The following is a 55,093-nucleotide window of genomic DNA, read 5'->3' on the forward strand; positions in this document are numbered from 1 at the left end:
GCCGCAAGGCCCGGCCGAAGCCAACGCACCGACAAAGCCGCAGCCCTGCGGGCTGCGGCCGGGCTGTAAGCCCGCTGCGCGAGAGCGCAGTGTCGGTGTGCGGGCGAAGCTCATAGCGCGCAGCGGTGTGAGCGCAGACCAAAAGACAAGGCTGCCACGCTGCGCGCGGCAGCGGGCCTGTAAGGCCCTGAGCGCAGCGAACTTGGCTGACTTTCGGCGCAGGCTCATATCGGCGCAGCCGATGTGAAGGGCCGCAAGGCCCGGCCGAAGCCAACGCACCGACAAAGCCGCAGCCCTGCGGGCTGCGGCCGGGCTGTAAGCCCGCTGTGCGAGAGCGCAGTGTCAGTGCGCGGGCGAAGCTCATAGCGCGCAGCGGTGTGAGCGCAGACCAAAACCGGACAAGGCCGCCACCCGAGCCATGCCCCAAGGCGCGTTTGCGCCAGATTTCTCTCTAGGGGTCCAGGCGTTTGCGTCCGGACGCATCGCACGGCGGCCTATCCTGGTGGCCGCACCCGCTCGATTTGATTGAAAATCCACCCTGGCGCTTGGTACACAAGCGCCAGCAGCTCATTTTTTTGAAGCATGTACGACACCGCCATCCTGATCGGACGTTTCCAGCCCGTGCACAACGGCCACCTGGCGCTGCTGCGCGACGCATTGGCTGCCGCTCGCCAGGTCGTCGTGGTGCTGGGCTCGGCCCATGCCGCACGCTCCCCGCGCAACCCTTTCACCTGGCAGGAGCGGGCAGCGCTGCTGCGCGAGGCGCTGCCAGAAGCCGAACGCGCGCGGCTGCGGGTGCTGCCCGTGCGCGACTACTACGACGAGCCCCGCTGGGCACGTGCGGTGCAGGCCGGCGTGCAGGAGCTGCTGGCGCAGCAGAGCGGCGCTTCGTCACCCCACCAGATCTGCCTCGTCGGCCATTTCAAGGACACCAGCAGCGGCTACCTGCGCAGCTTCCCTGCCTGGCCGCTGCGCGCGCTACCGCGCCAGGGCGATGCCGACGCAACGGCGTTGCGCGACGCGTATTTCGGCGGCCAGTCCGCCAGCGCACTGGCCGGACAAATTCCGCGCGCAGCCGTCGCGTTTCTTGACCGTTTTCGCGAGACGGCCGAATTCACACGCTTGCAAACGGAGTGGCGTGCCTTGAAGCAAAGCCACGCCGCCTGGGCGGGCGCGCCCTACCCACCGGTGTTCGTCACCGTCGATGCGCTGCTGCGTGCCTGCGGCCACGTGCTGCTGGTGCGCCGGGCGCACGCGCCCGGGCAGGGCCTGCTGGCACTTCCCGGGGGGTTCATCGACGTGACTGAAACCTTGTGGCAAAGCTGCTTGCGCGAGTTGGTCGAAGAAACGCAGTGCAGCCTCACAGCGGCCGAGTTGGCTGCGGCGCTGCAGGGCGTGGCCGTATTCGACCACCCGGGGCGCAGCCAGCGCGGGCGCACCATCAGCCATGTGCATTTTTTTGACGTCCCGGGTGCTGCACTTCCCCCAGTGCACGGCGGCGACGATGCCGCCGAGGCGCTGTGGGTGCCCGTGGGCGACCTGCCGACACTTGAAGCGCAGTTCTTCGACGACCATTTTCATGTCCTGGACCATTTCCTGGGCCTGCTGCCGCGTGCAGAAGCGGGCACGCCCTACGCACCGCCATCCCGCACGGCAGACCTGTGACCCGCCCTGCCTTATTGCCAGGACTGCACTTGCGGGTGTGGACGCACAACTGGGCGGTGCGCGACAACCAGCCCCTCGTGTCCCATCTTGGCTTGGTGCTTGACCGCAGCCGCCGCAGAGGCGACGGCATCGGGTTTGTCGAAATGCCCGGGCTCGATGACGATGGCACCAAGCGACAGCGTAGTGAACGGGAAAAACCTCCGTACGCCGTGCCGATCCTCTGCATCGATGCCGCCGCGCCGCAAAGCCTCCTCATCGAACAGATCCCGTGCACGCTCGTTGAAAGACTCGAGGATGAGCCGACAGCGCTGCTCCCAATCCTCGCTCTGGAAAAGAATCATGAAGTCGTCGCCGCCCACATGGCCCAGGAAGTCTCGTTGCGGCTCGCAATGCGAGACCAAGGTGCGAGCCGCCAGGCGGATCATTTCGTCACCTTGCCAATACCCGTAGTGGTCGTTGAATGGCTTGAAATCGTTCAAGTCGGCGTAGCAGGCCACGAACCGTCGCCCCGCCTTCAGTAAGCGCCGTATGTGCTCGTTGATGGGAATATTGCCAGGCAAGAAGGTCAGGGGATTGGCATGCCGGGCAGCTTCGATGCGCACCTCGGTGACAAGTCTCACCAACTGCTGCCCACTGCCCAGGCCCGCGTATTGGCCGTTTTCCGTGACGATGAAGCCTTCCGACAGGTAGCGCTGGTCGGCCGAGATGAGCACGTCGGTCATGGCGTCAACGCCAGCATGCTTTTGAAGCACCAAGGGATTGGTGTTGGCGAACTGCATGGCCGGACGCCCTCCAAACAATTCCTTGAAAAACGGCCTGGAGTAGCTGTCGTTGAACGTCTGGCGAATGACCAGCCCCACAGGGCGGCCGCTGTCCACCAACGCGATCGCTTTGAGCGAACCGTGGGTCTGGAACACCTCGGCCAGTTCGTTCACCGTGATTGCCGGATGCTGCGGCTCTACCCACGTCGTCACGCGCGCGAGCGTCACATCGCCACCGCCAGCCCGCGCCAGGCTGGGCAGCACTGAGATTTCAGCGCTGGCAATCACGCCCTGCGCGGCAGGCAGAATGTCCAGGGCGGGCCGCTGCTGGGGCCGCCCCAGGCCATACCCTTGACCCAGTGCGATGCCCAGATCGCGCACGACACGCAGCTCGGCTTGCGTTTCGATCCCCTCTGCGATAAGCGTCGAGCCAAAAATCTCTGCCAAATGCACCAGGCCTCGGAGGGTTTGCACTTTGACCGGGTTGGCCTCGACCCCTGCGATGAAGTACTTGTCGATCTTGACGTAGTCGGGCCGCAACTCTGCCCAGAGACGCAGGCTTGAATGGCCCTCGCCATAGTCATCCAGCGCAAATCGGACGCCGCAGGCACGGATCTGCGTTGCCGCATGGATCAGCCGTGAGATATCCATTGCGTGATCGTGCTCGGTGATCTCGATGACCAGGGAGGATGGAGACACGCCTGCCGCTTCCAGCGCCCATGCCACGCCCGCTGCGGTCAATCGATCGACCATCTCGACGACGGCGAATGCGCTCAAGTTCAAAAAAAGCAACCGACCCGCAAGGCTGCTCCAGGTGCGGATGCCTTCGTCAAGGCAGGCTTGTTCAAGGCGTACCAGCAGCCCTTGCTCTCGAGCAGCATGAAACAGTTCGTCCGGGTTGCGTATGGCATGGCCCGCAGGCAGACGGATCAGGCTCTCATGGGCCACAACCGCTCCGTTGTCCAGCCGGGCAATGGGCTGGTAGTGGGCCCGCAGCGTGTTTTCGTCGAGCAGACGGGAGATGGACATGGTGTGAGACCCAGGAGCCGATGGCACAGGTCCGCTCACAGGGGAAGGATGCGCGGGCCGATCTCTGACCCACGGTCCCGCAATCGCCTGTTCAGGCGCCCATGCGTTGGTTTGGCGGTATTGGTTCAGCATAAGAGCCTGTTTGCGTTCTAAGCACCGGCGCCGACCAGCAGCGCGCGTCGCCCAGCCGGCGGCAGCCTCACGGGCGCGTGCTCTGCCGGCTTGGGCAGCACAAAGCGGCCGACCAGCGCCGACAGGTCGTGCGCCTGGCCGAGCAGGCTCTCGGCCGCCGCGGCGGATTGCTCCACCAGCGCGGCGTTCTGCTGCGTCATCTGGTCCAGATGCGACATGGTCGCGTGGATGGCGGCGATGTCCTGGTTCTGCGCCTGGTTGGTGGCCTTGATCTCGGCCATGGCTTCGGCCGCGTGCGTGATCGACGCGACCACCCGCTCCATGGTGTGGCCGGCATCGCCCGCCAGACTGGTGCCGGCATCCACCTGCTGCACCGATTCCATGATGAGCGTCTTGATCTGGCGCGCCGCTTCCGCTGAGCGGTTCGCCAGGCGGCGCACTTCGCTGGCCACCACGGCAAAACCCCGCCCCTGCTCACCGGCATGCGCCGCCTCAATCGCTGCGTTCAGCGCGAGGAGATTGGTCTGGAACGCAATCGAGTCGATCACCCCGGTAATGTCGGCAATCTTTTGCGAGCTGCGGGAGATCTGCTGCATGGTGGACACCACGCGCGTGACCACGCCGCTGCCTTGCTGGGCTACGCTGGCGGCTTGCACGGCCAGTGCCTCTGTGCGCTGTGCAGTGTCGGCCGACTCCTGCACCTTGCGCGTGACGTACTCCAGCGACGAGGTGGTCTCCTGCAGGCGGGCGGCGGTCTGTTCCGTGCGGCTGGACAGATCCGCGTTGCCGTTGGCGATTTCCGCGGACGCCATGCGAACGCTCTGCACGGAGGCGCTCACCTGCTGCACCAGGGTGCGCAGCGCTCCCTGCATCGTGGCGAGCGATCCGAGCATGTGGCCCGTCTCGTCGCGCGCGTGGCCGACGATATCGTGGCGCAAGTCCAGGCCCGCGACGCGGTCGGCCGTGGCGCTGGCCAGGGCGATGGGCCGCGTGATGCTGCGCACCAGCCACAGCGCCAGCAGCGTGCCCAGCACCAGCGACAGTCCACCGAAGGCCAGCAGCGACAGGCGTGCGACTTTGCTCAGCTCCGCCACGCGCAATGCCGCCAAATCGATCGCTTGGCGCTGTGAGTGGGTAAGTTCGTCCAAGGCCTGCAGAAGGGCCCGAGAAGAGGGCAGGAAGCGCTCGGCGTAGACCTTGTTGATACGCGAAGTCAGGCCCGAATCGCGTGCGGCAACCAGTTCGGTGCGGGCCCGCAGAAAGCCCACCTCCATGCTGCGCACATGGTCCAGCCGCTGGGCATCGTCGTCGGTGCTGAGCTGCTTCCCAAGCTGCGCGATGAGGGTGTCGTACTGCCCCTGCGTCTGCGCGATGTCGGCTCCAAGGATTTCACCCACCTCGGGTTCGGAACTCAGGGCGACCGCCTTGTAGCGCTCGGAATTGATCGCCTGCAGCCGGTAAGCATCGGCCACGAGCCGTTCGTTCGCCACGCTGCGCTGCACCATGGCTTCGGTCGACTGGTTGATGCGGTAGAGCGACCAGATCCCGATGGCCGCGCCGACAAGGCTCAGGGCCAGGACGGCCAGGAAGACGGAGATCAAGCGGCGCCCCAGGGAGCCGGTAGCGGAAGGCGTGGGCGAGGAAGGCGCGTCGATGGACATGTCACAAGGTGCGAAAGGGAAAGGCCGCCGGATGGGCGGGGCATCGAATCGCCGCAGACGGTATTTGCGGCACTGCAACACACTGTGCGCTGCAAATGTGTCAGTTTGTTTTCAGTGGTGTGCCGACAAAAGTGCGGCGGCGTTCCCCAGCCGCCGCCATCGCAATCGCACAGCGCCAACCCTTGAAACCAGGCCAAATGCCCTTATCATTAGCACTCGTCCAATGCGAGTGCTAGCAACCTGCACGGACTGATATCACCGAGCGCCTGCCCTGCCAGGCGCTTTGCCTTCACGGCGCATTTTTTGAACCAGGAGTACTGCAATGAACCTTCGTCCCCTTGCTGACCGCGTGATCGTCAAACGCGTCGAGTCCGAAACCAAGACCGCTTCGGGCATCTACATTCCCGACAACGCCGCCGAGAAGCCCGACCAGGGCGAAGTGCTGGCGGTTGGCCCCGGCAAGAAGAACGACAAGGGCGAACTGGGCGCGATGAGCGTCAAGGTCGGCGACCGCGTCCTGTTCGGCAAGTACAGCGGCCAGACCGTCAAGGTCGATGGCGACGAGCTGCTGGTAATGAAGGAAGACGACTTGTTTGCAGTCGTCGAGAAGTAATTCAAACGCTATTTATTCGATAGCTACTAGCGATTACCAGATAAGCGCTAAGAACGTATTTAACCCATATTCAGGAGCTCCAACATGGCAGCAAAAGACGTAGTTTTCGGCGGCGAAGCCCGCGCACGCATGGTTGAAGGCGTGAACATTCTGGCCAACGCGGTCAAGACCACCCTGGGCCCCAAGGGCCGCAACGTGGTGCTCGAGCGCTCGTTCGGCGCCCCCACGGTGACCAAGGACGGTGTGTCCGTCGCCAAGGAAATCGAACTCAAGGACAAGCTGCAGAACATGGGCGCGCAGATGGTCAAGGAAGTCGCTTCCAAGACCTCTGACAACGCCGGCGACGGCACCACCACCGCCACCGTGCTGGCCCAGGCCATCGTGCGCGAAGGCATGAAGTACGTGGCCGCCGGCATGAACCCGATGGACCTGAAGCGCGGCATCGACAAGGCCGTCACGGCCCTGGTCGCCGAGCTGAAGAAGGCCTCCAAGGCCACCACCACCAGCAAGGAAATCGCCCAGGTCGGCTCCATCTCCGCCAACTCGGACGAATCCATCGGCAAGATCATTGCCGACGCCATGGACAAGGTTGGCAAGGAAGGCGTGATCACCGTGGAAGACGGCAAGAGCCTGGACAACGAGCTCGATGTCGTCGAAGGCATGCAGTTCGACCGCGGCTACCTCTCGCCCTACTTCATCAACAACCCCGAAAAGCAAGCCGCGATCCTGGACAACCCCTTCGTGCTGCTGTTCGACAAGAAGATCAGCAACATCCGCGACCTGCTGCCCACGCTGGAAGCCGTGGCCAAGGCCGGCCGTCCGCTGCTGATCATTGCCGAGGACGTCGAAGGCGAAGCCCTGGCCACGCTGGTGGTCAACACCATCCGCGGCATCCTGAAGGTCGTGGCTGTCAAGGCCCCTGGCTTTGGCGACCGCCGCAAGGCCATGCTGGAAGACATCGCCATCCTGACGGGCGGCAAGGTCATCGCTGAAGAAGTCGGCCTGACGCTTGAAAAAGTGCAGCTCACCGACCTGGGCCAGGCCAAGCGCGTCGAAGTGGGCAAGGAAAACACCATCATCATCGACGGCGAAGGCCAGGCTGCCGACATCGAAGCGCGCGTCAAGCAAGTGCGCGTGCAAATCGAAGAAGCCACCAGCGACTACGACCGCGAAAAGCTGCAAGAGCGCGTGGCCAAGCTGGCCGGCGGCGTGGCCGTGATCAAGGTTGGCGCTGCCACCGAAGTCGAAATGAAGGAAAAGAAGGCCCGCGTGGAAGACGCCCTGCACGCGACCCGCGCTGCCGTGGAAGAAGGCATTGTGGCTGGCGGCGGCGTGGCGCTGCTGCGTGCCAAGCAGGCTGCCGGCACGATCAAGGGCGACAACGCTGACCAGGAAGCCGGTATCAAGCTGGTGCTCAAGGCCATCGAAGCGCCTCTGCGCGAAATCGTCGCCAACGCCGGCGGCGAGCCGAGCGTGGTGGTCAACGCCGTGCTGGGTGGCAAGGGCAACTACGGCTTCAACGCCGCCAACGACACCTATGGCGACATGATCGAGATGGGCATTCTGGACCCGACCAAGGTCACCCGCACCGCACTGCAGAACGCCGCTTCGGTGTCCGCACTGATGCTGACGACCGAATGCATGGTCGCCGAAGCGCCGAAGGACGAATCCTCTGCCGGCGGCGGCATGCCCGACATGGGCGGCATGGGTGGTATGGGCGGCATGGGCATGTAATGGCCCCAGGGCGGGGCTTGCCCCGCCTCGGCACTGCACAAAACCCGCAGGCCCTACGGCCTGCGGGTTTTTTCGTTCAGGTGGCCGAAAACTCGCCGTAGTCGTTGGCCTCTGCCTGGCTGGGCTGGACGAACCAATACAGCAGCACCAGGTAGCCGATACCAGTGACCGTGAGCAGTTGCCACCAGCCCGACCGCCCCACGTCGTGCAGGCGGCGCGTGCCCACAGCCAGTGCCGGTAGCAGCAACAGCAAGGCCAGAATGCTGTACGCCACGTCGCCCAGCATGCCCGAGACCATCAGTGCCAGTATCTGGAACAAGAAGAACCACCAGAACTCAGGCCGCGGTGCACGGCCCGAAAACGTCGCGTACTGGCTCAGGCAGCTTTGAATGGCCTGGATAAAATTCATGGTGCGGTTCCTCTCTTGGCGGGTTATGGTTGGATTGTGGGGCGCATGCCCCGCGCCATGATAGGCGCCTTGCGCAGCCCGTTCACCCTCCTGCGAACGGGCTCCACTGGCGGCCTCACGATGGCATGGCGCCGCCCTATTGCTTTTAATTTAATAGCTGCCAGCGCTTACCCCATAAGCGCTTGGCCTCTATTTGATCTAAATTTTCACCTGTCCTTGGCCGTGGCCCGGGACGCGTCCCGCGTTAAGGCAATGCTGAAAAAGTCCCCGCGATGACGCGCGCCGTGCATCGGGATGGGATGCCAGGCGCCAACCGCAGCCATAGCCGCAGCCATGGCGAGGATTGGCAACGCCGCAGACCGCCCGAGGGACAGATGCGCGGCGCGTGAGGGACTTGTTCAGCATCGCTTTAAGCCATTCTTCATGCCTGCCTCGCACCATGGCGGCATGCATTTCTCACACCGCTTTCTCCCGACCGCCCGGGCCGCGCTGCTGGCGCTGGCCTGCACCCTGTCCCTGGCGCACGCCGCCGACACCACCGCCGCCCTGCAGATGCAGCGCTGGAGCGATGCCTCAGGCGCCCCTGTCAGCGCCGAGCGCGGGCGCGTGTTCTTCACCAGCCGCCACGGCGGCGAGTGGTCATGCGCCTCGTGCCATGGCAATCCGCCGACCACGGCCATGCGCCACGCGTCCACCGGCAAGACGATTGCCCCATTCGCGCCCATGTTCAATCCCGAGCGCTTCACCGACACCGCCAAAGTGGACAAATGGTTCCGCCGCAACTGCAAGGACGTGGCCAACCGCGAGTGCACGGCCGCCGAGAAGGCCGACATGCTGGCCTGGCTGCTTCAGTTCCACCCCAAGGACAAGCCATGAGCGCGTTCACCCCGCTGCTGCGCCCTGCCGCCGTCCTGCTGGCGCTGGCCGGCGCCGCGTCCGCCGCGCTGGCCGACAGCCGCGCCATGCCCGCCGACAGCATGCTGCCGGCCTACCGCCAGGAATGCGCCGCCTGCCACATGGCCTACCCGCCGGGCATGCTGCCCGCCGCTTCGTGGAACCGGATGCTGGGCCGCCTGGACCAGCACTACGGCAGCGACGCCTCGCTCGACCCGGCCCTGGTGCGCCAGATCGGCACCTGGTTGGAGGCGAACGCCAGCACCTACAAGCGCGTACGCGAACAGCCCCCGCAAGACCGCATCACCCGCTCGGCGTGGTTCGAGCGCAAGCACCGCGAGCTGGACGCCGCCGTGTGGCAGCGCGCCTCTGTCGGCAGCCGCGCCAACTGCATGGCCTGCCACACGCGCGCGGACCGGGGCGATTTTGACGACGACCGCGTCCGCATTCCGAAGTGAGCCCTTCCATGACAAGCAATACCCTTTCCCCTGCCACCGCAACGCCGGCTCCAGCGCCCAGCCGCCGCGTGGTGGATGCCACCACGCGCATGCTGCACTGGCTCATGGCGTTCACCTTCACCACCGCCTACCTCACGGCCGACGGTGAGCGCTGGCGGCTGGTGCACGTCACCTTGGGCTACACCTTGGCCGGCCTGGTGGTGGCACGCCTCCTGTGGGGCCTGGTCGGGCCACGCCCGGTGCGGCTGTCGGTGCTGTGGGGCAAATTGCGCGGCCTGCCCAAATGGCTTCACAACGTGGCTGCCGTGCGTTCGCCCAGTGCTCTGCAAGCCTCCTGGAGGCCGGCGCAGCACCTGCTGATGGCGCTGGCCGTGGCGCTGATCCTGGTCTTGGTGCTGCCGCTCACGCTCAGCGGCTACGCCGTGTGGGACGAATGGGGCGGCGAATGGCTGGAGGAGGTGCACGAATTTTTCGGCAATGCCCTGCTGGGAATGGTGCTGGCGCACATCGGCCTGATCGCATTGCTCAGCCTGCTGCGCCGCAAGAACCAGGCGCTGCCCATGCTGACCGGGCGGGTGCCCGGCACGGGGCCGGACATCGCCAAGAACAACCACGGCTTTCTCGCCGCCCTGGTGCTGGCCTGCGTCCTCGGCTTCTGGGCCTGGCAGTGGCAGACGGCGCCCCAAGCGCCGCCGCAGCAGCACGGGAGCGAGAATCACCGCTACGACCACGACGACTGACCAACCCACCCATGCGCATCCTGCTGGCCGAAGACGACGAACTGCTGGGTTCGGGCATCCGCGCCGGCCTGGCACAGCACGGCTTTGCGGTGGACTGGGTGCGCGACGGCGTGGCGGCAGAGCGCGAACTGGCCACTGGCGCCTACCAGGCCTGCGTGCTCGACCTGGGTCTGCCGCGCCAGGACGGCATGGACGTATTGCAGGGCGCGCGCGCCCGCCGCAACACCACGCCGGTGCTGGTGCTGACCGCCCGCGACGCGGTGCCCGCGCGCATCGCCGGGCTGGATGCGGGGGCCGACGACTACCTCATCAAACCCGTCGATCTGCACGAGCTGGCCGCCCGCCTGCGCGCCTTGGTGCGCCGCGCCCACGGCCAGAGCGATGCGCTGCTGACGGTGGGCCGTGTCACGCTCAACCCGGCCGCGCACCAGGTGCTGCTGGGCGGACAGCCGGTGGAACTGTCCAACCGCGAATACAAGCTGCTGCACGCCTTGCTGCTCAACACCGGGCGCGTGCTCTCGCGCGAGCAGTTGGAGCAGCGCCTGTACCAGTGGGGCAGCGAGATCAACAGCAACGCGGTGGAGGTGCACATCTACCACCTGCGGCGCAAGCTGGGCGCCACGCTGATCGAGACCGTGCGCGGCGTGGGCTACCGGATCGCCCGCACCAGCCCCGGTGCAGCCCCTGAAAACGATGGCTGACCGCACCCCGCGCTCACTGCAATCGCAACTGCTGCTGGCCGTGCTCGGCCTGGTGCTGCTGGCCTGGACGGCCGCTGCCGCCCTGACCTGGCACAAGGCCCAGGACGAAGTAGGCGACCTGCTCGACGCGCACCTGGCGCAGACCGCCGCGCTGCTGCGCCTGCAGCCACTCGACGAATTGGACGAAGACCAGTTGAATGAAGCGCCAGACCTCGACAAGCACCAGCACCATGTGGTGTTCCAGCTCTGGCATGCGGGCCAGTTGCTGGCTCGCTCGAAGAACGCGCCCACCGAACCCCTCACCCACCAAACGGAGCGCGGCTTTGCCGACAGCCAGGCAGCGGGCAAGTCCTGGCGCGTGTTCGTCACCCAGGGGCGCGAGGGCGATGTGGACATTCTTGTCGGCGAACAGCAGTCGGCGCGCCAGGACATCGTGCGGGCCAGCGTGGTCGGCATGCTCAAGCCCATGGCCTTGGCGCTGCCCCTGCTGGCACTGGGCATCTGGTGGGTGGTGCGCGGCCTGGTGCGCCCGCTGCGCCAGTTGGGCGCGGCCGTGTCGGTGCGCCAGCCGCAGTCGCTCGCGCCCCTGCCCACGGCCGGCGTGCCGCCCGAGGTGCTGCCGCTGGTAAGTGCACTCAACGACTTGTTCACACGCATGGCCGAGCTGCTGGTCACCGAACGGCAGTTCACGGCGGACGCCGCGCACGAACTGCGCACGCCTATTGCCGGCATCCGCATGCAGGCCCAGGTGGCCCAGGGCGCCACGCAGAACGCCGAGCGCGCAGCGGCACTGGACGCCACCGTGCAAGGCTGCGACCGTGCCACGCGCCTGGTGGAGCAGCTCCTGCAACTCGCCCGGCTCGACGCCGAGGCGGCCACCGCCGATGCAGCGGCCACGGATCTCGGGCGCGTGGCGCACACGGTGGTGGCAGATCTGCAGTCCGCGGCCCAGGCACGCGGCCAGCAGGTGCTATTGAAGGCGGATGGCCCCGTACCCATGCCGGTGCCCGAAGTGCTGGCCCAGGTGCTGCTGCGCAACCTGCTGGACAACGCGCTGCGCTACAGCCCCCAGGGCGCATCGGTGCACCTGCGGCTCACGCCTGCGAGCGCCACAAGCCCGGCATCGCTGTGCGTGGAAGACAGCGGCCCGGGCCTCACGAAGAGCGAAATGGCGCGGCTCGGCGAGCGCTTTTACCGCGTGCTGGGCACGGGCCAGAGCGGCAGCGGCCTGGGCTGGTCCATCGTGCAGCGCATCGCGCGCCTGCACGGCCTGGGTTTGCAGGTGGATCGCAGCCCGGCGCTGGGCGGCTTGCGGGTGCAGGTGGCCTGGTGATGCCCTGCCTGAAGGTGCATGCGCAGGCAGGCGGCAGGGCTGCCTGCGGGCGCAATTTACTATTAAAAATATAGCTGCTAGCGCTTACCAGATAAGCGCTGCAGCCATATTTCTCTTGTATTTTCACGTACCCATGTGCACGGCCTGCGCCAGACCGTGGCCAACGGAGCTAACCACACCGATGGAGACATGATCGAGAGGGGGGCTTGGCCCCACCCACATAACCCGCGCCGCACCACGGAACGCCGGTTCGGTGCCCTCGCTGATCTACGCTGGCGCAGCCGCAGGAAAGCGCACCGTGACCAGCACACCGTGCGACCCGTGCGGGTTGGCGGCGAGCCCAACCGTGGCGCCGAATGCGCGCGCAATCTCCTGCACGATCGCAAGCCCCAGTCCGGTCCCCTCGGTGTCCTGCGAGACGCGGTAAAAGCGCTCGAACACATGCTCCAGCGCTTCAGCCGGGATGCCCGGCCCGTTGTCTTCCACCGTCAGCGCGACGCCTGCGGCGGCCACGTGCACACCCAGCGTCACACGGCCGCCCTCCTGGGTGTAGCGCAGCGCATTGTCCAGCAGGTTGCTCACCAAGGCATCGAGCAGCGCAGGTTGCGCGAACACCATAGCGGCACCAGCGGCCTGTGGCGCGTCCAGGCCCAGGTCGATCTGGCGGCGGTCCGCCAGCGCGGCGAGCTGCTCCACGCAGCGCAGCGCCACGGCGGCAAGGTCGGTCGGCTCCAGCCGGGTGTGCGCATCGCCATGCTCGGCCTGCGCCAGCAGCAGCAGCTTGTTGGTCACGTCGATCAGGCGGCGGTTGCTGGTTTGCAGGGCCCGCCACATCGCGTCCATATCGGCGCGGCGCGTCTCCCAGTTCTGCCGGTGCTGGCGGGTATAGCGTGCAAATTCGATCTGCGAGGCCTGCAGCGCCAGCGGCGTGCGCAATTGGTGCGCTGCGTCGGCAATGAAGCGCCGCTGCGCTTCCGAGTGCCTCTTGAGCTGGCGCACAAAACGGTTGATGGTCTCGGCCACCGGCCGCAACTCGGTGTGCAAGGCATGCGCATCCACGACGAAGTCCAGGTGCAGCGGGTCGCGCTGGGCGAGCTGGCGGCTCAGCCGCACCACGGGGCGCAGTTCCCAGGTCAGCGCCAGCGTCGTCAGCACCAAGGCCAGCACCAGCGCGATCAGCAGATACTCCATTGACGGCTGCCACAAGGTGCGCACCATCTGGTCGCGGCTGGCGGTGGTCTTGCCGACCGCAATCGTGATGTCACGCGCGCCGGCCACGTCGTACATGGCGCGTTGCGTGATCACGGCGCGCACGGGCCGGCCTTCGAACGTGGCGTCGTACCACTGCGCGCGATCTGTGCCCACCAGCCGGCGCGGCTGCGGCAGGGGAAACCCCGGCAGGCCCGCCAGCAGCCGGCCGCTGGCATCCGTCACACTGAGATAGACCCGGTCATGCGCCGGCGACACGAACAGGCTCAGCGCCGCTGGCGGCACGCTGGCCTGCACGTCGTCGCCCTCCCAGATCAGCCGGTCCGACAGCACCTTGGCCGAGGCGAGCAGGTCGTGGTCCTGCACGTAATCGGCCACCTCGGCGGCATTGCGCCAGCTCAGAAACCCGCACACGGCGACAAACACCGACAAAGGCAGCAGCAGCCACGCGACCAGGCGCAGGCGCAGGCTAGCCATCGTCGCGGGTGCGCAGCAGGTAACCCACACCGCGCAGGGTGATGATGGTGGCCTGGCTGGCTTCGAGCTTTTTCCGCAAGCGGTGCACATACAGCTCCACCGCATCGGCGCTGGGTTCGTCGTCGAGGTCGAACAAGCCATCGATCAGCGTCTGCTTGGGCACCGTGCTGCCGGCCTTGAGCATCAGCGCCTCCAATAGCGTGCGCTCGCGCGGTGGCAGCGCCAGTTCGCGCCCGTCCAATGCGAATTCGCGCGTGCGCAGGTCGTAGTGCAGGTCGCCGCAACTCATCTCGTTGGCCTTGCCGGGCACCTGGCGGCGCACCAGGGCTTTGATGCGGGCCACCAGCTCGCGGCTCTCGATGGGCTTGACCATGTAGTCGTCCGCGCCGATCTCCAGGCACAGCACCTTCTGATCGAGCGATGCGGCGGCGGTGAGGATCAGCACCGGCACCTCGTCGCGCCGCTCCCGCAGGCGGCGCAGCACGCCTTTGCCGGACAGGCGCGGGATATTCAAGTCCAGCAGCACCACGTCGTAGCGCGCCTGCTGCAACTGCCGGTCGGCGGCGTCGCCGTCCTGCATGTGGTCGACCACAAACCCCTGCTCGCGCAGCAGGCTGGCCAGCCAATGGGCCAGTTGTGGGTCGTCTTCGATGAGCAGCAGCTTCATGGGTGGGGGCCAAATCATTCCACAAACCGCAGCAGAGCGTGCCCGGCCGGCAATGCAGCGAGCCTAGGGATAACCATGAGTGATTTCGCCACCGGCCGAAAGCTGTCCGAAGGATGGCAATTTTTAGACTGGCGGAACTCTGCGGCACCAGCGCTCGCAGCCCTTTGTACAACTCTGGAGACGAACCACCATGCATCCCACACGCCGCACCCTGATCGCCAGCGCCTTCTGCACCGCACTGGCCGCTGCCGCCCCCTTTGCCCAGGCGGCCGATGCGCCTATCACCATCATGGTGGGCGGTATCAACAAGATCATTTACCTGCCGGCCATGCTGACCGAGAAGCTGGGCTACTTCAAGGATGCCGGCCTGGATGTGAGTCTGCAGTCCGCGCCTGCCGGCGTGAATGCGGAGAACCAGTTGATTGCCGGTGCCGTGCAGGGTGTGGTGGGCTTTTACGACCACGCCATCGACTTGCAAAGCAAGGGCAAGGAGATCGAGGCCATTGCGGTGTTGTGCAAGGTTCCTGGCGAAGTCGAAATGGTATCGACCAAGGCCGCTGCGACCTTCAAATCCATGGCGGACGCAAAGGGCAAGACGCTGGGCGTGACCGGGCTGGGCTCGTCCACCGATTTCCTGACCCGCTACCTCGCCGGCCGCAAAGGGGTTGCCTCGGCAGATATTTCTCTGCTGCCGGTCGGCGCCGGCAACACCTTCATCGCCGCGATCCAGCAAGACCGCATCCAGGCCGGCATGACCACGGAGCCCACCGTCTCGCAATTGCTCAAGACGGGTGACGCCCAGGTGCTGGTGGACCTGCGAACCGAATCCACCACCCAGGAGGCGCTGGGGGGTTTGTACCCGGCAGCGAGCCTGTACGTGCAAAACAGCTGGGCCGAATCGCACAAGGACGAGGCCTCGAAGCTGGCGAAGGCGTTCGCGCGCACCATGGTCTATATCCACACCCACACGGCCGAAGAGATTGCCGATCTGGTGCCGCGCGACTTCTACGGCAACGACAAGGCCCTGTACGTGACCGCCCTGAAAGCCTCGCTGCCCATGTTCACCACCGACGGGCACATGCCCGCTGGCGGCCCGGAAACCGTGCTCAAGGTGCTCGCCACCTACAAGCCACAGGTCAAGAGCGCGAACATCAATCTGTCCAAGACCTACACCAACGCGTATCTGGACGCCAAATAACCCTTGCCATCAAGATGCCCATGAAGAATGAACAGCCAGCCAGCGCAGGCAATACCCCGTCCATCGAATTCCGCGATGTCTCGCTGCGCTTCATCTCCGCAGACGGCAACGCCACGGTGGCGCTGCGCAACTTCAGCATGTCGGTGGCGCGTGGCGAGTTCGTCGCCATCGTCGGCCCTACGGGCTGCGGCAAGTCGACCACGCTGAACATGATCACCGGCTTGCTGCGGCCCACCGTGGGCGAGGTGGCGATCATGGGGCAGCCGGTGCAGGGCATCGACCCGCGCATCGGGTTCGTGTTTCAGGCCGACGCCGTGTTTCCCTGGCGCAGCGTCAGGGACAACGTGGCGGCCGGCCCGCTGTTTCGCGGCATGCCCAAACCACAGGCGTATGCGCTGGCCGACGACTGGATTGCGCGCGTCGGCCTCGACACCTTCGGCGACCATTACCCGCACCAGCTCTCGGGCGGCATGCGCAAGCGCGTGGCGCTGGCGCAGACCTTCATCAACAGCCCCGAGATCCTGCTGATGGACGAGCCCTTCTCGGCCCTCGACATGCAGACGCGCACGCTGATGCAGGACGAGCTGCTGCAACTGTGGTCGGGCACGGGCGGCTCGGTGGTCTTCGTCACGCACGACCTGGAGGAAGCCATCGCGCTGGCCGACCGCGTATTCGTCCTGTCGGCGCGCCCGGCCACGCTCAAGCGCGTGTACGAAATCGACCTGCCGCGTCCGCGCGTGATGTCCGAGGTGCGCTACGACCCGCACTTCATCGAGCTGTCGAAACACATCTGGGCCGATTTGCGTGAAGAAGTGGTGATCCATTGATCCCCCTCCGCCCTTGCTTACTCCAACAAAGAGACTACCCATGAGTGCCATTGCCACCCACAGCGTGACGCCGGGCAAAGCCGCGCTGCCCACCTCGCTCAGCGACGAAGCGCTGGCGCGCGAATCCACGCTCGCACAGGCCGCCATCCGCCGGCACCGTTTTGTCATCATCGGCCTGCGCATCGCGGTGCTGGTCACCGTGCTCGGCGGCTGGGAGCTGGCCGCCAACCGCAAGTGGATCGACCCCTTCTTCTACTCGCAGCCGTCGCTGATCTGGGCGCAGATCGTGGACTGGATTCGCAACGGCACCTCGCAGGGATCGCTCTGGATGCAGGTGGCCGTCACGCTGGAGGAAACCATACTCGGCTTCCTGATCGGCGGCGTCAGCGGGATCATTGCCGGCATCCTGCTGGGGCGCAACAAGCTGCTGTCGGACATCTTCAGCCTGTACATCCAGATCGCCAACTCGGTGCCGCGTGTGGTGCTGGGCTCGGTCTTTGTGATCGCACTGGGGCTGGGCATGGCGTCCAAGGTGGCGCTCGCCGTGGTGATGGTGTTTTTTGTCGTGTTCGGCAATGCCTTCCAGGGCGTGCGCGAGGCCGACAAATACCTGATCGCCAACGCGCGCATCCTGGGTGCCTCGCCCCGCCAGTTGACCACCTCGGTCGTCATCCCCTCGGCGATGTCCTGGATTCTGGCCAGCCTGCACGTGAGCTTTGGCTTTGCCCTGGTGGGTGCGGTGGTGGGCGAGTTCCTCGGCGCCAAGCAGGGCATGGGCCTGTTGATTTCCACCGCGCAGGGCGCCTTCAACGCCAGCGGCGTGTTCGCCGCGATGATCGTGCTCGCCGTGGTCGCCCTGGTGGCCGACTTCCTGCTCACCCGGCTGGAAACGCGATTGCTGAAGTGGCGCCCCACCGTGTTTTGAGGGGTGCCCACCAAGTGACCGCCTGCGCCCTTGACCGCTCAGGATCACACAGGGGGCAAACTTTCACTATCTAAAAAATAGCTGCTAGCGCTTACCAGATAAGCGTTAGCGGCCAATTTCACTTATTTTTCACGCGGCGTGTGCGTGGCCTGCGCCAGTTCCGTGATGCGTGCCCAGTCGCCTGCGCGCACGGCATCGGGCGGCGTCAGCCACGAGCCACCCACGCAGCGCACATTGGGCAGCGCGAGGTAGTCGCCCGCCAACTGCGCTGTGATCCCGCCCGTAGGGCAGAAGCCGACGGCGCCAAACGGGCTGGCCCAGGCCTTGAGCAAACCGACACCCCCCACGGCCTGCGCCGGGAACAGTTTGAGGAAGTCGTAGCCGTCCGCCAGGGCGGCCATGATCTCGCCCGAGGTCGCCACGCCGGGCAGCAGCGGCAGGTCCAGCACCCGGCAAGCCTCGCCCACCGCGTGGGTGTAGCCGGGGCTCACGGCAAACACCGCGCCGGCTTCTTTGGCACGCCGCGCATCCTCGGGGTTCAGCACCGTGCCCGCGCCGACGATGGCGTCGGGCAAGGCACGCGCAATCGCTGCAATGGCCGGCAGGGCGGCAGGCGTGCGCAGGGTGATTTCCAGCACCCGCACGCCGCCAGCGAGCAGCGCGCGCGCCAGTGGCAGCGCGTCGGCCTCGCGCTCGATCACGATGACGGGAATGACAGGCCCGAAACCGGGCAAATCCTGGGTCTTCAAAGCCATGTGCAGGCTCCTTGTTCGGCACCGGCAGCGTTCTGCCGGAAGTTGTGGAAAAGATCGCGTCCGAAGGTGTGTGCTGGCGGGGCGCTACTCTGTGCGGGCGCACGCGCATCCCATTCTTCTGCGCTCACCAGCGCGTCCAGCGTTCCGGCGTCGGCATCGACACGCACGATGTCGCCATCGCGCACCCGCGCCAGCGGTCCGCCGCCCAGGGCTTCGGGCGTGACGTGGATGGCGGCGGGCACCTTGCCCGAAGCGCCGCTCATGCGTCCGTCGGTCACCAGCGCCACGCGCAAGCCCTTGTTTTGCAGCACGGCCAGCGGCGGCGTGAGCTTGTGCAGTTCAGGCATGCCGTTGGCGCGGGGGCCCTGGAAGCGCACCACCGCCACCAGGTCGCCTTGCAGGTCGCCCGCATCAAACGCGGCCAACAAGGCCTCCTGCGAATCGAAGACACGCGCTGGCGCCTCGACCACATGCCGGTCATCCGGCACGGCAGACACCTTGATGACGGCGCGGCCCAGCCGCCCTTGCAGCAGGCGCAGCCCGCCCGTGGGCGAGAACGGCGCCGCCGCCGTGCGCACCACGCCTTCGTCGCCCGAGACTGAAGGCGCGGCCTTTGCGCCGGCGCGGATGCCGCCGGCATTCACGCTGAGCACGTCCGCGTGCATCAACCCGGCGTCCAGCAGCTCGCGCAGGATCCAGGGCGGTCCGCCTGCAGCCTGGAACTGGTTCACGTCGGCATCGCCGTTGGGGTAGACGCGCGCCAGCAGCGGCACGGCGGACGACAACTCATCAAAATCCGTCCAGTCGATGAAGATGCCCGCGCTGCGCGCCACCGCCACCCAGTGGATGAGGTGGTTGGTCGAGCCGCCCGTGGCCAGCAAGGCCACCATGGCGTTGACGATGCAGCGCTCGTCCACCAAATAGCCGATGGGCGTGAAGCGCGCGCCGCGCTTGCCGATGTTCAGCACGGTGGCCAGGGCATCGCGCGTGAACTGCTCGCGCTCCGCGCTGGCCGGGTGGGCAAAAGCGGCGTTGGGCACATGCAGGCCCATGGCTTCGAGCAGCATCTGGTTGCTGTTGGCCGTGCCGTAGAAGGTGCAGGTGCCGGGGCTGTGGTACGCGGCCTGCTCGGACGCCAGCAGCTCCGGGCGGCCCACCTTGCCCTGGGCGTAGTCCTCCCGCACCTTGGATTTGGTTTTGTTGGAGATTCCCGTGCCCATCGGGCCGGCGGGCACGAACACGCAAGGCAGGTGGCCGTAGTGCAGCGCGCCAATCAACAGGCCGGGCACGATCTTGTCGCAAATGCCCAGCAGCAAGGCGCCATCGAACACGTCGTGCGACAAGGCAATGGCGGTAGACATGGCGATGGCGTCGCGCGAGAACAGGCTCAGCTCCATGCCCGGCGTGCCCTGGGTGATGCCATCGCACATGGCGGGCACGCCGCCCGCCACCTGCACCGTGGCGCCCAGGCGCTTGGCCTCGTCGCGCAGCACCGCCGGGAAGCCCTGGTAGGGCTGGTGGGCCGAGAGCATGTCGTTGTAGGCGGTGACGATGCCAATATTGGGGGCCTTCTCCACCGCCACCTTGAGCTTGTCGGCACCAGGCAGCGCGGCGTAGGCATGCGCCAGGTTGGCGCAGCCCATGCGGTCCTGTGGCGGCCTGCGCGCGATCATGGCGTCGACATGGGCGAGGTAGGCAGCGCGCGTTTCGGCGCTGCGCTGGACGATGCGTGCGGTCACGCGCTCTACGGTTTCATGCATGGTGGGCTCCATCAGTGACCCCTATCCGGCGCAGCAAAAGCAACTCTGTGGGGCATGGCTTGTGGTGCGCAGGTGGGTTCATTACAAATTCATGGTGATTGACTGGCTTTGTCGTGTCGCTCGCTGCGGCCTTCTTCATGCCCTTGCAAGCGCCTGGAACACGTCGTGGCACGCGCCAATGTTGTGGTAATCGACCTTGCCGGCATTGCTCTTTTCGCGCGTATGGTTTCGGTTGGCCTGGTCCAGGAGGCGAAACCAGCCCCCGTGCCCATGGTCCACAAAATGCTTCCAGCAATAGTCCCAGAGTCGGTCGTACCACTGCCAATACTGCGCATCGCCGGTGGCAAGCGCCAGCATCGCGGCGGCGGCCAGGCTCTCGGCCTGCACCCAGTGGTATTTGTGGCCGTCGCAGACGCTGCCGTCCGGCGCCATGCCATAGACGATGCCGCCGTGGACAGCGTCCCAGCCCTTATCGAGCGCGGCATGGAACAGGAACTGCGCACAGGGAAGATGCCAGGGGGCCGGTGCCAGAGCATCGAGCTGCAGCAGCAGCTTGGCCCACTCGGTCTGGTGGCCGATCTGAAACCCCCAGGGGCGAAAGATGTTGCTTTTGTCGTGCCGGTGGTAGTCCCAGTCGATCGACCAGTCGGCGTGAAAATGCTCCCAGATCCAGCCCGGCCAACCCTGCGCCAACGCACCCTGGCGCTGGCAGATGCCTTGGGCAAGTTGCTCGGCGCGCGCCAGGTAGCGCACCTCGCCGCTGGCGCGAAACGCGGCGATCATGGCCTCGCAGGCGTGCATATTGGCGTTCTGCCCTCGGTAGTCGGCAAGCGTCCAGTCGGGCGCCGCCTCATCGGCATACAGCCCGGCGCCTGGCAACCAAAAATGCGCCTCGGTGGTGTCAAACGCCTCGGCCAGCCAGGCGCGTGCCTCGGCCACCCCGGCCCGCAGCGCCCAGGCGTAGGCCAGCATGACAAACGCCATGCCGTAGCAGTGCCGCGTGGGGTCGAGCACCGTGGACCGCCCCGCGTGCCAGTCGATCTGCCAGGCGTAACCCCCGCTGGACGGGTCCAGAAACGCGCGGCGCAAAAAACCGAGCGCGTGCAGCATGCCCGCCTGATAGCGCTGCTCACCCGTGGTCTGGTACAGCATGGCGTGCGTCACGACGAAGCGCGCCGCGCTCACGAGGTGGCGCGTGCGGGTGTCGTAGACCGTGCCATCGTCGAGAAAAAAATGGTACATGCCGCCGCTGGGGTCGGTGGCCACGGGCTCGTAGAACGCCATGGTCTGGCGCATGTGCACCAGCAGGAAATCGCTGGAGCGGAAGTCGGGGCGGGAAGCTGCCATGCCAAGCGTCTCCATGCCGTGCTACGCAGGGGTGCGTAAGCGCCGCAGCAGCCCGGCGGTCGAGCCATCCAGCCCGGCGGTAGTGCCGCTGGCCAGACGGGCGGCAAGGTCCAGCGCCAGTACCTTGCCCAGTTCCACACCCCACTGATCGAAGCTGTTGATGCCCCAAAGGCTGCCGCTGACAAACACGCGGTGCTCCTGCAAAGCCAGCAGGGCCCCCAGTGCGCGCGGGGTGAGCGCGTCGAGCAGCAAGAAGGTGCTGGGCCGGTTGCCCGGAAAATCGCGGTGGCCGTCGCCGTGCTCGCACCCGAGCATCAAGGCCTGCGCCTGTGCCAGCGCATTGGCCAGGAGCTGGTCCTGGTGCCCAGGCAAGGCATGGGCCGCCTGGCGCACAGCGATGATTTCCAGCGGGATGACGTCCGTTCCCTGGTGCAGCATTTGAAAAAACGCATGCTGCCCATTGGTGCCGGGCTCGCCCCACAGCACGGGTGCCGTGCCGCCTGCGACCGGCGCGCCGCTTTGGTCCACCCGCTTGCCGTTGCTTTCCATCTCAAGCTGCTGCAAATAGGCCGGCAGGCGGGCCAGCGCCGCATGGTAGGGGGCGATGCAGCGGCTGGTGAACCCGAGAAAATTGCGGTACCAGACATCGAGCAGCCCCAGGCGCAGCGGCAGATTGCTGGCGGCGGGCGCGGTGCGGAAGTGTTCGTCCATGGCATGCGCGCCCGCCAGAAAGGCACGGAAATGCTCCGCTCCCACGGCAATGGCCAGCGCCAGACCAATGGCCGACCACAGCGAATACCGGCCGCCCACCCAGTCCCAAAAACCAAAACAGGTGGTGATGCCCAGCGTCGCCGCCGCTTGGGTGTTGGTGGTCAGGCCAATGAAGTGCCGGCCCACGTCGCGCGCCCCCTGCGCGGCAAACCAGGCCAGCGCAGAGTGCGCGTTGGCCATGGTCTCGGTGGTGGTGAAAGTCTTGGAGGCAATGAGAAACACCGTGCTCTGCGGCTGCACGCCTTGCAGCACGGCATCGAGCTCATGGCCATCGACATTGGAGACGAAATGCAGGCGCTTGCCCGCGATGCGGTACGCCGCCAGCGCACGCACCGCCATCGCCGGGCCCAAATCAGAGCCGCCAATGCCGATGTTGACCACGTCGGTGATGCGGCTGTCGGCGCGCAGTTGCTCGGCATACGCCAGCATGGCCTCCAGCGTACCGTGCACCTGCGCCAGCCAACCGGCGACCTCTGGGCGGTCACCGGGCAAGGCAAGGCCAGCGGGCCGGCGCAGCAGCGTGTGCAGCACGGCGCGCTGCTCGGTGGTGTTGATCGGGTCGCCGCGCAGCATGGCGTCGCGCTGACCCTCGACATCGCAGGCGGCGGCCAGTTGCAGCAGCAGCGCTTCGGTCTCGCGGCTCCAGAGGTTTTTCGACAGATCGGCAAAGATCTCCGGCGCCTGCTGGCTGAAATGCCCGAAGCGCCCCGCATCGTGGGCAAAGGCTTCGCGCAGATCGAGCGTGCGGCCCTGGTCGCGGCAGTGCGCTTGCAGTTGCCGCCACTCCGGGGTTTGGTCACAGCGTGGCACGCTTGGCTCCTTGCAATTTCAGGGAAGAGGTTACGGCAAAATTCAGGCGATATGGTAACAAAATTACATGTTTTTGCCTATATTTCTGGAAAATATTGTCCCAATTTAGCCAATAACAATGTAACTTGATTACAATTTCTGGCAAACCCATACGGAGAGTGTTCATGAGTTTCGATCTGGTGCTGTTTGGTGGAACCGGCGACCTGGCGTGGCGCAAGCTGATGCCCGCGCTGTTCCAGGCGTTTCGCCACGGAACCCTGCCGCCGGGCGGCCGCATCATCGGCGTGGCACGCGACGACCTGAGCGATGCGCAGTACCGCGAGCTGATGGCCGAGCGTGCCGGCCGGGTCGAGCTGGCCAAGCGGCCCACCGCCGAAGAGTTCACGCAGTTTGGCGCCATGCTGCACTACCTGCGCATGGACCTGTCGCAGCCCGCCGACTACGCGCGCCTGGCTGCGTTGGTGAGCGAGCGCCATGCCGACTCGCTGGTGATGTACCTGGCCACCGCGCCGGCGCTGTTCACCTCGGTGGCCGAGCAGATTGGCGCGGCGGGCCTCAACGGCCCCACCACGCGCATCGTGCTGGAGAAGCCCCTGGGCCACGATTTGCAGTCCAACCGCGCCATCAATGCGCTGCTGCGCACAGTGCTCAAGGAAGACCAGATCTTTCGCATCGACCACTACCTGGGCAAGCCCTCGGTGCAGAACCTGTTTGCGCTGCGCTTTGGCAACAGCCTGTTCGAGCCTCTGTGGCGGCGCGAGACCATTGCCAACATCCAGATCACGATTGCCGAAGACCTGGGCGTGGAGACGCGCGGCGCCTTCTACGACCAGACCGGTGCGCTGCGCGACATGGTGCAAAACCACGCCCTGCAACTGCTCTGCGCCATTGGCATGGAGCCGCCGATCAACGCCAGCGCCAGCGCCATCCGTGACGAAAAGCTCAAGGTGCTGCAGTCGCTCAAACCGTGGACGCCCGAGACACTGGCGCACCATGTGGTGCGCGGGCGGTACACGGCCGGCACGGTAAATGGCCGTGCGGTGCCTGGCTACCTGGAAGAAGCGGGCGTTGCGCCCACCAGCACCACCGAAACCTTTGTGGCCCTGCGCACCGAGATCGCCAACTGGCGCTGGGCTGGCGTGCCGTTCTACATCCGCACCGGCAAGCGCCTGGCAGGGCGCGACGCCCACATCGCCATCAATTTCCGCCCGGTGCCGCACCCCATTTTCCGCACGCCCAGCGGTGCGGCGAACCGGCTGGTCATCAACCTGCAGCCCAAGGATGGGCTGGAACTGCAGTTGCTGTCGCAAAGCGCCAGCCAGCACCAGGCGGAGCCGGCGCTCTCGCAGGTCAGCCTGGACCTGGACTTCGACCAGCGCTTTGGCGCCGAGCGCGTCGGCGCCTACGAGCGCCTGCTGCTCGACGTGATCGCCGGACGCTTGAACCTGTTCGTGCGCAGCGACGAGCAGGAGGAAGCCTGGCGTTGGGTCGAACCCATCCTGCAGCACTGGCGCAACGACCCCACGGGCCCGAGGCCCTATGCCGCGGGCAGCTGGGGCCCAAGCGCCGCCAGCGCCATGATTGCGCGCGAAGGCCATTGCTGGAGCGAGGAAGTTTGAGCCGCCGGCCGCCGGCTTAGGCCGACGGCCGGCCACTGTCGAGCGCGCATGCCGCGCCGTACAGCGCTGGCGCGCCACCGGGGTCCACCACCCAGCAGGGGATGGAAGCCAGGTAGGCCTTGAAGCGCCCTTTGGCTTCAAAGCGGGCGCGAAAGCCCGACTGGTCGAACCAGGTTCCCAGGCGCGGCACGATGCCGCCGCCCAGGTACACCCCGCCCTTGGCGCCAAGGGTGAGTGCCAGGTCGCCGGCGACACTGCCCAGAAACCCGCAAAACATCTCCAGCGCTTGCAGGGCGAGCGCGTCGTGCTGTTCTAAGGCCAGGCCCGTCACCTGCGCCGCCTCGCTTATCTCCCGCCCTTCCAGTCCATCCAACTGGCGCAACGCGTGGTACAGCTCCACCAATCCGGCGCCCGAGACAGCGCGCTCGGCCGATACATGGCCGTAGCGCTGGTGCAGCAAGGCAATGACGTCAAACTCTTTCTGCGTATGCGCGGCAAGCGACACGTGACCACCCTCACCGGCCAGCGGCACACCGTCTTCACTGCCCGGCGGAAACACCAGGCCCGAGACACCCAGGCCAGTGCCCGGCCCGATCAGCGCCACAGCGCTGCCTGCCACCGCCTCACCGCCCCCCACGGGGCGCAGGTGCTCCGAGGTGAGCCGCGGCAGCGCCAGCGCCAGCGCGGTGAAGTCGTTGACAAACACCAGCCGCTGCAAGCCCAAGGCATCGCGCACCGCGCGCTGCGAAAAGCTCCAGTGGTGGTTGGTCATGTGGATGGCGTCCCCGGTGACCGGGTTGGCGATGCCAAACGCAGCCTCACGTGGCTCGGGCACCGGCACCTGCGCGAGGTAGTCCTGCACCGCCGCCGTGAGCGTGGGGTAGTCGTCGCAGGGCTGTACACGGATATCGTTCAGCGTGCCGCCTGGCGCGGCCTGCCAGGCAAGGCGGATGTTGGTGCCGCCAATGTCGGCAAGAAGGCGAGAAATTTGCATAAGACGGCCGCTGCGTGCCCCAAAACTTCTTGGAGCGGAAAGCTATTATTTATGTAGCTTGAAGCGCATATGGAATATGCGCAAAAGCCCATTTTTACTCCAAATTTTCGGATGGTGCCAGACCACAGCGGGCAGAGGACCAAGCCACACCAACCCGCTGGCCGGCCAGCCCAGCGTGCGCTCAGGCGATGCGGTCTTCCGTCCGGGCGTCAAACCAGTGGGCATGGGCAGGCGCAACCGCCAGTCCGACACGCTCCCCCGGCTGCACGCGGTTTTGGGCGTCGGTACGCAGCGTAACGCTGCCCGCAGCGGTATCCACCGTCACATAGGTGTCGGGCCCGGTGGGCTCTACCACGCTGACCTCGCCGCGCCAGGCAGCGCCGTCGACCAGCTCCAGGTGCTCGGGGCGCACCCCCAGCAGCAGCTCACGCGGCCCCGGCGGTGCTGCGAGTGACAGCGGCACCTGCGGCAAGTCAAACAGGCCACCCACCTGCGTACCGCGCAGCAGGTTCATGGTCGGCGAGCCGATGAAGCCCGCCACCCAGGTGTTGGCTGGGCGGTTGTAGATGTCGTGCGGCGAGCCCAACTGCTGCACCACGCCGCCCTTCATGACGGCGATGCGCGAGCCCAGTGTCATGGCCTCGACCTGGTCGTGCGTGACGTAGACACTGGTGATGCCACTCGCCTGGTGCAGGCGCTTGATCTCGGCGCGCATCTCCACACGCAGCTTGGCGTCCAGATTGGAGAGCGGTTCGTCAAACAAAAAGAGCTGCGGCTGGCGCGCCAGCGCCCGCCCCATGGCCACGCGCTGGCGCTGCCCGCCCGAGAGCTGGCCGGGTCGGCGCTCCAGCAGGTGACTGATCTGCAGCATGGCGGCGACTTCGGCAATGCGCTTCTGGCGTTCGACCTTGGGCATCTTGCGCATCTCCAGCGCAAAGCCGATGTTGTCGGCGACCGACAGCGTCGGGTAGAGCGCGTAGCTCTGGAACACCATGGCGATGTCCCGGTCGCGCGGCGCCATGCCAACCACGTTTTTGCCAGCGATGCGGATTTCGCCCTCGGTCGGCTCGGCCAGCCCGGCAATGATGCTCAGCAGCGTCGATTTGCCGCAGCCCGAAGGGCCGACAAGGATCAGGAACTCGCCCGGGGCGACGTGGATATCAATTTTTTGCAGCACTTCCACGCTCTTGTCGCCTTTGCCAAAGCGCTTGTTGATGCCGCAAATTTCCAGTGAAGACGCCATGTTTGGTTTACCCCTTGACCGCGCCAGCCGTCAGGCCGCGCACAAAAAACTGCCCTGCCAACACGTAGATGACCATGGTCGGCAGGCCTGCGATGATGGCCGCGGCCATGTCCACGTTGTAGGCCTTGACGCTGCTCGACGTATTGGCCAGGTTGTTCAACCCAACCGTGATCGGCTTGGAGTCGGCCCCCGAGAACACCACGCCAAACAGAAAATCGTTCCAGATGTTGGTGAACTGCCAGATCAGCGCCACCATGATGATGGGCGTGGACAGTGGCAGCACAATGCGCCAGAAAATCTGCCAGAAGCTCGCGCCATCCATACGCGCGGCATTCACGAGCTCTTTCGGAATCGCGGCGTAGTAGTTGCGGAAAAACAGCGTCGTGCCTGCCAGCCCGGCCAGACAGTGCACCAACACCAGCCCGCCGATCGAGCTCGACAAGCCTAGCCAGCCCAGGACCTGGCTCATCGGCAGCAGCACCACCTGGTAGGGCATGAACACGCCAAACAGCAGCAGGCCGAACAGCGCGTCGCTGCCGCGAAACTTCCACAGGCTGAGCACGTAGCCATTGAGTGCGCCCCAGACGGTGGAGATAAGCACCGCTGGCACCACCATCAACACCGAGTTCCAGAAGAACGGCCGCAGGCCATGGCAATCGACCCCCGTGCAGGCACCCGACCAAGCCATGCGCCAGGCATCGCCATTGAGCGCGCTCGGCAGGGCCAGGAGCGAGGTGGAGCGGATCTCCTGCGCATCCTTGAACGAGGTAACCAGCATGGCGTAGAGCGGCAGCAGGAAGAAGGCAGTCGCCAGCGCCAGCACCCCATACACCAACAATCGGCCCACTGAGGGGGCTACAGAGCGCTTAGTGCTCATGGGGCTTGCTCCGCAATTCGCTATAGAGGTAGGGAACCACCAGGGCCGCGACGGTCGCCAGCATCATGGTGGCGCTCGCCGCGCCCAGGCCCACCTGGCCGCGCGAGAAGGACATGGTGTACATGAAGGTCGCCGGAACATCGGTGGCGTAGCCGGGGCCGCCGGCCGTGAGCGCCATCACCAGGTCAAAGCTTTTGATCGCCAGGTGCGAGAGCACCATCAGCGTCGAGAAGAACACGGGCCGCAGCGCCGGCAGCACGATGCGCCAGTAGATGCGCGGCAGCGAGGCGCCATCGACCTGCGCCGCCTTGATGATGCTGTCGTCAATGCCCCGCAGGCCCGCCAGAAAGAGCGCCATGGCAAAACCCGCGCTCTGCCAGATGCCGGCAATCACCAGGCAGTAGATCGCCTTGTCGGTATCCACCAGCCAGTCGAAAGTGAACCCCGTAAAGCCCCAGCCGCGCACCAGCTTCTCGATGCCCATGCCGGGGTTGAGCAGCCACTTCCAGGCCGTTCCCGTGACGATGAACGACAGCGCCATGGGGTAGAGGTAGATGGTGCGCAATACGCCTTCGGCGCGGATTTTCTGGTCCAGCAGCACCGCCAGCAGCACGCCGATCAACAGAGAGCCGCCGACATAGCCGACGCCAAAAATACCCAGATTCTTCAGGGCCACCCACCAGCGCTCCATGCCCCAGAGTTCCCGGTACTGCGCCAGGCCCGCCCACTCGTAGCTGGGCAGCATGTGCGAGGTCGTGAGGCTGAGCGCCCCATTCCAGACCATCAGGCCATAAATAAAGGCAAACCCAAGCACGAAGGCGGGTGCCACGACCACCTTGGGAAGCCAGTGTTCAAATGAATTCTTCATTGCTTAAACGTTGTGTTCTGCATGGCGCAGGACCGGGTGTTGCCCACGCCAGCCCATGCTGCCTGCATAAAAAGGGGGGCGCCGAGGCGCCCCCAAGAACAAAGCAACCCTTGGTTAACTCACTACCCCTCTTACCACCACACCTCGTACTGCACGCCCACCAACGTGCGTGAGGTTTTCCCGTTGGCGCCGAAACTCCCCGCATTGGCCACGGCCGCCGCCTGGTTCCAGTTGGCCCGGGTCACATACAGGCGCAGCTCAGGACGCGACCAGAAGTCCGCCCCTGTCGCCAGCGCGGCTGCCAGGGTGATTTTGTTCAAGCGCTGATCCGCACCCACGCCCTTGCGCGTGGTGGTCGACACCTCGGCCAGCGCCTTGACATGCTCGGTGAAGGCGTACGACGCCCGCCCGCCCAGCGAGAAGTCTTTGGTCGTTGGCCCCCCCGAGATCGGACTTGCTGGTCTCGTAGGCGACCAAGGCCTGCCCACCGAAGGGCCCACGCTGCCAGTTGATCGAGTCCGCGATGCGCGTCACACGCTTGCCGGCGTTCAGTCCATCAATCGACTCAAACTCGCCGTCGATACGCGCATGGCCCTGCGAGGTTTGCAGGAACAGCGCGTTGTTCAGCCCTTTGACCAGAAAATCGGTCTGGTTGTGCGAAATCGAAATGCCGGTGCCCGAACCGCCGTTGACCTGGCCACTGCCCCCCACCGCCGTCAGCAGCACCCGCAGCTTGCCACCCGGATTGGTATTGATCTCCGAGAGATCGGCGTTGACGCGGTGGGCTTTGGCCCCGGTCGGCAGATTGCCGTCAAACTTGTCACCGCTAAAGACGCCGATCCCCAGCTTCATGTTGCCAACGGCAATATCCGTCACGCCGGCCCCCTCGTTGTCGCCGTAGTTCAACAGAAAGTAGTCGACGATGTGCACGTCCTGGATGCGCAGGCGGCGCTGACCGGCCCAGAACTTGGCTTCCGGGGCGAACGGCAGGCCGCTCATTTCCACATAGGCCTGTTCGGTACCGACCTTGCCGCTGCCCCACTTGGAGGGCATGTAGTTCACTTTCCACTTGACGCCATTGGTATCAAAGGTGCGTGCCAAGTTGATTTCAATGCCGTTGTCCCCTTCGTTGCCAAGACGGAACTTCTGCGTATCGCCACCCAGGGTCATGCCACCTTTCACCCCGTCCGAGTCGTTGAACACCGGCCCGCCACGCGAGTAACCGTTGAATTCAAAGCCGGCAACGTCCATTGCCATGGCACCATTGGCGCATGCGGCGGCCAAAGCCACCGCCGCAAGGCGGTATCTTTTCTTCATGATGGAATCCCTCAGTGGTTTATTTGGTTTTCGCAGCGGCTGCGATTTGCTTCATCGCATCGGCAACCGTGATCTTGTCGTCGTTCCCGAATTGGCTCACCGCATCCTTGATGGCGCCCTCGATCGCAGGGGGAACCGCCATGCCGTGGGCAATGCTGGGCACCAGGCTGCCGCTCTTGGCGGTTTCAGCGAAGTCCTTGGCCGACAACTTGGCGCAATCGTCGAACTTGTCCATGGAGACACCCGAGCGCACCGGAATCGACCCCTTGTTGAGGTTGAACACCTCCTGGAACGCGGGGCTCATGATGGAGCCGGCCAAATCGGCCTGCGCCTTGCGGGCCGAGGCATCCTTGAGCTTGAAGAAGATGAATGAGTCCACGTTGAACGTGAAGGCATTGGCCGTTCCCGGCGCCGCAGCACACTGGAAATCCTTGCCCGGCTGCTTGCCAGCAGCAAGAAACTCACCCTTGGCCCAGTCGCCCATGAACTGAAAACCCGCCTTGCCCTGAATCAGCATTGCCGTCGCCAAGTTCCAGTCGCGGCCAGGGGCAGAGGGGTCGGTGTACGCCTTGATGCGGCGGAAGGTCTCCAGCGACTTCTTCATGGTGTCGCTGGTCAGCGCCTTGTTGTCCAGCCGCACCAGGGCGTCCTCGTAAAACTTGGCGCCGCCGGTGCCCAGAACCACCGTTTCGAAGGTGGTGAAATCCTGCCAGTTCTGGCCGCCATGCGCCACGGGAATCAGCCCCGCTGCCTTGAGCTTGTCGGCGTCGGCAAAGAACTCGTCCCAGTTTTTGGGCATGGTGGCCACGCCGGCCTTTTTCAAGGCCTCCGAGCTGCCCCACAGCCAGTTGACGCGGTGCACGTTGACCGGGGCCGCCACGTAGGAACCCTTGTATTTCATGATGTCGCCCACGACCTTGGGCAGCACCTCGTCCCATTTCTCAGCCTTGGCAACCGGGTCCATATTGGCCAGGACGCCCTCGGCGGCCCACTCCTGAATCGCAGGGCCTTTGGTCTGGGCAGCCGACGGCGGGTTGCCCGAGATGACACGGCTTTTGAGAACCGTCATGGCGCTGTCGCCACCGCCACCCGCCACGGCAAAATCGCGCCAGGTGTGGCCCTTGGCCTGCATCATCTTCTTGAGCTCCGCCACCGACTTGGCCTCGCCGCCCGAAGTCCAGTAGTGCAGCACCTCCACTTCCCCCGCACTGGCGGACAAGACCGCCGCCAGACCAATCGCGGCAGCAGCGATCTTTGTAATATTCCCCATAGCCGTGTCTCCTTGATGTAGTGAATCCGGTTGCCTGCCTAACGCGCATCGCCGTCAGTGCAGGTTATTACTTTAATTACAATAATTAATTTACGCCCTGGTATTTTCCCTGAGTGCCTTGCCGCACTGCTTTCGCGGATATGCTCGATTCCATGGTCACGATCCTCATCGTTGAAGACGACGCACTGTTGCTCGACGCACTGACAGGCCAGCTCCAGCAGCTGGGCTATGGCGTGCACACGGCATCGAGTGTCCCGCAGGCGATGGCGCTTTTGCAGGCGCACGTGGTGGACGGCATCATGCTGGACCTGGGCCTGCCGGGAGCCGACGGCATGGAGCTGCTGGTCTGGGTGCGCAGCCATATCGCCGGCTTGCCGGTACTCATCCTGACAGCGCGCGACGGCGTGGACGACCGTGTGCGCGGGCTCAACGCCGGCGCCGACGACTACATCACCAAGCCCTTCAACATGCAGGAGCTGCAGGCCAGGCTCCAGGCGATGTTGCGGCGCGCACGCCAGCCGGCGTTCACGCACGCCGCCAGCACCACAAGCGGTCAGATCACGAGCCTCGGCGCCCTGGAAATCGACCACGGCAGCCATACTGCAGCGTTGGAGGGAACCCCACTCGATTTGACGCAGCGCGAATGGGAATTGCTGGAATTGCTGGTCCAGCGCTGTGGCGAGGTAGTCACCCGCGAAGATGTGCTGACGGCATGGCGCGCCAGCCCCAGCGAAGCCGGCCAAGTGGTGCCACCGGTCAATTCGAATGCGCTTGAGGTGTATGTCCACCGCTTGCGCAGAAAGCTCGATTCCTCCAGTCTGGTCATCCGCAACATCCGCGGTCTTGGCTACATGTTGGTAAAACCATGAACATCCCCCTGAGCCGCTGTGCCGCTCCGAGCAAGCGCCAGAGGCGCAAGCCCTTCGGAGCCGTCCAAGCCTGCGAAGGCAGGCTTGGAACTGCGGCCCTCAGCCCCTTCTCTCGGCTTCGCCGGGAAGGGGAACGCCGCCAGCGCGGCGGGGCGGCCCTTGCGCGGCGGCCCTGGCCTCGTTCACGCCAGTTTCATGCGGTGTGGGCGGCATGCAGCGTCATGGGAAGCTGACATGCGCCCGGCCTCTGGCGTCTCGCTACAGCGCAAACTTTTGCTGTGGCTGCTGTTGCCCCAGCTGGTACTGTGGCTGTCTGGTGGTTTTTTTGCCTGGCGGCTGGCACTGCAAAACGGCGAAAAGGGCATCGACCAGACACTCACGCAGTCGGTGCGGGGGCTCGCACGGCAGATCAAGCCGATTGGTGACGGGCTACTGGTCGATTTTCCCAAGGCGGCGCAAGACCTGTTGGAGCAAGACCCCGCCGACCGCATCACCTACATGGTGTCGTCTCCACCAGGAAAATTTCTGCTGGGCAACGCCCAGCTGCCGCCCCCACCACCGGTGGGCATACGCGTAGGCGAGCCCCTGCTGTACCCGGCGCGGCTGGATGGCAAGGCCGTGCGCGTCGCCCTGCTGGACGTGGACTACGGCACACCCCAGGCACGCCAGACGCTGCGCGTCCAAGTGGCGCAAAGCCTCGCCGTGCGCAAGCGGATTGCCCAGGAGCTGCTGGCACAGATGCTGCTGCCCATGGGCCTGATGGGGCTGGCACTCAGTGCGTTGGTCTACGCCGGCGTATTGCGCGGCCTGCAGCCGCTCAAGCGGCTGGAAGCCCAGATTGAGCGCGCGGGCGCGCGCTCGCACGGCGGCACCGACCCACTGCCGCCGATTGAACTCACCTCGGCACCGCAGGAGGTGCGTTCCCTCGCCAGCACCATCAACCGGCTGCTCGAAGCCGTGGCGCATGGCCAGGAAATGGAAAAACGTTTTCTGAACGACGCCGCGCACCAGTTGCGCACGCCGCTCGCCGGCCTGATCGCCCAAACCGAGCTGGCGCTGCACGAGAGCCACGAGGCGGCGGTGCGCGAGCGCCTGGAAAAAGTCCTCGCTGCCGCCCGGCGCAGCGCCCATCTGGTGCACCAGCTGCTGCAGCTGGCGCGCTCGGAGGCCAGCATCGCCATGCAGCCCGTTGACCTGGCCACCTTGGCGCGCGAAGTGGCGCGCGAATGGGCCGCACGCGCCCTGGCCCAAAACATCGATCTGGGCTACGAGGGCGATGCGCAGCGCCTGGTGCAGGGCCAGCCCTTGCTGCTGCGCGAGGCGCTCAACAACCTGATCGACAATGCCCTGCACTATGCCGGCCAGGGCGCGACGGTGACGGTACGCGTCACAGCCGAGCCGGATGGCTGGGCGACTCTGGCCGTTGAAGACGACGGGCCCGGTGTCTCGCCCGTGCACTTGGCAGACCTGTTTTCGCGCTTCTGGCGCGGCTCGGACAAAGCGGGCGGCTGCGGCCTGGGCTTGTCCATCGTCGAGGAAATCGCGCTGCGCCACGGTGGGCGCACCGTGGCAGAGCTGATGGAGCCGCACGGCCTGCGCGCGGGTTTGCGCCTGCCGCACAGTGGCCCGATCATTGCGCTTACCAATCAAGCGTGAAGGCGAAGCGCAGACAGTACCCACGTACTGGCTCAGTAAAGCCGACAAAGTGCACGCTTGTTTCGAAATGGCATCAGGCCGCCAGAATGAGCTTTTCCAGCTTCACCGCATCCACCGCAAAGGCGCGAATCCCCTCGGCCAGCTTCTCGGTGGCCATGGCATCTTCGTTCAGCGCGTAGCGGAACCCTGCCTCGTCGTACTGAATGGCCGCGATGTCCATGGCGCGCGCGGCGCCGGCATCGAGCGCACGCGGCAGCGGGGCGTCACGCTGCGCCAACTGGGCCAGCAGGTCGGGCGCGATGGTCAGCAGGTCGCAGCCCGCCAGCGCCGTGATCTGGCCGATGTTGCGAAAGCTCGCGCCCATCACTTCGGTGCCAATCCCAAAGTGCTTGTAGTAGTGGTAGATCTGCGTGACCGACTGCACGCCGGGGTCGTTTGCGCCCGCACGCGCTGCCTCGTCCCACGCAGCGCCGGCGCTTTTCTTGTACCAGTCGTAAATGCGGCCCACGAACGGCGAAATGAGCTGCACCTTGGCCTGCCCACACGCCACGGCCTGCGCCATGGAGAACAGCAGGGTCAGATTGGTGTGGATGCCGCGCGCTTCGAGCTTGCGCGCCGCCTCGATGCCCTCCCAGGTGGCCGCCACCTTGATGAGCACGCGGTCGATATGAACGCCCTCGGCCTGGTAGAGCTCGATGATCCGCTCGGCACGCGAAATGGTGGCGCTGGTATCAAAGCTCAGGCGGGCATCCACTTCGGTCGATACGCGCCCTGGAATCGTGGCCAGAATCTCGCAGCCAAAGCGCACCAGCAGGCGGTCAATCACCTCGTCCAGGGCACGGCCGCGCCAGGCGTCCACGGTCGATTGCAGCAGCGGTGCGTAGTCGGGTTTTTGCACCGCTTTCAGAATGAGCGAGGGGTTGGTCGTCGCATCCTGGGGCTGGAACTGCGCGAGCTGCTTGAAGTCGCCGGTGTCGGCAACGACGGTGGTGAACTGTTTGAGGGCGTCGAGCTGGTTCATGCGGGTCCTGTAGGGAAAACGTGGGACGGAGAAGGATCTTCCAAGTGTATGCGCCGCTGCACAGCCATGAAACCGGGTTACATTGCGACGCATCCCCCTGCCCGCTCCGCTTCCTTCACCATGCTCGACCGCATCACCGCATCCCTCTCCTCGCTGGCGCCTGCCGAGCAGCGCGTGGGCCGTTTGGTGCTGCTCGACCCACGCGCCTTCGCCCGCCTGCCGGTGCGCGAACTGGCCGAACGCGCGCAGGTCAGCAAACCCACCGTGGTGCGCTTCTGCCGCAGCATGGGCTACGACGGCCTGGCCGACTTCAAGCTCAAGCTCGCCGGCAGCGTGAGCGAGGGCGTGCCCTTCATCCACCGCAGCGTGGACCTGGACGACAAGACGGGCGACGTGCTGGTCAAGGTGGTGGACAACGCCGTGGCCGCCTTTCTGCAGTACCGCAACGCGGCGAGCACCAGCGCCTTGGAGCGTGCGGCGGTGGCACTGGCGGACACCTGGCGCCAGCGCGGGCGCATTGAATTCCACGGCGCCGGCAATTCGGGCATCGTCGCGCAGGACGCACAGCACAAGTTCTTTCGCTTGGGCGTGACATCGCTCGCTACCAGCGACGGCCATATCCAGGTGATGAGCGCGACGCTGCTGGGCAAGGGCGATTGCCTGGTCATCATCTCGAACTCGGGCCGCACGCGCGACCTGATGGACGCGGCGGACATCGCACGGCGCAATGGCGCGACAACGATTGCCATCACGTCGAGTGGCTCCCCGCTGGCCGGCGCCTGCCACATCCACCTCGCCGCCGACCACCCCGAGGGCTACGACCGCTACAGCCCCATGGTCTCGCGCCTGCTGCACTTGCTCATCATCGACGTGCTGGCCACCTGCGTGGCGCTGCGCATCGGCAGCTCGCTGCAACCCGTGCTGCAGCAGATGAAGGACAACCTGCGGGCGAAACGGTACACGTGAAATTTCGACTGTTTTAGGGCTCTAGGGCAATGCCCACGGGCGTTGACAGCTATATCTAGCATAGCAACCATGCACGCAGCACCCAGCCGTGGGCCAGGTGCAAGGCTTCAGAGGCCGGTCCCCAATGTCTGAAGGACTATTGCGCCGGGCGTCCGTAGGTGGAGGTGAAACTGGCCTTGGCCAAGGTGTTGGCGTTCACCATGAATCCCGCCAACGCCGCCGAGGCATCGTCGGGAATTTCGAGCCTGTCCACGCCCAGGGCATGCACCGTGAAGACGTAGCGGTGCGGCTTGTCACCGGGCGGCGGGCACAGGCCGCCCCAGGCAAAGGCGCCGTAGTCGTTGCGGATCTGCCGCGCACCCCGCGGCAGGCTGACACCGCCCTTGGCGCCCGCGTTCGGTGCCAGCGCGGCAGTGCCCGCTGGAAGGTCGATCACGAACCAGTGCCACCAGCCCGAACCGCTGGGGGCGTCCGGGTCATAGACCGTGAGGGCAAAGCTTTTGGTGCCTTCGGGCGCGCCGCTCCAGTACAGCGCGGGCGATTCGTTGCGGCCCGAGCAGCCAAAGCCGTCAAACTCAAAATGCGCGGGAACGCTGCCGCCGGCGGGAATGTCGGGGCTGCTGAGGGTGAAGTGGCCCATGTCTGTCTCCTGTTCCGATCAAAACGTTGACAGTGGGTTGTAGCAGACGGGTGCGTTCGTGTCGCGCGCAACATCCTCAGCCCAGCCAAAAAATAGTAGCAAAAATGGCCTCTAGCGCTTGATGGGTAAGCGCTACCAGCTATCTATACAGGAGCAAATTCGCGCTCTGACGCTCTCTCAGATCCGCCCCTCTTCCACGGCATGGCAGGCGATGCGGATGCCGCCCAGGCTCAGCAGGGCCGGCCGCTCGCTGCGGCAGCGATCGTTGGCGTGCGGGCAGCGCGGGTTGAAGGCGCAGCCCGGCGGCGGCGCGAGCGGGTTGGGCACTTCGCCCTGCACCGGGGTGCGCGCGCGGCCGGTGTCGTGCATCTTGGGGATGGCGTCGAGCAGCATGCGCGTGTAAGGGTGGCGCGGCTCGGCAAACAGGCTCGCCTTGTCTGCCAATTCGACCAGGCGTCCCAGGTACATCACGCCCACGGCGTCGCTCACATGCCGCACCACGGCCAGGTTGTGGCTGATGAAGAGGTAGGTCAGGCCGAGGCGCTGCTGCAAGTCCTTCATGATGTTGAGCACCTGCGCCTGCACCGACACGTCAAGCGCCGAGGTGGGCTCGTCGCAGACCAGAAATTCGGGTTCGGTCGCCAGCGCCCGGGCAATCGATACGCGCTGGCGCTGCCCGCCCGAGAACTGGTGCGGAAACTTGGCCATGTCGAGCGGCGACAGGCCTACGGATTCGAGCAGCACGCCAACGCGCTCACGCAGATCCACCTTGCCGCTCGCCATGCCATGCTCGCGCAGCGGCTCGCCCACGATGTCCTCCACCCGCCAGCGCGGGTTCAGGCTGGCGTACGGGTCCTGGAAAATCATCTGGATGCGGCGGCGCAGCGCCTGCGATTGCGCACCCAAAAAACCGGCGTGCGCATCCTGGCCATCGAACTGGAAGCTTCCGCGCGACGGCTGGTACAGCCCCACGAGCAGGCGCGCCACCGTGCTCTTGCCGCAACCCGATTCCCCCACCAGCGCCAGCGTCTGGCCACGCCCGATCTCGAAACTCACGCCATCGACGGCATGCAGGAGCGTGCGGGGTCGCCGCTCGATGACGCGGTTGAGCCAGGGCGCGGAGACGTCAAAGGTCTTGGCGAGGTCGCTGGCCTGCACCAGCGGTGCGGTGCGCAAGGCGCTCATGCACCCTCCCTGGCATGCAGCCAGCAGGCCGCGCGCGTGGCCCCTGCGTCGAGCAGGTCGGGACGCTCGGCACGGCAGCGCGCAAACACTTCGGGGCAGCGCGGGTGGTAGGCGCATCCGGGCGGAATGGCGTTCAGCCGGGGCATGGCGCCGTCGATCTGGTGCAAACGCTCCCGGTCCTGGGCCATGTCGGGGATGGCCGCCATGAGCCCTGCCGTGTAGGGGTGCGCAGGGTGGTTGATGAGCGCGTGCACCGGGCCGATTTCCGCCACGCGCCCGGCGTAGAGCACGGCCACTCGGTCGCAGGTTTCGGCGATCACCCCCATATCGTGGGTGATCAACATGACGGCCGCGCCGCGCGAGGTGCAAACGCTTTTGAGCAACTGGATGATCTGCGCCTGGATGGAGACATCGAGTGCCGTGGTCGGCTCGTCGGCAACGATCAGCCGTGGCTCGGCAGCCAGCGCCAGCGCAATCACCACCCGCTGGCGCATGCCGCCGGAGAACTGGTGCGGGTAGTGCTCAATGCGCTGCTCAGGCGCGGGAATGCCGGTGTCGGCCAGCAGCTCGATGGCCCGCTCGCGCGCCTGCGCGCGGGTCATTGGCAAATGCGTGAGGATGGTTTCCGTGAGCTGGCGCCCGACGGTGTAGAGCGGGTTCAGCGAGGTGAGCGGGTCCTGGAAGATCGCGCCGACGTGGCGGCCACGCACGTGGCGCATCTCCTGGGGTGGAAGTTGGTCGATGCGCCGGCCTTCGAGCCAGATCTCGCCTGAGGCGATGCGCCCTGGTGGCTCCAGAAGGCCAATGATGGCAGCACCGGTCAGCGACTTACCAGCACCCGATTCGCCCACCACACCCAGAATTTCTCCCGGCTCGATGGCGAACGAGATGCCGTCGAGCGCCCGCAACGTGCCACGCCGGTGCGGGAATTCGACCACCAGGTCTTTGACTTCAAGCAGGGGCATTTGCGTAGTCTGTTGCGCTATGGAAGCCCCGCAGCGCAAAACACCGGCGCAGCCCACACCAGCAGCAGCCGCGCAAGGGCCGCCCCGCCGCGCTGGCTGTGTCCCCCCTTGGGGGGGATGGAGCGAAGCGACACAGGGGGGTCATTGCAACCTTGGGTTGAGTGCATCGCGCAGCCAGTCGCCCAGCAGGTTCACCGACAGCGCAATCAGCACCAGCATGAGGCCGGGGAAGACGGTGATCCACCATTCGCCGGAGAAAAGGTAGTCGTTGCCCACGCGAATCAAGGTGCCCAGCGACGGCGAGGTCACGGGCGCCCCGACACCCAGGAACGACAGTGTTGCCTCGGTAATGATGGCGGTGGCGACCTGGATGGTGGCCAGCACCATCACCGGCCCCATCACGTTGGGCAGCACATGCCGGCGCATGATGCGCAGCGGCGGCACACCGGTGACACGCGCCGCCTGCACGTATTCCTTGCTGCGTTCGACCAGCGTGGAGCCACGCACGGTGCGTGCGTACTGCACCCAGCCGGTCAGCGAAATCGACAGGATGAGCACACCAAAGGCGAGTGACTCGTCTGCATCCGGAAACATCGCCCGCCCCACCCCGGCGATCAGCAGCGCCACCAGAATGGCCGGAAACGAGAGCATCACATCGCACAAGCGCATCAGCAGGCCGTCCACCCAGCCGCCTAGGTAGCCCGCGACCAGCCCCAGCGTCACGCCGACCAGCACCGACAACACCACCGAGGCAACACCGACGATGAGTGAGATACGCGCGCCGTACATGACCGCGGACAGGATATCCCGGCCCTGGTCGTCCGTGCCCAACAGGTATTTGCGCGAACCGAGCTCGCTCCAGGCGGGCGGCAGGCGCGAATCACCCAGCTCCAGGCTCGCAAGATCAAACGGGTTGTGCGGCGCGATCTGTCCAGCAAACAGCGAGGCCAGCACACAGACGAGCGCCACCGCCGCCGCCGCCATGGCAACCGGCGAGCTGCGCAGGCTGTGCGCCAGGTCGCTGTCCCAAACGCGCCGCACGATGGCCCTCATGCGCAGGCCATCCTTGTGGCGTGTCGGGGGCTCACTTTTCGATGCTCATCCATTTGAACGGCATGAAGTTGTCGGCCAATTGCACGAGCTTGACCTTCTTGCTGACGCCCCATGCCAGCGCCTGCTGGTGCAGCGGCAGGTGGCCAATGTCGGCGGTATGCAGGGCAAAGGCTTCCTTGATCATGGCGTTGCGCTTGGTCTTGTCGGTTTCGACCTGGATTTTGTGCGCCAGTTCGTCCACCTTGGGGTTGCAATAGGCCCCCAGGTTGAATTGCCCCGCGCCGTTCTCGTCCACACAGACCATCAAGGCATTGAGCGCGTTGAGCGCGTCGTAGGTCGTGGGCGTCCAGCCCAGCATGTAGAAGCTCGTATCGCGGCGCAGCACCTTGGGAAAGTAGGTCCCCTTGGTTTCAGCCAGCAGCTTGATCTTGACATTGATGCGCGCCAGATTCGCCGCCACCGCCTGGCAGATTTTGCTGTCGTTCACGTAGCGGTCATTCGGACAGTTCATGGAGACCTCGAAGCCGTCGGGATAGCCGGCTTCGGCCATCAGTTTCTTGGCGGCGTCGGGGTCGTAGGGCAGACGCTTGACGTTGGGGTCGAACCCATTGATACCGGGGCCGACCATCAAGGCCGACGGGTTGGATGCGCCCCGCATCACGTTCTTCTTGATGCCGTCAATGTCGATCGCCTGGTAGAACGCCTGGCGCACGCGCTTGTCCTTGAACGGGTTCTTGCCCTTGACGCTGGAATACAGCAGTTCATCGCGCTTCTGGTCCATGCCGAGGAAGACGGTGCGAAGCTCGGGGCCTGTGACGGCGCGTGTGCCTGGGTTGCGGTTGACGCGCTCGATGTCCTGTACGGGAATCGGCTCCATCACATCCACTTCGCCCGACAGCAGCGCGGCGACGCGCGTGGAATCGTTCCCAATGGGCGTAAAGATGATTTCCTGGGCGTTGCCCTCAATCTTGCCCCAATAAGTACCGTTGCGCGTGAACACGGTGCGCACACCGGGCTGGCGCTCGCGCAGGCGGAATGGCCCGGTGCCGTTGGCCCGGAAAGAGGCTGCGTTTTCGATCCCCTTGCGGCGATCCACCGGCTTGACCGCCTGGTTGTCCTCACACCATTTTTTGCTCATGATGTAAGAGGTCGTAATCACATCCGGCAGGATCGGCTGGGGCGCGAACGTCTCTATGTCCACCGTGTGGTCGTCAACCTTGCGCACTTCTTTGACGTCGCTATTCGTGGCTTTCATGTCCGAGCCCTCGCCCTTCATGCGAGCGAAGCTGAACACCACGTCGTCGGCGGTGAAGGGCGTGCCGTCGTGGAACTGCACACCCTTGCGCAGTTCAAAACGCCAGACCGTGGGCGCCGTCTGCTTCCAGGCCGTGGCCAGTGCCGGTGCAAGGCTGAGATCCTTGTTGCGGCCGACCAGCGGTTCGTAGACGTTGCTGTCCGTGCTCAGTTGCAGCGACTCATTGAGCGAATGCGGGTCCATGGAGAGCGCGTCTCCCTGGTTGGCGATGCGGATGGTTTGCGCCTGTCCCACCAGCGTGGCGGCAGACAGGGCAGCGAACAGGGCAGTGGCAACCAGTTGTCTCGTCTTTTTCATTTAGGTCTCCTGGGATGAAAGAGGGAGGGCGTCCTCATGCAACAGGCAAGGGCATGGAGCGCTCGATCAGGCTAGCGTGCAAGGCGGCGCCCAGCGACAGGATATCGTCGTTGAAGTCGTAGCGGTTGTTGTGCAGTGCGACACCGCTCGCCCCCATACCCTGGCCAATGCGCAGATAGGCGCCAGGCTTGGTCTGGAGCATGAAGGAAAAATCCTCGGCACCCATGCTGGGCTCGAGGTCGCGCACCACGTTTTCCGCGCCCAGCAGGGCCACAGCCACATCACCAGCAAACTGCGCCTCGGCTTCGGAGTTGATGGTGGCAGGGTAAATGCGCTGGTAATCCAGTGCAATCGTGGCACTGAACGCCAGCCCTACAGCACTGCACAGCTCGTGCAGGCGTCTTTCAACCAAGGCTTGCACTTCGTGGTCGAATGTGCGCACCGTGCCCACCAGCGTCGCGCTTCCGGGCAACACGCTGAAAGCGGCAAGGTCGCCCGCCTGCATCGCGCACAGGCTTACGACAGCACTGTCGATGGGCCGCACGTTGCGCGAGACGATACTTTGCACGGCGGTGATCAGATGCGCGGCCACCAACACCACGTCCACTGTCTGGTAGGGATGCGCCCCATGGCCGCCGCGCCCGGTGATGTGAATGGTGATGCGATCGGCCGCTGCCATCATCGCCCCGTCATTCAGGCCCACGGTGCCCGGCTTCATTGCCGGCCAGTTGTGCATGGCGTAGATGGACTGCACGGGAAACCGATCGAACAATCCGTCTTCCATCATCACGCGCGCACCAGCCATGCCTTCTTCGCCCGGCTGAAAGATCAGGACCGCCGTGCCATCGAAATCGCGCGTCGCGGCCAGGTAACGCGCCGCGCCGACCAGCATGGCGGTATGGCCGTCGTGGCCGCAGCCATGCATCAGGCCCTGTTTGCAGGACTTCCAGGTGAAGTCGTTGTGCTCCGTCATCGGCAGGGCATCCATGTCGGCCCGCAGCCCCACCATGGCGCCGCTCGCCGTGCTGCGCCCGTGCACCACGGCAACGATGCCTGTGCGACCAATGCCATCGTGAATCTCGTCCACTCCGCAGACCTTGAGCGCTTCCTTGACGCGCGAACCGGTATACACCTCTTCAAAACCCAGTTCGGGATGTGCATGCAAATCGCGGCGCAGCGCGGTCAGTTCGGGGTGAAACTGCGCAATCTGTGCAAATGCGCGGCCGCCCGCCTTGAGGCGGTGAGAAGACAACATCAGCGAGCTCCCAAGCCCCCAGCACGCAGGCGGGGGTCAACAACAAAATACAGCAGATCAACCACCAGATTGATCACCACGAAAATCAAGGCGATCAGACACAGATAGGCCGCCATCACGGGAATGTCGGCAAACGTGACGGCCTGGATGAACAGCAGGCCCATGCCAGGCCACTGAAACACGGTTTCCGTGATGATGGCAAAAGCAATGAGGCCACCGAGCTGCAGCCCGGTGATGGTCATCACCGGTACCAAGGTATTTTTGAGCGCGTGGCCGAAATGAATCGCGCGGTCCGACAGGCCCCGCGCCCTGGCAAACTTGATGTAGTCGGTCCGGAGCACTTCCAGCATTTCGGCACGCACCAGCCGCATGATGAGCGTGAGCTGGAAAATCGCCAGGGTGATCGCGGGCAACACGATGTGGTGCCAGCCGTCACGCGTCAGCAAACCACTGCTCCACCAGCCCAGTTGGACCACGTTGCCGCGGCCAAAACTGGGGAACCAGCCCAGCAGCACCGAAAACACCAGTATCAGCAAAATGCCGATAAGAAAGGTGGGCAGCGATACTCCCAGCAGAGACAGCCCCATGAACACCTGGCTGAGAAAGCTGCCGCGCCGCAGCGCCGCATAGACGCCCATGGGCACCCCTACCACCAAGGCCAGGACGGCAGCGACCAACGACAGCTCCAAGGTGGCCGGAAAGCGCTCGGCGATCAGCCGTGAGACCTTGGCGCCCTGGCGCAGGCTCAAGCCAAACTTCCCCTGGGCGGCGTGCACCAGAAAATGCCAGAACTGCACAAAAAAAGGCCTGTCCAAGCCGAGCGAGGCGCGCAACTCGCGAATCTGGTCCGGCTTGGCGTCCTGCCCCAGCAGGAACACCACCGGGTCGCCCACGTACTGGAACAGCAAAAAAGAAATGAAGGCCACCGCGACCAGTACGACCACGGCCTGCATCAGACGGCGAAAAATGAAGGCAAGCATTCCCGCGTCAAGCTCCTGCCGCCATGGCGCCGTCTGTCACACCTCTGCGATGGAGGCCCACTGACCCACTAGGCCCGCTGCAAAGGATCTGCGTCATGCCGTCAGGATAGCGAGGTTTCTGCGGCTTGCCGTGCTTTGCCTGGGTGGCGTCGGGTCAAAACAACGTGGCAACATTGGTCGATTCCATCGGCAAGAGCACGCCCATGCTGGGCGCACATAAAAAAAGCCGCAAACCCGAAGGTTTGCGGCTTTGATTCTTGCGATGCAAAGCTGGCTCACGCCAGCGCGTCATCAGAAGTTGTGGCGAACGCCCAGGCCAAAGGTGTTCTTGGCGCCGGTCTTGTAGTTGCCGGCATCATCAGCACCATCTTTGTAGTAGGTTGCGTACGTGAAGGTGCGCTTGGACAGAGCGTACTTGGCTTCCAGCAGAACGTCGGTGTTCTTGAAGCCGCTGTTGGTTTGGCGAGCGATGTCCAGCGTCAGAGCCACAGGGCCGACAGGAACCGTGCCACCAAGGGTGAAGCCCTTGGCATTGATTTGCTTGTCGTCCTGGAGCGAGCCGGCCAGCTTGAACATACCGAAGTCATACGAACCACCCAGAGCTACGTTGCTCTTCAGGGTGTTGGTCTTGTTGTACGACAGAGCAGCAGCGATCGGGCCGTTCGCGTAGATCAGGTTCAGGTCGGTCTTGGCATTGCCGCTGTTGTCAGGCTTTGCGGTGTAACCGATCGTGCCGCTGAAACCGCCCATGTTGGGGGTGGTGTACTGGAACACGCTGTTGGTACGTGGGCCTTCACCCGTGAAGCCGAACTGGTTGCCCACTACCGAGTAGTTGGCCGTGCCAGTCAGTTCCCAAGCAGCCACGCCGTAGAAGCTGGGGTTCAGCGTACGGCCCATTTGGAAGCGGCCAAAGCCACCCGACAGAGCCAGCCATGCAGCACGTTGGTAGGTGGCAGCATCGGTAGCGCCGGATTCAGCGTTGATGCCTTGTTCGAAGTTGAAGGAAGCCTTCAGGCCACCGCCCAGATCTTCAACGCCGCGCACGCCCAGACGGCTGTTGCCGTTGTTCATCAGGCCGTTGCCGCTCATTTGAGCCGACACGCCGCTGGCCTTAGCCAAAGACAAATCAGCCACGCCGTACATGGTGACCGAAGACTGAGCCATGGCGGCGCCGGAAGCAGCCAGCACGGCCAGGGCAATCAGGGATTTTTTCATTGCGAGTTACTCCAAGGTTAAACATAGGGCGCCGGTACGGGGGGTCTTGGGTGTTGTGGCACCTGCACAGTCCCGCCGGTTCCCCGGGCCAACCTCCTGGTGGGGAAGTTGCTGCTATTGCACCAGAGGCGGGCAGGTTTCGCAAAGGAATTCACGGTCCAACAGCCGCAAAGTGGCAATTCGTTGTCCTGCTGCAACAGCCTGCGTCCAGACACCACCATCGGCACCAGAAGGACCAAGTTGAGAGCACAAGTTCCCATTATTTTGTATCTATACGCAAAGAATGTGCCAAATCACCCTCTATGGGGCGAGGGCCGGCAATCTCCAGCCGCCCCCGGTTCCGGTTCCGCCGCTCTGCCCTCAGCCCTCCAACACTTCAAAACTGGTGGTGATCTGCGCCGTCTTGGCCAGCATGATGCTGGCCGAGCAGTATTTTTCGTGGCTGAGCGCAATGGCGCGCTCCACGGCGGTGTCTGGCAGGTCTTTGCCCGACACCGTGAAATGCATGTGAATACGGGTGAACACCTTGGGATCGGCTGCGGCTCGCTCGGTTGTGAGGTGCACGCTGCAGCCGCGCACATCGTGGCGGCCTCGGCGCAGGATCAGCACCACGTCGTAGGCGGTGCAGCCGCCGGTGCCTGCCAGCACGGTCTCCATGGGGCGCGGCGCGAGGTTCTGACCACCCATTTCCGGCTTGACCGTGTCGGGCGCGCCATCCATGGCAATCACGTGCCCGCTGCCGGTTTCGGCGACAAACCCCATACCCGAACGGGTGCCTGCGGCCCCCGTCCAACTGACTGTGCATTCCATCGGTGTCCTTGTGCGCATGTGCTTTGGAGGCAACATTCTAAAAAATTCGCAGGCTACTTGCTGCATTGCAACAAGCAAAGCGCTACACTGCAACCATGCGAGGCACCGCAGACAGCAATCCTGTCACAGCGCCTGGCACCGTTTGTCTCCTCCATCTCCTCAAAACGGATGGATTAAGCCCCCGGCTTTGCGGCCAGGGGCTTTTTTTTGCCTGTCGCTCCGGCCGGCTGCTTGAAGTGGCGCCTATGATGACCGCCCCGCGTCGGCATTGGCCGCGCCGGGTCACCTGCAGTGCGACATGACCGATCCTCTTACCCCCCACGATTACCTCACCAGAATTCTGAACGCACGCGTCTATGACGTGGCCATCGAATCCAACCTGGATCTGGCGCGCGCGCTCAGCCAGCGGCTGCACAACAAGGTGCTGCTCAAGCGCGAGGACCAGCAGCCGGTGTTCAGCTTCAAGCTGCGCGGTGCCTACAACAAGATGGCGCACCTCTCGCCCGAGGATCTGCAGCGTGGCGTGATTTGCGCCTCCGCCGGCAACCACGCTCAGGGCGTGGCCATGAGCGCGCACAAGCTGGGCACGCGCGCCGTGATCGTCATGCCAACCACCACGCCCGAGGTGAAGATCGATGCCGTGCGCGCCCTGGGCGGCGAAGTGGTGCTGCATGGCGACAGCTATTCCGACGCCTACGACCACGCTGCGGCACTGCAGCGCGACCAGGGACTGACATTCGTCCACCCGTTTGACGACCCGGACGTGATTGCCGGCCAGGGTACGGTGGCCATGGAAATCCTGCGCCAGGTGCAAAAACTCGGCACCCAGCGACTGGATGCGGTGTTTGTCGCTATCGGCGGCGGCGGCTTGATTAGCGGCGTGGCGAACTACATCAAGGCCGTGCGGCCGGACGTCAAAGTCATTGGCGTGCAGATGAACGACTCGGACGCCATGATGCAGTCGGTGGCGGCGGGCAAGCGCATCACTCTGCCCGACGTCGGGCTGTTCTCGGATGGCACGGCCGTCAAGCTCGTCGGCGAGGAGACCTTCCGCATTGCACGCGGCTTGGTGGACGAGTTCATGACCGTGGACACCGATGCGGTCTGCGCCGCCATCAAGGATGTGTTCGTTGATACCCGCAGCATCGTGGAGCCCGCCGGCGCGCTGGCTGTAGCCGCCATCAAGCAGTATGTGGCAAGCCACAAGACCCGCGGCGAAACCTACGCCGCCATTCTGTGCGGCGCCAACATGAACTTCGACCGCCTGCGCTTTGTCGCCGAGCGCGCCGAGGTGGGCGAGGAGCGCGAGGCTCTGCTGGCCGTCACCATCCCCGAAGCGCGCGGGAGCTTCCGGCGTTTTTGCGAGGTGATTGGCGAACTGCCTGGCGGGCCGCGCAACGTCACCGAGTTCAACTACCGCATCAGCGATGCGGCGCGCGCCCATGTGTTCGTCGGCATTGCGACCCACGGACGGGGCGAGTCGGCGAAGCTGGCGAAGAGCTTTGCTCGCCATGGTTTTGAAGCGCTGGATTTGACGCACGACGAATTGGCCAAGGAGCATTTGCGCCATCTGGTCGGGGGCCACTCCGCCCTGGCGCAAGACGAGCGGCTGCTGCGCTTCGTCTTCCCCGAGCGGCCCGGCGCGCTGCTGAAGTTCCTGAGCCTGATGCAGCCGAGCTGGAACATCTCGCTGTTCCACTACCGCAACCAGGGCGCCGACTACGGCCGCATTCTGGTGGGTTTGCAAGTGCCGGCCAGCGATGCGCAGGCGTTCGAGGCATTCCTGGCTACCTTGGGGTACCCCTACGTGGAAGAAACGCTTAACCCGGCCTACCGCCTGTTCCTGCAGTCGGGCACCGATGGCGCTTGATAATTTAGGCAAAATCGGCCTTCTGCGCTTATCCCATAAGCGCAAGCAGCTATGAATTTCGAAGAACGGGCACAACAGGCACTGCGCCACTACCTGCTGGCGCTGCAGTTTTTCACCCGCATTCCGATCACCGGCCGACTGGCGGCGTGGGTGGGGTTCAGCCCGGAGATGCTGCGCGCCTCCAGCGCCCATTTCCCAGGCGCCGGCTGGGTCGTCGGCGCCTGCGCCTGCATGGTCTATGCCTTGCTCTATCTGGGGCTCGGCGCAGCGCCCGCCACGCCCTGGGTGGCCGCGGCGCTGAGCACGGCCGCCACCGTGCTGCTCACCGGGGGCTTTCATGAAGACGGCCTGGCCGATGTGGCGGATGGTCTCGGCGGCAGCCAGGAGCGTGGGCGTGCGCTCGACATCATGAAAGATTCGCGCATCGGTGCTTTCGGCGCCATGGCGCTCGTCTTGGCGCTGCTGGCCAAAACGGGCTTGCTGGCCTTGCTCGGCCAACGCGGCCTCTCGCCGGCGCTGGCGGCGCTGGCCGGCGCCCATGTGGTTTCCCGATTTTTCCCGCTGCTGCTGGTGCGGGGGCTGCCCTACATCGGCGACAGCGCGCGCTCCAAAGCGAAACCGCTGGCAGACAGCATCACCCCCGCGCAGCTTGCGACGGCTGCGGCCTGGTGCATGGCTCCGCTGGCCGTCATCGCCCTTGGCGAAGGGGTGCTGTTCGTGCTCCTGGCGCTGCTGCTCAGCGGTGCCTGCACCGCTTTGCTGGCGCGCTGGTTTTTGCTGCGGTTGCAGGGTTTTACGGGCGACTGCCTGGGCGCCGTACAGCAAGTGGCCGAAATTGCGTTTTATCTCGGTGCGGCACTGGCCCTGGGCCCCGTGGGGCTCAGGGCGGGCGGCTGAACGTGCCCCAATTGTGGCTGGTGCGCCATGCGCCAGTGCTGGCGCCGCCGGGCATCTGCTACGGCCAACTCGATCTGCCGGTCGAGCTGGAAGCGACGGCGCGCTGCGCCGAACGGCTGGCAAGCACGCTGCCACGCACATTGCTGCACAGATCGGTACTGCGACATTCGACGCTACAAAGATGTGAGCTGCTTGCGCAAGCAGCATATGCGCTAAGGCCTGATTTCACCCTTAAATCTGACGGCCGCCTGCGCGAACTGAATTTTGGCGCCTGGGAAGGGCTGGCCTGGGCAACGCTGCCGCGCGCCGAGCTCGACACCTGGGCGGCTCAGCTGGCGACCTATGCGCCTGGCGGTGGCGAGCGGCTCATCGACATGCTGGCGCGCGTCGGCGCAGCCTTGCAAGAAGACAGCACCGTGGCCAGCGAGACGGGGTGCGACGTGGTGTGGATCGCGCACGCCGGCGTGGCACGCTGCGTGCAGTGGCTACTGGGCGAGCGTGCGCAAAGGGGCAATCCGCCCTGCTCTGCCCACTGGCCGGTGCACGCGCCTGCGCCGGGTGCCTGGGTGCTGTACCCGCTCCCGTTCAGCCCAAGCGCGGCGGTGCACCGCCCTCAGGAAGCGCATACCCGTCCGGCGCAGGGTGCTGCACAGGAGCAGACGCCATCGGCACCGATGGCGCCCCCTGGCCCAGTTTGAACTGCGCTGCCGCGCGCGAGAGCGCAGCCGCCTGCTCGCGCAGCGACTGCGCAGCAGCGGCTGATTGTTCGACCAGCGCGGCGTTCTGCTGCGTCATCTGGTCCAGATGGCGCACGGCCTGGCCGATCTGCTCGATGTTGTCGCGCTCTTCGGCGGCCGACGCACTGATCTCGCTGATGACATCCGAGACACGGCGCACGCTGCCAACGATCTCGGTCATGGTCTGGCCGGCCTGGCCCACGAGGCGCGCGCCATCTTCCACACGCTCGACCGAGGCGCCGATAAGCGACTTGATTTCCTTGGCCGCGTCGGCGCTGCGGCCCGCGAGGCTGCGCACTTCGCTGGCCACCACGGCAAAGCCGCGCCCCTGTTCCCCGGCCCGCGCCGCTTCGACGGCAGCATTGAGCGCCAGAATATTGGTCTGAAAAGCAATGCCGTCGATGACACCGGTGATGTCGGCGATCTTGCGCGAGCTGGTGCTGATCTGCTCCATGGTGCTGACCACCTGCCCGACCACTTCGCCGCCCCGGCCCGCCACGGCGCCAGCCTCACCCGCCGAAGCGCTGGCGCTGCGGGACGATTCCGCGTTGTGCTGCACGGTGCCAGTGAGCATGTCCATCGACGCGGCGACCTCCTCCAGGTTGGCTGCTGTCTGCTCGGTGCGCTGGCTCAGGTCGAGGTTGCCGGTGGCGATCTCGGCGCTGGCGGTCGAGATGTTGCCGGCTGCATCCTGCACCTGGCGCACCAGCGTGCGCAAGGACTCCTGCATGCGTCCCATGGTCAGTACCAGTTGGCCCAACTCGTCCAGACTGCGCGGCGCCTCGTCGTCGGAGAGGTCGCCGGCGGCAATCCGCTCGGCCAGCGCGCGGGCTTGTGCCAGCGAGGCGGTAATGGAGCGCAGCGTGAAAATGGTCAAGGGCAGCACAATGGCCAAGGCCAGCAGCACCGCCACGGCAACAGCAATCGCCAACAGGGAGGCGCGCGCATCGACCGCTGCACGCGCCTCATCCATGCGCGTTCTCGCCTGCGTCGCCAGGCCGGAGAGCAGCTGATCGCTGATCTCCATGTGGCCCTTGAACTTTTCGGCATACGCCGCGCCTCCCGCACCATCGAGCTGGGCGGCTTCGATTTGTGTGAACACGGGGGAAACGCCCTCGTCATATTGCTTGATTTCGGCAAGCGTTTTGTCGATGGCGCCTGTGAAATCTGCGTCCCCCGCCTTGTGCTCGCGTACCTTGCCCAGTTCGCTGCGCAGCGTATTCATGGATTTGGTCCAGAGTTCGCGCTGGGCGGCTACCTCCACGGCGTTGTTGAAGTTGAGGATGATGTCTTTTTCAACCCGCCGCACATCGCCCAGCGTGGTCCGCAACTCGGAAATATCCGTCAGCGTCTGCACATGCTGGTCAAAGAGCATGGCCACCGTGTCACGCGTGCGTTCCAGCCCCACATAAGCCAAGGCGCCCACCGCTACCAGCAGCAGCAACGAAAAAGCCGTGGCGAAATACAGGCGCGTACGGATAGAGAGCGTTTTGCCGGCAAGTGTGCTCATGAAGCCTCTGGTTTATTTACAACTTTTGACACTTGCAGCATAGCCAAATCTCGCACGGCGCACCTCGGGAAAGACCCTCTTCCCGAAGACGCACCTGGAAGTCTCTCACTTCATAAGAGTGCCTTATGCGATGGGGGTCAGCGGGACGTACAAACGCCCCCCGCCCTGCTGGAACTCCTGCGCCTTCGCCTGCAGGCCGTCGGCCAGCGCCTCGGTTTCGCTCAGGCCCTTTTTGGCCGCGAATTCGCGCACTTCCTGGGTGATTTTCATGGAGCAGAACTTCGGCCCGCACATGGAGCAGAAATGCGCCACCTTGGAGGCATCCTTGGGCAGGGTTTCGTCGTGGTATTCCTGCGCCGTCTCGGGGTCGAGGCCGAGATTGAACTGGTCCTGCCAGCGGAAATCAAAGCGCGCCTGGCTGAGCGCGTCGTCGCGGGCACGGGCACCGGGGTGGCCCTTGGCGACGTCGGCGGCGTGCGCGGCGATCTTGTAGGCGATGATGCCCTGCTTGACGTCGTCGCGGTCGGGCAGACCCAGGTGCTCCTTGGGCGTCACGTAGCACAGCATGGCGGTGCCCATCCAGCCGATCATGGCCGCGCCAATGGCAGACGCAATGTGGTCGTAGCCGGGCGCGATGTCGATGGTCAGCGGACCCAGGGTGTAGAACGGCGCCTCGTGGCAGGTCTTGAGCTGCTCGGTCATGTTGGCCTGGATCATGTGCATGGGCACATGGCCGGGGCCTTCGATCATGGTCTGCACGTCGTGCTTCCAGGCCACTTGGGTGAGTTCGCCCAGCGTGTGCAATTCGGCGAACTGGGCTTCGTCATTGGCGTCCGAGGCGCAGCCGGGGCGCAGGCCGTCGCCCAGGCTGAAGGCCACGTCGTAGCTCTTCATGATGTCGCAGATGTCCTCGAAATGCTCGTACAGGAAGCTCTCGCGGTGGTGTGCCATGCACCACTTGGCCATGATGGAGCCGCCACGCGAAACGATGCCGGTGCGCCGCGCTGCCGTGAGGTGGATGTAGGCCAGGCGCACGCCCGCGTGGATGGTGAAATAGTCCACGCCCTGCTCGGCCTGCTCGATCAGGGTGTCGCGGAAGATTTCCCAGGTCAGGTCCTCGGCGATGCCGCCGACCTTTTCGAGCGCCTGGTAGATCGGCACGGTGCCGATGGGCACGGGCGAGTTGCGCACGATCCAGTCGCGCGTGGTGTGGATGTTCTTGCCGGTCGAGAGATCCATCACGTTGTCGGCGCCCCAGCGGATGGCCCAGACGAGTTTTTCGACCTCTTCCTCGATGCTTGAGGTGACGGCGGAGTTGCCGATGTTGGCGTTGATCTTGACCAGGAAATTCCGGCCAATCGCCATCGGCTCCACCTCGGGGTGGTTGATGTTGGCGGGGATGATGGCGCGGCCGCGCGCCACTTCATCGCGCACGAACTCGGGCGTGATGATCTTCGGAATCATGGCGCCCAGGGGGTTGCCGGCCAGGCGCTGCTCGCGAGCGGCGTCCTGCTGGTACTGCGCCATCCATTCGCGCTTGCCGTTTTCGCGCAGCGCCACGTATTCCATCTCGGGCGTCACGATGCCTTTGCGGGCATAGTGCATCTGCGTCACATTGGCGCCGCTCTTGGCGCGCAGCGGCTGGCGCTGCAGGCCTGCGGCCTCAATGCGCAACTGGGCCAGGCGCACCGCGTCTTCGCTCTTGCTGCCGTCGTCCAGCGCCACGGGCGGTCGCCCCTGGTAGCGCTCGGTGTCACCGCGTGCTTCGATCCAGCCGCCGCGAACGCTGGCCAGGCCGCTGCGCACATCGATCACAGCCTGCGGGTCGGTGTACGGGCCCGAGGTGTCGTACACGCTGACCTGCTCGCCGTTGGTGAGCGCGATGTCCCGCACGGGCACACGCAGCTCGGGGTGCAGGGCGCCAGCAAGGTACTGTTTGCGCGACGCGGGAAAGGGCTCGCGCGCACGTGCCAGCAGGCTGGCGAAAGATTCACGGGCAAGGGGTTCGGGGGCGTTCATGGCAGGTCTCCTACGGTCCGGTGGATGGATGCTCCGGACTGAACCTGCGCCTCCCGCAGAGGTGGTGTGCACCAGGGGGACGGCGTGCAGGCCTTATGGGGACGGCACGCAGACAGGGAGATCGGCTCTTCTTCCGCCGGTATGAACCGGATCAAGTTCGTCGGGTTCGCCAGGGAGCCTGTTGTCAGGCCCCCGGCATCTCAGCGCATCAGCACACCCCGGAGCAGGGGCGAGTGTACTGCCCTACGCATGCCCGTGCGCGCCGGCCTCAGGCAAGGCGGTCGATAAAGAGCACCGCAAAGAAGAACAGGCCAGCGATCACGGTCCATTTGAGGATCACCAGACCAAAGCGCCGGTACCGCAGCTGCCCGGTTGCGGCGTAGAAGGCAAAAAAGACCGCTGCCGTTAGCAGCAGGATAAAAACCAAGGTACGGGCGATGAACACGCCTGCGGCCTACCAGGCACGCACGGGCTGCGCGAACCCGCGCGGCGCCTGGCGTTCGTCGTCGAAGGTAACGACATCCCAGGCGTCCCGCTGCGCCAGCAGCTCGCGCAGCAGCAGGTTGTTCATGGCATGGCCCGAGCGAAACGCGCTGTAGGCAGCAAGCAGGGGTTTGCCGACCAGGTACAGGTCGCCCATGGCGTCGAGGATCTTGTGCTTCACAAACTCGTCGTCGTAGCGCAAGCCATCGGCATTCAGTACCTTGTAGTCGTCCATGACGATGGCGTTGTCCAGCCCGCCACCGAGCGCCAGGCCGTTCGAGCGCATCATTTCCACGTCACGCGTGAAACCAAAAGTGCGGGCCCGTGCGATGTCGCGGCTGTAGTTGCCCGCACCCAGGTCGAATTCGACCCGCTGCCCCGTGGAATCGACCGCCGGGTGGTCAAAATCAATCTCGAAGCTGAGTTTGAAGCCGTGGTAAGGCGCCAGACGCGCCCATTTGACAGCCGCGCCTGTGCCCTGGCGAACTTCCACGGCTTGCTTCACCCGAATGAAACGTCGTGGCGCCTTTTGCAACTCGATACCGGCGCTTTGCAACAGAAACACAAAGGAAGCCGAGGAGCCATCGAGGATCGGCACCTCTTCTGCCGTGATGTCGATGTAGAGGTTGTCGATGCCCAACCCTGAGCAAGCCGACATCAAATGCTCCACCGTGTGCACCTTGGCCGCGCCCACGCCAATGGTGGAGGCCAGCCGCGTGTCGGTCACCGATTCGGCGGACACGGGGATATCCACCGGTTGCGGCAGATCGATACGGCGGAACACGATGCCGGTGTCGGGCGCAGCGGGCCGCAGCGTCAGTTCGACGCGCTGGCCGCTGTGCAGACCGACGCCAACGGCACGTGTAAGCGCCTTGATGGTGCGTTGCGGGAGCATCCGGGCATTTTAGGTTCGATGGCGCAGTTTTGCTGCACTGCGCCATCGGGACCCGTTTAGTCTGCCTGCTTGCGCAGAAAGGCCGGAATCTCCAGATCGTCCATGCCGCCGGACGACAGTGCATCTACACGCGCCGCAGCGGAATTGCGGTTGGTCCGCCAGACGCTCGGCACGGCCATGTTCCCGTAGTCGGCGCTTCCTGCCTGACCTAGGCCCCCCATCGCATTGGCGGGCATCTGGTAGGCGATGTTGTCGGTTCCGGTGCGCAGACCTTGCACCACCGAAATCGGCTGGCGGCGCGCGTTCTGGCGAGCCAGGCCGGTGGCCACCACCGTGACGCGGATGTCTTCGCCCAGGCTCTCGTCGTAAGCGGCGCCGAAAATCACGTGTGCATCGGTCGAGGCATACGCGTTGATGGTGCTCATGGCCAGGCGCGACTCCGCCAGCTTGAGGCTGCCCTTGCTCGCCGTCACCAGCACCAGCACGCCCTTGGCACCCGAGAGGTCTATGCCTTCGAGCAACGGGCAGGCAATGGCCTGTTCGGCCGCAATGCGCGCGCGGTCCGGACCGCTGGCCGTGGCCGTGCCCATCATGGCCTTGCCGGGTTCGCCCATCACGGTACGCACGTCTTCGAAGTCGACGTTCACCTGGCCGTATTCGTTGATGATCTCGGCGATACCGCCCACGGCATTTTTCAGCACGTCGTTGGCATGGGCAAAGGCTTCTTCCTGCCGAACGTCGTCACCCAGCACGTCGAGCAGCTTTTCATTGAGCACCACGATCAGCGAATCGACGTTGGCTTCGAGTTCTGCAAGGCCGTCATCGGCGTTCTTCATGCGCCGGCCACCTTCCCATTCGAAAGGCTTGGTCACCACGCCGACGGTGAGGATGCCCATCTCCTTGGCGATGCGTGCGATCACGGGTGCGGCGCCCGTTCCCGTGCCCCCGCCCATGCCGGCCGTGATGAACAGCATGTGGGCGCCCGAAATCGCATCGCGGATGTCATCCACCGCGGCTTCGGCGGCGTCGCGTGCCTTCTCGGGCTTGCTGCCCGCACCCAGGCCGCTCTCGCCCAGCTGGATGGCGCGGTGCGCCGAGCTGCGCATCAGGGCCTGTGCGTCGGTGTTGGCACTGATGAACTCCACGCCCTGGACGGCGCGCGCAATCATGTGTTCGACGGCGTTGCTGCCGCCACCGCCGACCCCGATCACCTTGATCTGGGTGCCCTGGTTGAATTCTTCGGTTTCGATCATTTCGATGGGCATGTTGTGACTCCTGGTACTGCTGACGGGTTTTGAATGGGTGGCAAGACAAAAAAACAAATGTGAGGTGGGCGCCATCGCCCGCGATGCCGGCCGGCAGCGCAGCTTCTGCGCCTTCGGGGCGGGGGG

The 55,093-nt window shown here is 65.1% G+C and carries 47 protein-coding genes, 1 pseudogene and 1 riboswitch; of the genes and pseudogenes, 18 read left to right on the plus strand and 30 right to left on the minus strand.

Features of this window, described 5'->3' with window-relative positions; all coding sequences use genetic code 11:
- The first annotated feature begins 582 nt into the window (after positions 1 to 582).
- Entirely contained in the window at positions 583 to 1,665 is a 1,083-nt protein-coding gene (locus AC07ZH_RS09450) for a bifunctional nicotinamide-nucleotide adenylyltransferase/Nudix hydroxylase (RefSeq protein WP_495199510.1), read from the plus strand.
- Between the two features lie 11 nt (positions 1,666 to 1,676).
- Here the strand turns inward: AC07ZH_RS09450 and AC07ZH_RS09455 are convergent, their stop codons facing one another.
- Together AC07ZH_RS09455 and AC07ZH_RS09460 are read right to left on the minus strand one after the other, a co-directional pair.
- A complete protein-coding gene (locus tag AC07ZH_RS09455) occupies positions 1,677 to 3,455 on the minus strand; it encodes an EAL domain-containing protein (protein ID WP_495199511.1) in 1,779 nt (592 codons plus the stop codon).
- A gap of 149 nt (positions 3,456 to 3,604) precedes the next feature.
- Positions 3,605 to 5,248 carry a methyl-accepting chemotaxis protein gene (locus tag AC07ZH_RS09460; RefSeq protein WP_495199512.1) on the minus strand — a complete coding sequence of 548 codons (1,644 nt, stop codon included), beginning with the start codon at positions 5,246 to 5,248 and terminating at the stop codon, positions 3,605 to 3,607.
- 322 nt (positions 5,249 to 5,570) lie between these two features.
- Between AC07ZH_RS09460 and AC07ZH_RS09465 the strand changes: the two genes are divergently transcribed.
- Entirely contained in the window at positions 5,571 to 5,861 is a 291-nt protein-coding gene (locus AC07ZH_RS09465) for a co-chaperone GroES (RefSeq protein WP_119109157.1), read from the plus strand.
- 84 nt (positions 5,862 to 5,945) lie between these two features.
- Entirely contained in the window at positions 5,946 to 7,595 is a 1,650-nt protein-coding gene (gene groL / locus AC07ZH_RS09470) for a chaperonin GroEL (RefSeq protein WP_495199513.1), read from the plus strand.
- Between the two features lie 76 nt (positions 7,596 to 7,671).
- On the opposite strand, the gene AC07ZH_RS09475 is transcribed toward groL, so the two are convergent.
- Positions 7,672 to 8,004 (minus strand): DUF805 domain-containing protein, encoded by a 333-nt coding sequence (locus tag AC07ZH_RS09475; protein ID WP_495199514.1) that lies wholly within the window; start codon positions 8,002 to 8,004, stop codon positions 7,672 to 7,674.
- A gap of 423 nt (positions 8,005 to 8,427) precedes the next feature.
- Between AC07ZH_RS09475 and AC07ZH_RS09480 the strand changes: the two genes are divergently transcribed.
- Genes AC07ZH_RS09480 through AC07ZH_RS09500 form a run of 5 tightly spaced genes read left to right on the plus strand, consistent with a single transcriptional unit; the run spans position 8,428 to position 12,130 of the window.
- Positions 8,428 to 8,880: a DUF1924 domain-containing protein gene (locus AC07ZH_RS09480; RefSeq protein ID WP_495199515.1), complete on the plus strand. Its 453-nt coding sequence runs from the start codon at positions 8,428 to 8,430 to the stop codon at positions 8,878 to 8,880.
- Positions 8,877 to 9,356 carry a diheme cytochrome c gene (locus AC07ZH_RS09485; RefSeq protein WP_495199516.1) on the plus strand — a complete coding sequence of 160 codons (480 nt, stop codon included), beginning with the start codon at positions 8,877 to 8,879 and terminating at the stop codon, positions 9,354 to 9,356. Before AC07ZH_RS09480 ends, AC07ZH_RS09485 begins: the two co-directional genes overlap by 4 nt.
- 8 nt (positions 9,357 to 9,364) lie before the next feature.
- The gene (locus AC07ZH_RS09490) at positions 9,365 to 10,096 is read left to right on the plus strand and encodes a cytochrome b/b6 domain-containing protein (RefSeq protein ID WP_495199517.1); all 732 of its coding nucleotides are present in this window, start codon (positions 9,365 to 9,367) and stop codon (positions 10,094 to 10,096) included.
- An 11-nt stretch (positions 10,097 to 10,107) separates the two neighbouring features.
- Entirely contained in the window at positions 10,108 to 10,797 is a 690-nt protein-coding gene (locus tag AC07ZH_RS09495; RefSeq protein ID WP_495199518.1) for a winged helix-turn-helix domain-containing protein, read from the plus strand.
- Positions 10,790 to 12,130 carry an ATP-binding protein gene (locus AC07ZH_RS09500; protein WP_495199519.1) on the plus strand — a complete coding sequence of 447 codons (1,341 nt, stop codon included), beginning with the start codon at positions 10,790 to 10,792 and terminating at the stop codon, positions 12,128 to 12,130. Before AC07ZH_RS09495 ends, AC07ZH_RS09500 begins: the two co-directional genes overlap by 8 nt.
- Positions 12,131 to 12,397: 267 nt before the next feature.
- Here the strand turns inward: AC07ZH_RS09500 and AC07ZH_RS09505 are convergent, their stop codons facing one another.
- Positions 12,398 to 13,816 (minus strand): sensor histidine kinase N-terminal domain-containing protein, encoded by a 1,419-nt coding sequence (locus AC07ZH_RS09505; RefSeq protein ID WP_495199520.1) that lies wholly within the window; start codon positions 13,814 to 13,816, stop codon positions 12,398 to 12,400.
- Positions 13,809 to 14,483, minus strand: a complete 675-nt coding sequence (locus tag AC07ZH_RS09510; RefSeq protein ID WP_495199521.1) for a response regulator — start codon at positions 14,481 to 14,483, stop codon at positions 13,809 to 13,811. Before AC07ZH_RS09510 ends, AC07ZH_RS09505 begins: the two co-directional genes overlap by 8 nt.
- A 190-nt stretch (positions 14,484 to 14,673) precedes the next feature.
- Here AC07ZH_RS09510 and AC07ZH_RS09515 point away from each other — a divergent pair, with 190 nt between their 5' ends.
- The 3 genes from AC07ZH_RS09515 to AC07ZH_RS09525 are packed head-to-tail and all read left to right on the plus strand — an operon-like array spanning position 14,674 to position 17,433.
- Positions 14,674 to 15,681, plus strand: coding sequence for an ABC transporter substrate-binding protein (locus AC07ZH_RS09515; RefSeq protein ID WP_495199522.1), 1,008 nt, complete (start codon positions 14,674 to 14,676; stop codon positions 15,679 to 15,681).
- A gap of 20 nt (positions 15,682 to 15,701) precedes the next feature.
- Positions 15,702 to 16,508 (plus strand): ABC transporter ATP-binding protein, encoded by an 807-nt coding sequence (locus AC07ZH_RS09520; RefSeq protein ID WP_119109164.1) that lies wholly within the window; start codon positions 15,702 to 15,704, stop codon positions 16,506 to 16,508.
- Positions 16,509 to 16,548: 40 nt separating this feature from the next.
- Positions 16,549 to 17,433, plus strand: coding sequence for an ABC transporter permease (locus tag AC07ZH_RS09525; RefSeq protein WP_119109165.1), 885 nt, complete (start codon positions 16,549 to 16,551; stop codon positions 17,431 to 17,433).
- Between the two features lie 122 nt (positions 17,434 to 17,555).
- Here the strand turns inward: AC07ZH_RS09525 and eda are convergent, their stop codons facing one another.
- The 4 genes from eda to pgi form a co-directional block, all read right to left on the minus strand.
- Positions 17,556 to 18,188: a bifunctional 4-hydroxy-2-oxoglutarate aldolase/2-dehydro-3-deoxy-phosphogluconate aldolase gene (gene eda / locus AC07ZH_RS09530; protein WP_495199523.1), complete on the minus strand. Its 633-nt coding sequence runs from the start codon at positions 18,186 to 18,188 to the stop codon at positions 17,556 to 17,558.
- Positions 18,179 to 19,948 carry a phosphogluconate dehydratase gene (gene edd / locus AC07ZH_RS09535; RefSeq protein WP_495199524.1) on the minus strand — a complete coding sequence of 590 codons (1,770 nt, stop codon included), beginning with the start codon at positions 19,946 to 19,948 and terminating at the stop codon, positions 18,179 to 18,181. Before edd ends, eda begins: the two co-directional genes overlap by 10 nt.
- A 135-nt stretch (positions 19,949 to 20,083) precedes the next feature.
- On the minus strand, positions 20,084 to 21,295 hold the full coding sequence (locus AC07ZH_RS09540; protein WP_495199525.1) for an AGE family epimerase/isomerase: 1,212 nt from the start codon (positions 21,293 to 21,295) through the stop codon (positions 20,084 to 20,086).
- A gap of 21 nt (positions 21,296 to 21,316) precedes the next feature.
- A complete protein-coding gene (gene pgi, locus AC07ZH_RS09545) occupies positions 21,317 to 22,876 on the minus strand; it encodes a glucose-6-phosphate isomerase (RefSeq protein WP_495199526.1) in 1,560 nt (519 codons plus the stop codon).
- A 164-nt stretch (positions 22,877 to 23,040) separates the two neighbouring features.
- Between pgi and zwf the strand changes: the two genes are divergently transcribed.
- Positions 23,041 to 24,495 carry a glucose-6-phosphate dehydrogenase gene (gene zwf / locus AC07ZH_RS09550; protein WP_495199527.1) on the plus strand — a complete coding sequence of 485 codons (1,455 nt, stop codon included), beginning with the start codon at positions 23,041 to 23,043 and terminating at the stop codon, positions 24,493 to 24,495.
- A 16-nt stretch (positions 24,496 to 24,511) separates the two neighbouring features.
- On the opposite strand, the gene AC07ZH_RS09555 is transcribed toward zwf, so the two are convergent.
- The 6 genes and pseudogenes from AC07ZH_RS09555 to AC07ZH_RS09580 form a co-directional block, all read right to left on the minus strand.
- The gene (locus AC07ZH_RS09555) at positions 24,512 to 25,489 is read right to left on the minus strand and encodes a glucokinase (RefSeq protein ID WP_495199528.1); all 978 of its coding nucleotides are present in this window, start codon (positions 25,487 to 25,489) and stop codon (positions 24,512 to 24,514) included.
- 181 nt (positions 25,490 to 25,670) lie between these two features.
- Positions 25,671 to 26,732 carry an ABC transporter ATP-binding protein gene (locus AC07ZH_RS09560; RefSeq protein ID WP_495199529.1) on the minus strand — a complete coding sequence of 354 codons (1,062 nt, stop codon included), beginning with the start codon at positions 26,730 to 26,732 and terminating at the stop codon, positions 25,671 to 25,673.
- 7 nt (positions 26,733 to 26,739) lie between these two features.
- Positions 26,740 to 27,609: a carbohydrate ABC transporter permease gene (locus tag AC07ZH_RS09565; RefSeq protein ID WP_495199530.1), complete on the minus strand. Its 870-nt coding sequence runs from the start codon at positions 27,607 to 27,609 to the stop codon at positions 26,740 to 26,742.
- Positions 27,599 to 28,477, minus strand: a complete 879-nt coding sequence (locus AC07ZH_RS09570) for a carbohydrate ABC transporter permease (protein WP_495199531.1) — start codon at positions 28,475 to 28,477, stop codon at positions 27,599 to 27,601. The genes AC07ZH_RS09565 and AC07ZH_RS09570 overlap by 11 nt, the downstream gene beginning before the upstream one ends.
- Before the next feature lie 131 nt (positions 28,478 to 28,608).
- Positions 28,609 to 29,794, minus strand: a pseudogene (locus tag AC07ZH_RS09575) (carbohydrate porin).
- 19 nt (positions 29,795 to 29,813) lie between these two features.
- Positions 29,814 to 31,064 (minus strand): ABC transporter substrate-binding protein, encoded by a 1,251-nt coding sequence (locus tag AC07ZH_RS09580; protein WP_495199532.1) that lies wholly within the window; start codon positions 31,062 to 31,064, stop codon positions 29,814 to 29,816.
- Positions 31,065 to 31,216: 152 nt separating this feature from the next.
- Between AC07ZH_RS09580 and AC07ZH_RS09585 the strand changes: the two genes are divergently transcribed.
- Together AC07ZH_RS09585 and AC07ZH_RS09590 are read left to right on the plus strand one after the other, a co-directional pair.
- On the plus strand, positions 31,217 to 31,933 hold the full coding sequence (locus AC07ZH_RS09585) for a response regulator transcription factor (protein ID WP_495199533.1): 717 nt from the start codon (positions 31,217 to 31,219) through the stop codon (positions 31,931 to 31,933).
- Between the two features lie 234 nt (positions 31,934 to 32,167).
- Complete coding sequence (locus tag AC07ZH_RS09590) at positions 32,168 to 33,589, plus strand: sensor histidine kinase (protein ID WP_495199534.1); 1,422 nt, start codon at positions 32,168 to 32,170, stop codon at positions 33,587 to 33,589.
- A 73-nt stretch (positions 33,590 to 33,662) separates the two neighbouring features.
- Here AC07ZH_RS09590 and tal read toward each other — a convergent pair whose 3' ends face one another.
- Positions 33,663 to 34,610: a transaldolase gene (gene tal, locus AC07ZH_RS09595; RefSeq protein WP_495199535.1), complete on the minus strand. Its 948-nt coding sequence runs from the start codon at positions 34,608 to 34,610 to the stop codon at positions 33,663 to 33,665.
- Between the two features lie 120 nt (positions 34,611 to 34,730).
- Between tal and AC07ZH_RS09600 the strand changes: the two genes are divergently transcribed.
- The gene (locus tag AC07ZH_RS09600; protein WP_119109488.1) at positions 34,731 to 35,576 is read left to right on the plus strand and encodes a MurR/RpiR family transcriptional regulator; all 846 of its coding nucleotides are present in this window, start codon (positions 34,731 to 34,733) and stop codon (positions 35,574 to 35,576) included.
- A 136-nt stretch (positions 35,577 to 35,712) separates the two neighbouring features.
- On the opposite strand, the gene AC07ZH_RS09605 is transcribed toward AC07ZH_RS09600, so the two are convergent.
- The 9 genes from AC07ZH_RS09605 to AC07ZH_RS09645 all read right to left on the minus strand — a co-directional run bounded on the left by AC07ZH_RS09605 (position 35,713) and on the right by AC07ZH_RS09645 (position 45,291).
- Positions 35,713 to 36,216: a YbhB/YbcL family Raf kinase inhibitor-like protein gene (locus AC07ZH_RS09605; RefSeq protein ID WP_495199536.1), complete on the minus strand. Its 504-nt coding sequence runs from the start codon at positions 36,214 to 36,216 to the stop codon at positions 35,713 to 35,715.
- Positions 36,217 to 36,393: 177 nt separating this feature from the next.
- Complete coding sequence (locus AC07ZH_RS09610) at positions 36,394 to 37,401, minus strand: ABC transporter ATP-binding protein (protein WP_495199537.1); 1,008 nt, start codon at positions 37,399 to 37,401, stop codon at positions 36,394 to 36,396.
- The gene (locus AC07ZH_RS09615) at positions 37,398 to 38,366 is read right to left on the minus strand and encodes an ABC transporter ATP-binding protein (RefSeq protein ID WP_495199538.1); all 969 of its coding nucleotides are present in this window, start codon (positions 38,364 to 38,366) and stop codon (positions 37,398 to 37,400) included. The genes AC07ZH_RS09610 and AC07ZH_RS09615 overlap by 4 nt, the downstream gene beginning before the upstream one ends.
- 141 nt (positions 38,367 to 38,507) lie before the next feature.
- Entirely contained in the window at positions 38,508 to 39,419 is a 912-nt protein-coding gene (locus tag AC07ZH_RS09620) for an ABC transporter permease (RefSeq protein WP_495199539.1), read from the minus strand.
- 31 nt (positions 39,420 to 39,450) lie between these two features.
- Positions 39,451 to 41,031: an ABC transporter substrate-binding protein gene (locus AC07ZH_RS09625; protein WP_495199540.1), complete on the minus strand. Its 1,581-nt coding sequence runs from the start codon at positions 41,029 to 41,031 to the stop codon at positions 39,451 to 39,453.
- Between the two features lie 34 nt (positions 41,032 to 41,065).
- Positions 41,066 to 42,286, minus strand: coding sequence for a M20 aminoacylase family protein (locus AC07ZH_RS09630; protein ID WP_495199541.1), 1,221 nt, complete (start codon positions 42,284 to 42,286; stop codon positions 41,066 to 41,068).
- A complete protein-coding gene (locus AC07ZH_RS09635; RefSeq protein WP_495199542.1) occupies positions 42,286 to 43,266 on the minus strand; it encodes an ABC transporter permease in 981 nt (326 codons plus the stop codon). The genes AC07ZH_RS09630 and AC07ZH_RS09635 overlap by 1 nt, the downstream gene beginning before the upstream one ends.
- Before the next feature lie 291 nt (positions 43,267 to 43,557).
- Entirely contained in the window at positions 43,558 to 44,481 is a 924-nt protein-coding gene (locus AC07ZH_RS09640) for a porin (RefSeq protein ID WP_119109183.1), read from the minus strand.
- A gap of 360 nt (positions 44,482 to 44,841) precedes the next feature.
- The gene (locus AC07ZH_RS09645) at positions 44,842 to 45,291 is read right to left on the minus strand and encodes an OsmC family protein (protein ID WP_495199543.1); all 450 of its coding nucleotides are present in this window, start codon (positions 45,289 to 45,291) and stop codon (positions 44,842 to 44,844) included.
- A 298-nt stretch (positions 45,292 to 45,589) separates the two neighbouring features.
- Between AC07ZH_RS09645 and ilvA the strand changes: the two genes are divergently transcribed.
- Genes ilvA through AC07ZH_RS09660 form a run of 3 tightly spaced genes read left to right on the plus strand, consistent with a single transcriptional unit; the run spans position 45,590 to position 48,756 of the window.
- The gene (gene ilvA, locus AC07ZH_RS09650; protein ID WP_495199544.1) at positions 45,590 to 47,161 is read left to right on the plus strand and encodes a threonine ammonia-lyase, biosynthetic; all 1,572 of its coding nucleotides are present in this window, start codon (positions 45,590 to 45,592) and stop codon (positions 47,159 to 47,161) included.
- A gap of 51 nt (positions 47,162 to 47,212) precedes the next feature.
- On the plus strand, positions 47,213 to 48,058 hold the full coding sequence (locus tag AC07ZH_RS09655; RefSeq protein WP_495199545.1) for an adenosylcobinamide-GDP ribazoletransferase: 846 nt from the start codon (positions 47,213 to 47,215) through the stop codon (positions 48,056 to 48,058).
- Positions 48,059 to 48,060: 2 nt separating this feature from the next.
- Positions 48,061 to 48,756 (plus strand): histidine phosphatase family protein, encoded by a 696-nt coding sequence (locus AC07ZH_RS09660; RefSeq protein WP_495199546.1) that lies wholly within the window; start codon positions 48,061 to 48,063, stop codon positions 48,754 to 48,756.
- Here the strand turns inward: AC07ZH_RS09660 and AC07ZH_RS09665 are convergent.
- From AC07ZH_RS09665 to ftsZ, 5 genes are all read right to left on the minus strand, one after another.
- The gene (locus tag AC07ZH_RS09665; protein ID WP_495199547.1) at positions 48,644 to 50,305 is read right to left on the minus strand and encodes a methyl-accepting chemotaxis protein; all 1,662 of its coding nucleotides are present in this window, start codon (positions 50,303 to 50,305) and stop codon (positions 48,644 to 48,646) included. The genes AC07ZH_RS09660 and AC07ZH_RS09665 overlap by 113 nt on opposite strands.
- Before the next feature lie 123 nt (positions 50,306 to 50,428).
- The gene (thiC, locus tag AC07ZH_RS09670; RefSeq protein ID WP_495199548.1) at positions 50,429 to 52,324 is read right to left on the minus strand and encodes a phosphomethylpyrimidine synthase ThiC; all 1,896 of its coding nucleotides are present in this window, start codon (positions 52,322 to 52,324) and stop codon (positions 50,429 to 50,431) included.
- Between the two features lie 111 nt (positions 52,325 to 52,435).
- Positions 52,436 to 52,555: riboswitch (TPP riboswitch) on the minus strand.
- A gap of 37 nt (positions 52,556 to 52,592) precedes the next feature.
- Complete coding sequence (locus AC07ZH_RS09675; protein WP_495199549.1) at positions 52,593 to 52,769, minus strand: hypothetical protein; 177 nt, start codon at positions 52,767 to 52,769, stop codon at positions 52,593 to 52,595.
- Positions 52,770 to 52,778: 9 nt separating this feature from the next.
- A complete protein-coding gene (gene lpxC, locus AC07ZH_RS09680; protein ID WP_119109189.1) occupies positions 52,779 to 53,702 on the minus strand; it encodes a UDP-3-O-acyl-N-acetylglucosamine deacetylase in 924 nt (307 codons plus the stop codon).
- Between the two features lie 56 nt (positions 53,703 to 53,758).
- The gene (ftsZ, locus tag AC07ZH_RS09685; protein WP_495199550.1) at positions 53,759 to 54,967 is read right to left on the minus strand and encodes a cell division protein FtsZ; all 1,209 of its coding nucleotides are present in this window, start codon (positions 54,965 to 54,967) and stop codon (positions 53,759 to 53,761) included.
- Between the last annotated feature and the right edge of the window lie 126 nt (positions 54,968 to 55,093).

The sequence above is a fragment of the Simplicispira sp. GW247-4R2A genome, assembly GCF_059424465.1.

Bases quoted from the DNA above. Each gene is read 5' to 3' on its own strand.
- AC07ZH_RS09450 (WP_495199510.1), top strand. From the start codon at position 583: ATGTACGACACCGCCATCCTGATCGGACGTTTCCAGCCCGTGCACAAC.
- AC07ZH_RS09455 (WP_495199511.1), bottom strand. From the start codon at position 3,455: ATGTCCATCTCCCGTCTGCTCGACGAAAACACGCTGCGGGCCCACTAC.
- AC07ZH_RS09460 (WP_495199512.1), bottom strand. From the start codon at position 5,248: ATGTCCATCGACGCGCCTTCCTCGCCCACGCCTTCCGCTACCGGCTCC.
- AC07ZH_RS09465 (WP_119109157.1), top strand. From the start codon at position 5,571: ATGAACCTTCGTCCCCTTGCTGACCGCGTGATCGTCAAACGCGTCGAG.
- groL (WP_495199513.1), top strand. From the start codon at position 5,946: ATGGCAGCAAAAGACGTAGTTTTCGGCGGCGAAGCCCGCGCACGCATG.
- AC07ZH_RS09475 (WP_495199514.1), bottom strand. From the start codon at position 8,004: ATGAATTTTATCCAGGCCATTCAAAGCTGCCTGAGCCAGTACGCGACG.
- AC07ZH_RS09480 (WP_495199515.1), top strand. From the start codon at position 8,428: ATGCCTGCCTCGCACCATGGCGGCATGCATTTCTCACACCGCTTTCTC.
- AC07ZH_RS09485 (WP_495199516.1), top strand. From the start codon at position 8,877: ATGAGCGCGTTCACCCCGCTGCTGCGCCCTGCCGCCGTCCTGCTGGCG.
- AC07ZH_RS09490 (WP_495199517.1), top strand. From the start codon at position 9,365: ATGACAAGCAATACCCTTTCCCCTGCCACCGCAACGCCGGCTCCAGCG.
- AC07ZH_RS09495 (WP_495199518.1), top strand. From the start codon at position 10,108: ATGCGCATCCTGCTGGCCGAAGACGACGAACTGCTGGGTTCGGGCATC.
- AC07ZH_RS09500 (WP_495199519.1), top strand. From the start codon at position 10,790: ATGGCTGACCGCACCCCGCGCTCACTGCAATCGCAACTGCTGCTGGCC.
- AC07ZH_RS09505 (WP_495199520.1), bottom strand. From the start codon at position 13,816: ATGGCTAGCCTGCGCCTGCGCCTGGTCGCGTGGCTGCTGCTGCCTTTG.
- AC07ZH_RS09510 (WP_495199521.1), bottom strand. From the start codon at position 14,483: ATGAAGCTGCTGCTCATCGAAGACGACCCACAACTGGCCCATTGGCTG.
- AC07ZH_RS09515 (WP_495199522.1), top strand. From the start codon at position 14,674: ATGCATCCCACACGCCGCACCCTGATCGCCAGCGCCTTCTGCACCGCA.
- AC07ZH_RS09520 (WP_119109164.1), top strand. From the start codon at position 15,702: ATGAAGAATGAACAGCCAGCCAGCGCAGGCAATACCCCGTCCATCGAA.
- AC07ZH_RS09525 (WP_119109165.1), top strand. From the start codon at position 16,549: ATGAGTGCCATTGCCACCCACAGCGTGACGCCGGGCAAAGCCGCGCTG.
- eda (WP_495199523.1), bottom strand. From the start codon at position 18,188: ATGGCTTTGAAGACCCAGGATTTGCCCGGTTTCGGGCCTGTCATTCCC.
- edd (WP_495199524.1), bottom strand. From the start codon at position 19,948: ATGCATGAAACCGTAGAGCGCGTGACCGCACGCATCGTCCAGCGCAGC.
- AC07ZH_RS09540 (WP_495199525.1), bottom strand. From the start codon at position 21,295: ATGGCAGCTTCCCGCCCCGACTTCCGCTCCAGCGATTTCCTGCTGGTG.
- zwf (WP_495199527.1), top strand. From the start codon at position 23,041: ATGAGTTTCGATCTGGTGCTGTTTGGTGGAACCGGCGACCTGGCGTGG.
- AC07ZH_RS09555 (WP_495199528.1), bottom strand. From the start codon at position 25,489: ATGCAAATTTCTCGCCTTCTTGCCGACATTGGCGGCACCAACATCCGC.
- AC07ZH_RS09560 (WP_495199529.1), bottom strand. From the start codon at position 26,732: ATGGCGTCTTCACTGGAAATTTGCGGCATCAACAAGCGCTTTGGCAAA.
- AC07ZH_RS09565 (WP_495199530.1), bottom strand. From the start codon at position 27,609: ATGAGCACTAAGCGCTCTGTAGCCCCCTCAGTGGGCCGATTGTTGGTG.
- AC07ZH_RS09570 (WP_495199531.1), bottom strand. From the start codon at position 28,477: ATGAAGAATTCATTTGAACACTGGCTTCCCAAGGTGGTCGTGGCACCC.
- AC07ZH_RS09580 (WP_495199532.1), bottom strand. From the start codon at position 31,064: ATGGGGAATATTACAAAGATCGCTGCTGCCGCGATTGGTCTGGCGGCG.
- AC07ZH_RS09585 (WP_495199533.1), top strand. From the start codon at position 31,217: ATGGTCACGATCCTCATCGTTGAAGACGACGCACTGTTGCTCGACGCA.
- AC07ZH_RS09590 (WP_495199534.1), top strand. From the start codon at position 32,168: ATGCGCCCGGCCTCTGGCGTCTCGCTACAGCGCAAACTTTTGCTGTGG.
- tal (WP_495199535.1), bottom strand. From the start codon at position 34,610: ATGAACCAGCTCGACGCCCTCAAACAGTTCACCACCGTCGTTGCCGAC.
- AC07ZH_RS09600 (WP_119109488.1), top strand. From the start codon at position 34,731: ATGCTCGACCGCATCACCGCATCCCTCTCCTCGCTGGCGCCTGCCGAG.
- AC07ZH_RS09605 (WP_495199536.1), bottom strand. From the start codon at position 36,216: ATGGGCCACTTCACCCTCAGCAGCCCCGACATTCCCGCCGGCGGCAGC.
- AC07ZH_RS09610 (WP_495199537.1), bottom strand. From the start codon at position 37,401: ATGAGCGCCTTGCGCACCGCACCGCTGGTGCAGGCCAGCGACCTCGCC.
- AC07ZH_RS09615 (WP_495199538.1), bottom strand. From the start codon at position 38,366: ATGCCCCTGCTTGAAGTCAAAGACCTGGTGGTCGAATTCCCGCACCGG.
- AC07ZH_RS09620 (WP_495199539.1), bottom strand. From the start codon at position 39,419: ATGAGGGCCATCGTGCGGCGCGTTTGGGACAGCGACCTGGCGCACAGC.
- AC07ZH_RS09625 (WP_495199540.1), bottom strand. From the start codon at position 41,031: ATGAAAAAGACGAGACAACTGGTTGCCACTGCCCTGTTCGCTGCCCTG.
- AC07ZH_RS09630 (WP_495199541.1), bottom strand. From the start codon at position 42,286: ATGTTGTCTTCTCACCGCCTCAAGGCGGGCGGCCGCGCATTTGCACAG.
- AC07ZH_RS09635 (WP_495199542.1), bottom strand. From the start codon at position 43,266: ATGCTTGCCTTCATTTTTCGCCGTCTGATGCAGGCCGTGGTCGTACTG.
- AC07ZH_RS09640 (WP_119109183.1), bottom strand. From the start codon at position 44,481: ATGAAAAAATCCCTGATTGCCCTGGCCGTGCTGGCTGCTTCCGGCGCC.
- AC07ZH_RS09645 (WP_495199543.1), bottom strand. From the start codon at position 45,291: ATGGAATGCACAGTCAGTTGGACGGGGGCCGCAGGCACCCGTTCGGGT.
- ilvA (WP_495199544.1), top strand. From the start codon at position 45,590: ATGACCGATCCTCTTACCCCCCACGATTACCTCACCAGAATTCTGAAC.
- AC07ZH_RS09655 (WP_495199545.1), top strand. From the start codon at position 47,213: ATGAATTTCGAAGAACGGGCACAACAGGCACTGCGCCACTACCTGCTG.
- AC07ZH_RS09665 (WP_495199547.1), bottom strand. From the start codon at position 50,305: ATGAGCACACTTGCCGGCAAAACGCTCTCTATCCGTACGCGCCTGTAT.
- thiC (WP_495199548.1), bottom strand. From the start codon at position 52,324: ATGAACGCCCCCGAACCCCTTGCCCGTGAATCTTTCGCCAGCCTGCTG.
- lpxC (WP_119109189.1), bottom strand. From the start codon at position 53,702: ATGCTCCCGCAACGCACCATCAAGGCGCTTACACGTGCCGTTGGCGTC.
- ftsZ (WP_495199550.1), bottom strand. From the start codon at position 54,967: ATGCCCATCGAAATGATCGAAACCGAAGAATTCAACCAGGGCACCCAG.